Genomic DNA, 56122 nt, shown 5'->3' with positions numbered 1-56122 from the left:
TGCATATCGAGCAAGGTCCGCAACTGGAGAACGCAGATGTGCCGCTCGGTGTCGTCACCGGTATTCAGGGCGTGCGCTGGTATGAGTTCCATTGCAAAGGCGTCGCCGCGCATGCGGGCACCACGCCGATGCCAATGCGCCGCGACGCGATGACGCTTGCCGTCACGCTGCGTGCATCGATCGAAGAAATGGCCGCGTCGCTGGGCGGCGATCACACACGCGTCACCTTCGGACGCTGGAGCGTCACGCCGAATTCGATCAACACGATTCCATCCGACGTGACCTTCTCTGTCGATTTCCGTCACCCCGACGCGCACGTGCTAGACGCGTTCGACGCACTGGTTGCGGCTTGCGCAAGGCGCCACGGCGCGCAGATCGTGCCGCTTTTCACGCACGTACCTGTGCAATTCGATGCAACGGTGCTCGCGCATATCGACGCAGCCTGCCACGCGCTCGACGCTCAGGCACTGCGCCTCACGTCGGGCGCCTTTCACGACGCGATGTATCTCGCGCAGCACTGCCCGACTGCGATGCTGTTCGTACCGAGCCGCGACGGTATCAGCCACAACCCGGCCGAAGCCACGGATGCCCATCACCTCGTGCTGGGCGCACGCGCGCTCGCACACACCCTCACCACGCTCTGTAACGACTGACAAGGAACCACTATGAGCACGACTCACTCACACACGCATACTCACACGCATGCCCACGCGACTGACGACAACGGCAACGAACTCGGCCAGAACGCCACGCTGCACGAACCGATTTCCGCCGACGGCACGCCCGAACCCGGCAAGACCTACACGGTGCCCGCACGCTGCGGCCGTGCGGTGCGGGTCAAGGCCGGGCAAACCATCCGCATTTCGAACCCGCACGGCACGCAGGTTTGCGATACGTGGATTTTCAATGCCACGCACCTGAACGAGTTCCTCTCGTTCGAACACACGCGCGCGTTTATCGACAAGATCATTCCGCAACCGGGCGATCCGCTCGTGACGAATCATCGCCGGCCGATTGCCGAACTGGTCGCGGACACGTCGCCGGGCGTGCACGACACGCTGATCGCCGCGTGCGACCTGTACCGCTACAAGAATCTGGGTGTGGAGAACTATCACGACAACTGCGCGGACAATCTGCGGCTGGCGCTCAAGGCGATCGGCCTGCGCACGCGTGAGGTCCCGCAACCGTTCAATCTGTGGATGAACATTCCCGTCAAGCCGGACTATACGATCGACTGGCTGCCACCCGTGTCGAAGGCGGGCGATCATGTGGATATCAAGGCCGTGATGGATTGTGTCGTCGTGATGTCGGCGTGCCCGCAGGATATCATTCCCATCAACGCACTCAACCCGGTCGAAGTCGAGTTCACGGTTCTCGCCTGAGACTCGCCCAACCGCACTTTTACGCTGATCGACAGAACGCACACGTGGCCACAAGAAAAACCCCCACGACCGGCAACGGCGCTTCCCGCAAACCGACCTCGGCGGCGCCGCGACGCGCCGCGCCAGCGCCGCGCGCGGCTGCTTCGCAACCTGCGCAAGGCCCAGCAGCCGAAGGCCTCGGCACGCGGCTACGGCACGCGCGCATGGTGCAGCAACTCACGCTCAAGGCGCTGGCGGAACAGGCGGGCTGCTCGGAGAGCCTGCTGTCGAAAGTCGAGGGCGGTCATGCGACACCCTCGCTCGCGACCCTGCACCGGCTCGCGCTCGCACTGGACACGAACATCGCCGCGTTGGTGTCCGGGCCGGTCGCGAACGTCACGCCTGTGCAGCGCGCGAGCGAACGGCCTTCCGTGCGCTTTCCGTCTGCGCAGCAGCCTGCGGGCCGACGTGGCCATACGGGCAGTTCGATCATGCTGGAGCGGCTCGTCGTGCCGGGCCCGGGACAACTGCTGCAAGGCGATATCCATGTGCTCGAACCGCTCGCGCGCAGCGACGAGCAGATCAGCCATGCGGGTGAAGAACTGGGCTACGTGCTCGAAGGCGAACTCGAATTGACGCTCGGCAGTGAATGCTACCGGCTTCAGGCGGGCGATTCCTTCTATTTCCCGAGCACCGAGCCGCACAGCTACCGCAACCCCGGCGACTGCATCACGCGGGTGCTGTGGATCAACACGCCGCCCACCTTCTGATACACGTAACACGCCAAACGGGAGCCGAACATGACGGGCACCGACCTGACCCAGATGCAGCAACCGCGCTTCGCGGGTATCCCGACTTTCATGCGCGTGCCGTTCAGCACGGACCTGAACACGTTCGACATCGCGCTGGCAGGCGTGCCGTTCGACGGCGGCGTCACCGCGCGTCCGGGCGCGCGTTTCGGTCCGCGAGAAATCCGCAACATGTCGACGATGATGCGCGGCATTCATCACGTGACACGCTTCAATCCATTCGACGCCTGCCGCGTCGCCGATATCGGCGATGTGCCGTTCACCGACCTCTACCATCTCGAACGCGCGCACGACGACATCCGCCGCTTTTTCGAACCGGTATTCCGCGCGGGCAAGCTCGCGCTGACGGCAGGCGGCGATCACTCCATCACCTATCCGATCTTTCAGGCGCTGGCGCCGCGCGAGCCGATCGCGCTGGTGCATATCGACGCGCACACCGATACCTGGGATGCGTTCAAAGGCTCGAAATTCACGCACGGCGCGCCGTTTCGACGTGCGGTCGAAGCGGGCCTGCTCGACCCGAAGCGCACCATTCAGATCGGCATTCGCGGCGCGCAGAATTCGGACGAAGGCTGGCGTTACTCGCTTGATCACGGCATGCGTGTCGTGTTCATCGAAGAGTTCGATGAGCTTGGGCCGGCGGCAATCGCGGCCGAAGCGCGACGCATTGTCGGCGATGCGCCCGTTTATCTGTCGCTCGATGTCGACGGACTCGACCCGGTGTTCACGCCGGGCACGGGCACGCCTGAAGTGGGCGGACTGACGACCCGCGAGACGCAGGCGCTGCTGCGCGGTCTCGACGGGCTCAACTGGGTCGGCGGCGATGTGGTCGAAGTGTCGCCGCCTTACGATCAGACGGGCAACACCGCGCTCGTCGCCGCAACGCTGATGTACGAAATACTGTGTCTGCTGGCCAAGCGTGCGAGCAATGTGAACCGTTAGCGCACTACTGCTTGCCCTTCCACGGCACGAGCCTGTGCTCCAGCGCGCGCATGCCGAGATCGAACAACCAGGCAATCGCGCCGATCAGCACGATGCCCATCACGACGACATCGGTGCGCAAAAAGCTCGATGCGTTGAGCACCATCTGACCGAGCCCGGCCGTCGCCGCGACCATTTCGGCGGCGACGAGCGTCGTCCAGCCGAAGCCGATCGCAATACGCAGCCCCGTCAGAATCTCCGGCAACGCAGCGGGCAGCACGACATGCAACACGACCTGCCGGAAGTTCGCGCCCAGCGACCATGCCGCGTTGATCTGCTCGACCGTGGCACTACGAACCCCTGCCCGCGCGGCCATCGCGATCGGCGCGAAGCACGCGAGCCAGATGACAACGAGCTTCGCCGTTTCGTCGATACCGAACCAGATCACCACCAGTGGCAAATAGGCAAGCGGCGGCAGCGGACGATAGAACTCGATAGGCGGATCGAGCAGACCGCGCGCGACACGGCTCACGCCCATCAGCACACCGATCGGCACGGCCGTCACGCAGGCGAGCGCAAACGCGCCGAACACGCGGATCGCGCTCCACATCAGGTGTTCCGACAACGGCAGGCCGCCTTGAATACGACCGTTCCATGCATCGGTGAAGGCATGCCAGACGGCATCCGGCGATGGCAGAAAAAGCGGCGGCACCCAGCCGAAATGCGACGCGGCCCACCACAGCAGCAGCAGGCTCACGACACATAGCGTGCTCAGCGCAGCCGTTGGCCCTTCGCCGGGCATACCTCGGTTCGTCTTGCGGCGCGGTTTTCGCACTGCGGCTTCGTCGTTAGCGCTACGCAGCGCGCGTAAGCGGCCCGTTGCGTCTTCACGCGCAGAATCGATCGAATTCATCAGGCTGCCTCCCGCAACGTCTCATGCAGGCGTCGCGTCAAACGCTCTCGCCATTCGATAAACGCCGCCGACGACTTCACCGCACGCGCATCGCGCGAAGCCAGATATTCGCGCGCAAACGGCAGTTCGTGCACCTCCGCAACGCGGCCGGGACCCGGCGTCATCAGCACGAGACGCGTCGCCAGAAAGAGCGCCTCTTCGACGCTGTGCGTGATGAAGAATACCGTCTTGTTCGTGCGCGACCATACGTCGAGCACGAGTTCCTGAATGGTTTCGCGCGTGAGCGCATCGAGCGCGCCCATCGGCTCGTCCATCAACAGCACCTGCGGATCGCTCGCCAATGCGCGGGCGATGCCCACGCGCTGTTGCATGCCGCCCGACAGCGCGTACACCTTCGCATTCGCATGCTTTTCCAGCCCGACGAGCGCGAGCGTGCGCCGCGCGATCTCGTACCGTTCGTCACGCGCGACACCACGAAAACGCAGCCCCAACGCGACGTTGTCGATCACGTTGAGCCACGGCATCAACGCGTGCTTCTGGAACACGACACCGCGCTCCGCGCCCGGTCCGTCGATCGGCACGTCGTTCAGGCGCACCTCGCCTTGCGTCGGATCGACGAAACCCGCAATGCAATTGAGCAAGGTGGTCTTGCCGCAGCCCGACGCGCCCAGTGCGACAACGAATTCCCCGCTGTCGATGCGCAGATCGACGCCCGCGAGCGCGGGCGCATCCGCGCCGTCATAAGTCACGCCGACGCCGCGGATCTCCAGTGCGCTCATCGCGCGGCCTGTTGCGCGAAGCGCGGATTCACCGCGCCCGAGTAGTCGGACAACACGTTCTGGATCGTGCCCTGCGTCTTGAGGAACGCGGCGGTCGCCGCCAGCGATTGCGCCGCGCCCGATTGCTTGCCGCCGCCGAGCCACGTCGGCGATGCCTGCTCCGCCGCCGTGGGGAACGCGTACAGCGCGAGGCTCGCGGGCACATCGGCGGGCGTCGCCCCCGACTCCTGCGCGACAGCCTGCACTTCCTTCGAAGCCGGCGTCCACGTTGCCTTGTGATCGCGATACTGCGCATCCGTATCGGCCAGCACCTTGACGAGACCTGCCATGAACGCCGGGTTGTCGCGCTCGAACTGGCGCGCGGCGACGAAGCCGTCAAAGGTCGCCTTGCCCGACTCCTTCGCGACTTCCCCCGACGTGATCAGCACCTTGCCGTTCTGCTTGACCTTCGCGAGCACCGGATCCCAGATGTACGTCGCGTCGATGTTGCCTCGCTGCCAGGCGGCCGCGACCTCGGGCGGACGCAGGTTGAGAATCTTCACCGTCGACGGATCCACGCCCGCCTGCTGCAACGCGACCAGCGCATGGAAGTGCGACGTCGACACATACGGCAGGCCGATCGTCTTGCCCTTCAGATCGGTGAGCTTCGTCACGCCGGAGCCGTCGCGCGCGACGAGCGCTTCGGCGTCGTTGATGTTGTCGAGAATCCAGAACAGCGACAGATCCACGCCCTGCGACAGTCCCGCCGCGATCGGGCTGGAGCCCGCTTCGCCAAGCTGGATCGAACCGGACGCGAGCGCGCGAATCACGTCCGCGCCGCTGCCGAGCTTGCGATACGTGACCTTGTAGCCAGTGGCTTTCTCGACGGCGCCCGTGACCTGCGCGTAGCGCCACGGCACGACCATGTCCTGATAGCCGATTACGACTTCGCGGGTGTCGGCATGGGCGGAGGACGCAATCGTGATCGACGCGACGGCGAACGCGGCGGCGTGCAACGCGCGCCGCAGGAAAGTAAATGTCTGTTTCATTGGAAGGTTGCGTGCGGTTTTGAAAGCTGCGTGAGGCTTCCGACTATAAGCACTTCGCATCGCCGCCGTTCTAATGTTTCGTGCGTAGCAAATGACGGCGTTGAAGCTTTGCTTTCCATGCGGAAACAGCGAAAGCCGCCGATATCGCACACGGCGGCGTCCGGGCGCGTTCTGGCAGTCGGCAAGCCGGATTTGCGCGCCTGTCGTATCGTATTTCGCGAATACTTTGTCACCCATTCCACGCTTACCGCTATTCGCTTCGACGAGGGCTTTCACCATGACCCGAACCCGTCAGTTGCATCTCGGCGCTTTCATGCGTCCCGTCAGCCTCCATACGGGCGCGTGGCGCTATCCCGGCGCCTGGCCCGATGCGAACTTCAACATCGCGCATCTGAAGCGCTTCGTGCAGACGCTCGAACGCGCGTGCTTCGACGCGTTCTTCATGGCCGATCACCTCGCCGTGCTCAACATGCCGACCGCCGCGCTCAAGCGCAGCCACACGGTGACGTCGTTCGAGCCGTTGACGCTGCTCGCCGCGCTGTCGTCGGTGACGGAACGCATTGGCCTTATCGCCACGTCGTCGACAACCTTCGACGAGCCGTATCACGTCGCACGCCGTTTCGCCTCGCTCGATCACCTGAGCGGCGGACGCGCCGGCTGGAATCTCGTGACCACGTCCAATCCCGACGCGGCGCTCAATTTCGGGCTGGATGAGCATGTCGAACACGGCGAGCGCTATCACCGCGCGCGTGAGTTCTACGATGTGGTCACGGGCCTGTGGGACAGCTGGGCCGACGATGCCTTCGTGCGCGACGTCGAAAGCGGCATCTATGTCGATGTGGAGAAGATGCATGTGCTCGGCCACAAGGGCGAGCATCTTTCCGTGCGCGGACCGTTGAATATCGCAAGGCCGGTTCAGGGATGGCCTGTCGTCGTGCAGGCCGGCTCATCGGAAGCGGGCCGCCAGATCGCCGCCGAAACGGCCGACGCCGTGTTCGCCGCGCCGCCCTCGCTCGCAGCAGGCCAGGCGTTCTATGCCGATGTGAAGAGCCGCGTCGAACGCGCGGGCCGCGATCCGGAGCATCTGAAAATCCTGCCGGGCGTGTTTGTGGTGGTCGGCGACAGCCTCGACGAGGCGCGTGAAAAGCGCGCATTGCTCGATACCTTCGTGCATTACGACAGCGGCATCGCATCGCTGTCGATCGCGCTCGGCCACGACGTGTCGCAACTCGACCCCGACGCGCTGCTACCGGACATTCCGGAAAGCAACGCCAGCAAGAGTTCGCGGCAGCGCGTGATCGACTGGGCGCGTTCGGAACAGTTGACCATTCGCCAACTGGCGCAGCGCATTGGCGGATATTCGGGGCTGGAAATGGTCGGCACGCCCGCGACGATTGCCGATCAGATGGAACAATGGCTGACCGAACGCGGCTCCGACGGCTTCAACGTGATGTTCCCGTTTCTGCCCGGCGGACTCGACGATTTCGCCGACAAGGTCGTGCCCGAACTGCAACGGCGCGGCATTTTCCGTCGTGCCTATGAAGGCACGACGTTGCGCGACCATCTCGGCTTGCCGCGCCCGGAGAACCGGTTCTTCACGCAGCGCGCCGTTGATTAGACGGGAATCGCTTCGCGCAGAAAATCGACCAGCGCCGACTGCACCGCGTTCATCGCGCCGCCCGCGCTGACGAGCGCAAGCTCGGTGGGCGGCAGACGCGGCAGGTCGAAACACACACTGTGCTCGGGCAGCACAGCCGTAGTGGGTAGAACCGTGATGCCGAGGCCTGAAGCCACCGCGGCCTGAATACCCGTCAGGCTGTGGCTGCCGAACGCGACGCGCCAGCTTCGCTTCGAATGATCGAGGCTGCGGATCGCGCGTTTGCGGTACACGCAGCCCTGCGGAAACAGCGCGAGCGGCACCGGCTCGCCTTCTTCGGGCGGCACTTCGACCATGCGGCCGCGCACCCACACGAGCGCTTCGGGCCACGACGCGAGACACGGCCCGCTGCCCGGCTCGCGTTTGACGAGCGCAATCTCGATCTCTCCGCCCGACAGCTTGCTGTGCAAATCGGCGCTCATGCCCGCGACCGTTTCGAGTCGCGCCTCGGGCCGCGCCTTGACGAAGCCCGACAGGATCGCCGCCATCCGTTTCGCGTCGAAATCTTCCGGCACGCCGATGCGGATCGGCGTGCGCCACACATCGCTCGCGAGGGCGTCCTGCGCCTCCTGCGACAGCGCGATCAGGCGGCGCGCATATTGCGTCAGAAGCTCGCCATGTTCCGTCGCCGTCACCTGATTGCCGGTGCGATCGCGCATCAGGAGCGTGCGGCCGACCAGTTCTTCCAGCCGCCGCACCTGCTGGCTGACAGTCGACTGCGTGCGATGCACGCGGTCACCGGCGCGCGTGAAGCTGCCTTCGTCGACGACGCAGACCAGCGTCTTCAGAAGTTCGAGATCGAGCATAACGGGCGCCTCATATTTGTAATTCCACTAAGCAGCGTATTTTAATTTAATTTCCAAATATGCGGCGCGAGGCCTAGTCTGTGTCCATATCGACACCGCTCAAAAGGAACCCCAGATGTCACTCGACCGCACTTCGCGCCCCACGTGGCTGACCTTCGACTGCTACGGCACGCTGATCCAATGGGATGAAGGCCTGAAGAACGCCGTCGCGACGATCCTCGCCGGCAAGCACGCCGCCGCGCCCGATCCGCGCGAATTCATTGCCGTCTACGACAAACACGAACACGCGCTCGAACAGACGCCGCCGCACCGCTCGTTCCGCGAAGTGGCGGGCGAAGGGCTGCGCCTCGCGCTCGACCACTACAAGCTGCGCGCCGACGACAACGACATCCGCTTGCTGACGGAGCACATCTCCGCGATGCCGCCGTTCCCGGAAGTCGTCGATACGCTGCGTGCACTGAAGGAAGCTGGCTACCGGCTGTGCATCGTGTCGAATACCGACGACGATGTGATCGCGGGCAATGTCGCGCAGCTCGGCGGGTCTATCGACCGTGTGATTACCGCGCAGCAGGCGGGCGCGTACAAACCCAACCGGCGGCTTTTCGACTATGCTCACGAACAGCTCGGCGTGTCTCGCGACGACGTCGTGCATATTTGCGCAAGCCCGCATCTTGATCACGCGGCAGCGCGCGATATCGGCTTTCGCTGCGTGTGGATCGATCGCGGCACGGGCCGTCAGCGCCTGCCCGACTACACGCCCGACGCCACGCTTGCGACACTCGACCAGGTACCGCCGCTATTCGCGTCGCTTGGCTGGTGACAGGTACGACGTCGCGCAAAGGACTCACAATGGCTCATACGCTCGACGTCAACACCGCTTCACTCTCGCAGCGCCCCTCGATCGATTTCGACGCGGTGCACACCGCCCGCATCGAACTCGCCGCGTGCTTTCAGCTGGCCGCGCAACATGGCTACGAGGAAGGCGTGTGCAATCATTTTTCGGCCGTCGTGCCGGGTCATGACGATCTGTTCTTCGTCAACCCGTATGGCTATGCATTTTCGGAGATCACCGCGTCGCGCCTGCTGATCTGCGATTTCGACGGCAATGTGATCGATGGCGTTGGGCGTCCGGAGGCGACCGCGTTTTACATCCACGCGCGCCTGCACCGCGCGATGCCGCGCGTGAAAGCCGCGTTCCACACGCATATGCCGAACGCGACGGCGCTGTGCCTGCTCGAGGGGCCGCCGCTGGTATGGGCCGGACAGACTGCGTTGAAGTTCTACGGCCGCACGGCCGTCGACGAACACTACAACGGCCTCGCGCTCGACAATTCCGAAGGCGACCGCATCGCCCAGGCAATGGGCGATGCGGATGTCCTGTTCATGAAGAACCACGGGGTGATGGTGGCGGGCGCGAGCATCGCCGAAGCATGGGACGACCTGTACTACCTGGAGCGCGCCGCCGAGGTGCAACTCAAGGCAATGCAGAGCAACCGGCCGCTCAAATCCGTGCCGCACGATATCGCGCAGCACACCTACGAGCAGATGCGTCTCGGCGACAAGGACAGCGCGCGGGCACACCTCGACAGCGGCATGCGGCGTCTGCGCGACGCGGGCAACCGCTTCGAGGCGTAACCGGCCAGAGCCGCCGCAGCGCGCCCGTCAGGCGGACATGCCCTGCATCCGCCGCCCGAAACGCGCGCGTTCCGCGCCATCCATCAGCGCGAGAAACTGGTCGCTCTGCATGTGCACGAGCGCTTCGTGATCGCCCGATTCGAAATACACGTCGGGCTGACGCACGAGGCTCTCGTCCAGATACGTCTTCATTCCGTATGCAGCGCACACGGGCGGCAGCGCGCCGAACTCGCAATCCTTGAACAGTTCGCGCAGATCCGCTTCCTTCGCCAGCCCCAGACGCCGCCCCGTTTTCGTCCATAGTTCGGACAAACGCACGGCATAAGTGGATGGCAGCACGGCGGCGACATAGCCTTGCTCGTCCTCGAACAGCACCGTCTTGGCGAGACGGTCGCCGGGAACGTGCGCGGCCGCCGCCGTTTCCATGCTCGAATGGCTATACGGGTGCTGCACGAGTTCGTAACGGGAGCCCTTGTCGGCGAGGCACTCCTGCAGGGTTGCAGACATTGACATGACACACCTCCTTGCCGGAAGCGGCAAGCGACGAAGATTCCTTCAGGATAGTTCGCCTGCTCGTGATCCGCATGCGGGCATCGATATGATGCGCGCCCGGTCAGACCTGTCGCGCGACGTGGTCGGTGATCCGCCGCAGCTTGCGCAGCAGCTGTTCTCCCGAAGCGAGGTAGACCGCCCGGTCGCCCGTCAGCACGCTCGCGCGGAAGGTTTGCAGCGCATTTTTCAACGGTTCGTACCTGAGCACGGAAGCCGCCCCTTCGACGCGATGAATCCATTGCCGCAGGACAGCCGGCTCGGCGTCGCCTAGCATGCCTTCGAGTTCTTCGGTATCGGTCGTCATGGTCTGAACGATGATTTCGATCAGCTTCTCATCGCGCCCCGTGCTGCCGAAATTCTGATTGATCGCGTCCCAGTCGAGATCGGGCAGCGCACCGTCTTCATTCGCGGCCTGAGGCGCAGCGGCCGGTACGGCATCGTTCGACGCCGCCATGTGCGGCGCGTGCGCATCGTGCCCCTGCAGGCACTGCGGCGCGAACTGGCTGACGCACGCCCGCAGTTCGCTGAGCTTGGCAGGCTTGTACAGGCATTCGTCCATTCCTGCCGCGAGGCATTCGCCGCGCTCCTCACGCCCCACACTCGCCGTCAGGCCGACAATCGGCATGCGCCGCGCGTCATCCGTGCGTTCTCGCACGCGCGTGGCAAGCGTGTAGCCATCCATTTCGGGCATGTGGCAGTCGGTAATCAGCAGCGCGTATTTCGTGCCCGCTATCGCCTTGAGCGCCTGCGCGCCGTCTTCCACGGTGTCGCAGGTGCAACCGAGCAACTCCAGTTGCTGCCGGATCAGATGCCGGTTGATCGCGTTGTCTTCGGCGATCAGGACCAGCGCGTGATCGCGCAACGCTTCGTCGCGGTTGCGCGGCGGAGACAGTGTGATGGCCGGCGCGGTTGACTCGAAACCCAGTTCGGGGTCGCCGTGCAAGACCGCGTTGCAGACCGCGGCGACGCCTTCCAGCGTCACGGGATAGACACACAGATAGCAGACGTCCCCCACGCGGATGTAGCCGCCGGATTCGATCGTCGCAGTGGTGGGTACGATGGGAACGGTTCCCGTCGGCAGATGGACGGCGGCCTTGCGCTGAACCGTGGGGTTTTCCGCAGTCAGCGAGTCGTCGATGATGAGGCGGCATCCCTCGGGCAACCTGTCCGCGCTCAGCGCTTCGCCCGTATCGAGTATTGCAACCTCGCCGCCGAATGTGCGCAGTGCCTGCGTCAGGCTGCGCAACACCTCGGTCTCGCGGATACGCAGCCCCACGGTGACACCCGCGAGCGGATAGCCCGGAAACGCCCGCTGCTCAACCTCGAGCGGCACACGAAACGCCACCCGCGTGCCGCGCCCCACTTCCCCTTCCATCTCGATGCTGCCGCCCAGCATCGCCACGAGGCGCCGCGAAATTGTCAGGCCGAGTCCTGTGCCGCCAAAACGCCGTGTCGTCGAGGCTTCCGCCTGTACGAACGGCTGAAACAGCCGCGCCCGCTGGTCCGGGCTGACGCCGATTCCGGTATCCGTCACGCGCCATACGACGGTTTGCCGGCCATCGGCTTCGTCGGCCAGTTCGACGTCGAGCCGGATGCTGCCTTCGGATGTGAACTTGATCGCGTTGCTGAGCAGATTGAAGAGAATCTGCCGCAACCGCACACCATCGCTCCAGACCGTGTACGCGATGTTCGCATCGATGCACAGCGCCAGCTTCAGCCCCTTCTCCTGCGCGCGCCAGAAAAACAGCGCGAAGGTACCCGTGCACAGATCGCGGATATCGACGGGCGCACGCTCCAAGGCGATCTTGCCGGCTTCGATCTTCGAGTAATCCAGAATGTCGTTGAGGATTTGCAGCAGCGATTCGGCCGCCTGCGAGATCAGCTTCACCTTGACCGCCTGGTCGGGGCGCAAGTTGCTGTGCCCGAGCAGTTCGATCAGACCGAGCACGGCGCTCATCGGCGTGCGTATTTCGTGGCTCATCGCCGCGAGGAATTCGCTTTTCGCGCGCGAGGCCTGCTCGGCGGCATCGCGCGCCTCGGCTAGCGCGACGGCATGCTGATGCTGCTCTTCGGCATCGCTCCAGTAGCCGTTCCAGAGCAGATCGCCATTTTCGGCGCGATGCGGCACCGCGTGAAGGCGCGTCCATCTGAACGCGCCGCGCCGCTGCACGCGCAACTCGCGGTTCACGGGGGCGAGCGTCTGCATGGAATTCTGCGCATCCTGCACGAGGGCCTGCCGGTCGTCGGGATGAACGGACGCCAGCACCGAGCCCGGCGTAGCCGCCAGTTCGGCGCTCGTCTTGCCGAACATTTCGATGGTGTTGCCGCTCATCCAGTTGATATGCGACCTGCCGTCCTTCGACTGTCGATACTGAAAAGCCGTTGCCGGCAACTGGCTGGTCACGTCGATCAGCCGCAACTCCGCTTCGCGCCGCTCGCGCGCCTCTTTGCGCAACGCTCGCTGCGAGCGCCACAGCACGGCAATCACGACCAGCAACGCGAGTGCGACGGGCGCGAATCGCGTGGCGATATCGCGCCATGACGGCCCCAACTCATAATTCGCGCCGAAGTAGCGGTTCTGGATCGCGAGCCGCTCGGTGTCCGGCAACGCTGCCAGCGCGCGGTCGATCAGCGGCATGAGCCGGCCGGCGAGTTGCGGCGAAACGGCAATACCCGTGCTCAGCGGCGGGCCGCCGGAACCGACGATGCGCAGCGTGCCCCCTTCCATGCGCTGCAGCATGTAGTGCGCGGTGGCCAGATCGTCGACATAGATTTCGGCGCTGCCCTCGGCGACCGCATTCATGCCCGTCGCGACATCCGGCACCACGATGATGTGCGCGCGCGGCGCCACGGACATCACCAGCCCGCGCAGGCCGCCGCCATCGGTCACGGCTACGCGTTTGCCGTCGAGATCGCGCATCTGGCCGAGCGCCGGCGCATCGTTACGGCCGATGGCGACGACCGGAAACGTTGCGTAGGGGCGCGACACCGGCATGCCGCGCAATGCGGGATCATGCACGATAGCCACGCCGATCATGTCGAGATTGCCGGCTTTCAGCGCATCCACGCTGGCGTCGAGGCCAGGCTCGTGCTGCCGCACGAAGCTGATGCCCAGCTGGTTCGACAGATAGCGCAGATAGTCCTGCGCCATGCCATGCGTCTGGCCGCTGTCGTCGACGTAACTGTACGGTGCGAGCCCACTGTCGACGGCCACGCGCAGCGGCGGCAGCGAATGAAGCCACGCGCGCTCCTCTTCGCTCAGCATGAACGGCGCGGACATGTCCCGTGTGACCGGGCCCGTACTCATCCAGCGGCTCAGAATGCGCTGGCGGGTTTCTTCGGGGAGCGAGGCGAGCCGCACGTCGACGCTGTCGCGCAGCGCCAGTTGCGTGCGCGGGAAACCGAAATGCAGGCCGCTTTCGGTCTCGTGATACTGGTTGATTTCCGCGAGCCCGGCGAACTCCGGTTGCGACAGCAAATGGTCCGCAACGGGCAGCAGCGTAATGAAGACATCCGCCTCCTTGCGCTGCACCGCGCGCAAACCTGCCTGCGGATTCTGCGACGGCACGAACACCGAATCGGGGTAACGCTCATGCGATACCTGCTCGGTGTACGAGCCCGCCACGGTTGCAATGCGCTTGCCGGCAAGGCGAGGCGCAGCACCGCTGCTGTTCGCTTCCGCCGCCCGTCCGACCACCACGAAGTCCGAATCGAAATACGTCTGCGACAGGACGAGGCAGCGCCTGGCCTCGATCGGCTTCTGCACCGCAAGCACGATGTCCACGGAACCGGCACAGGCGGCCGCGATCAACGCCGGGTAGTCGGGAAAGATGCGGACCCGCAGTTGCGTGGACGGATCGAGGGCGTACTTGAGAATATCGAACGCGGCGCCGGAAAGCTGGCCGTCGCTAACGAACACCAGCGGAGGAATGCCGCCGCCCGCGACGCCCACGGTGACGCTCGCGGGCGCATGGCGATGCGAACCCGGCTGCGCGACGGCGCCCGCCGATGCCGCCACGAGCATCGCGCACAGGATCCAGCACAGTTTGGCGCAACAGTTCCGGATAGTGTTCATGGCAGTCGGGAGTACGACGATCCGCGCAGACGGCCGCCGACGTCATGTTGCTGAGTCCATGATAGTGCCCCGCAGCGTGTCCGGGACCTTGATCCCGGACGATCGTGCGCGGCCCATGCGCCACAGATAAAAACCGGCTCAGGCCAGCTCGACAGTCACTTCGTCGAGCGCGCGGAATGGCGCGAGCAGCGCGCCATCGGCCGCGGATGAGGTGATGAGCCGCCATTCGCGCTGCAGCGGCGTCCAGTGCTGCTGGCGCGCGCGGCCAAGCTTGTCCGAATCGGCGAGCACGATGATTTCGGCGGCGCGCGACACGATGCACTCCTTCAGATACGCCTGTTGCGCGGACGCCTCGCACAGGCCGAAGCCCGCGACCACGCCGTCCGCGCCGAGAAACGCGCAATCGACGGTCAGCCGGCTGAGAATGAGTTCCGCCAGCGGTCCGAGCGTGCTCATGCTGGAACCGCGCAGTTCGCCGCCGATCAGCGTAAGCCGCACGCCTGGTGCATTGGCGAGTGCCGTGACGGCGAGCAGATTATTGGTGACCACGTGAAGATCTTCACGCGCGGCCAGATGCCACGCGAGGCCGGCACAGGTCGTGCCGCCGTCCAGCAGCACCGTGTCGCCGTCGCGCACATGCAGGGCGGCCGCCTGCGCGATGGCTTCCTTCTGTTCGCGCTGCGCCGCCTTGCGTTCTTCGAGCGACGCCTCCGGTTCGTGCACCCCGACCAGCGCCGCTGTCGCGCCGCCGTACGTACGCACGAGACGCTTCTGTTTCGCGAGCGCCGTCAGATCGCGGCGGATCGTCGCTTCCGACACGCCCAGCGACGCGCACAACTCTTCGACGTTGGCGTCGCGCGTGCGGACGAGTTCGAGAATCGCCTGATGACGGTCGGTCGTTTTCTTCACGTCGAGATGTGTCTGGGAATGGGGCTCGATCTTACACCAGCCCCTTTGCTAGCGGCCGCGTGGGACGTAGTGGTCGCATCGGCCCGCCGCAGCCGATCAGCGGCGCGTCGCCAGTTCCGCGCCCTGGCGCAGCGCTTCGAGCATGCTGCCTTCGTCGACGACACCCTTGCCCGCAATATCGAATGCCGTGCCGTGATCGACGGACGTGCGGATCACTTCCAGCCCCACCGTTACGTTCACGCCCGCTTCGAGGCCGAGCACCTTCACCGGGCCGTGACCCTGATCGTGATACATCGCAACCACGAGGTCGAAGTCACCGCGGCCGGCGCGGAAGAACAGCGTGTCGGCGGGCAGCGGACCGGTGACGTCGAGGCCGCGCTCCTGCAGCAGCTTCACGGCGGGGATGATCTTCTCTTCCTCTTCGCCGTAGCCGAACAGGCCGTTCTCCCCCGCATGCGGATTGATCCCGCACACGCCGATACGCGGACGTTCGATACCCGCCTTCACGAGCGTCGCATTGCCGCGCTCGATGGTCCTCTGTACGAGGCCCGGCTCGATCTTGCGGATCGCGTCGATGATGCCGATGTGCGTGGTCACGTGAATTACGCGCAGTTGCGGCGCGACCAGCATCATCGACACTTCTTCGACGCCCGTCAGATGCGCGAGCATTTCCGTGTGGCCCGGATACTTGTGACCGCCCGCGTGCAGCGCTTCCTTGTTCAGCGGCGCCGTGCAGATCGCGTCGATCTTGCCCGCCTGCGCGAGTTCGGTCGCGCGTTTGATGTACTGATAGGCGGCATCGCCCGCCACGGCCGACAGCTGGCCGAACGGCAGGTCGTCGGGAATCAGGCCGAGGTCGATACAGTCGATTACGCCCTGCTCGTAGCGCGCGTCCGTTGCGTCTTCGATACGGCGAATCTTCATCGTGCCGCCGACGATCTTGTTCGCGCGCTCGAGGCGCTTCGCGTCGCCGATCACGAGCGGACGGCATTGCGCATAGACCGACGCATGCGCGAGGCTCTTGACGACGACTTCCGCGCCGACGCCTGCTGCATCGCCCATCGTGATGCCGATTACGGGGAGGTAGTTGCTCATGATGTGATCTCGTCTAGCTTCTTCAGGTACTTGCTGTTCATGCGCGAACGTCAGTGTGAAACGACGTCGCGCCCGGTTTCGTTGCGCAGGGTCAGCCATGCGGCGTACAGCGCGTGATCGGTGCCGAAAGCGCCCGCCTTCGTCACGACGCCGGGGCAATGCGTGCGGGATGCGTCGAGCGGCCTCGCCACCGCGACGCCTGCTTCGACTTCGGCGAGCAGTTGCAGATTCGCAATGCGCGCAGCCGCGAGCATTGCGCGCGCGGTCTCGCCGCCAGTGGCGATCAGCCCGCCCGTTTTCGTAAAGTGCGGTTCGACCAGTGCCGCCAGCGCTGCCGACAGTTGCGCGCCTTCGGCGGGATCGAATGCATCGTCGCGGCCAATGCGCAGCAGCAGATCGCAATTCGCCTTCAGCGACACCCCAACCTGTTCCTGCCACGCGCGCCAGTCGCGATGTGTCGCGCCTTCGCGCAGCACGGCGGGCGGCACGACCATTTCCTCGACGCCGCCGCGCTCGCGCAGCATTGCGCACTGGCGCTCGCTGACCGCCGACAGGCTGCCGACAAGAATCAGGATCGGACCGCCGGGGAATGCCTCGCTGCCGGGCTTGTGTTGCGCCGCGTCGTCGCGCGGATTGAGCGCCGCGATTTCGCGCGCGAGACCGCCGGAGCCGACCCAGAAGAACGGTGCATCGCTACGTAGCGACGCCTCGGCGAGCGCGCGCAGCGCCTTCTCGCTTTGTGTGTCGACGATCAGCGCCTGCACGCCGTTCGCGGCCATCGCGCCGATGCATACGGCCAATGTTTCGGGTTCACCGGCGAGCGCTTCCGCGTCGAGCCGGTCGGTCGACAGACCTGCTGCTTCGAGTTGCGCGGCGATGCCCGCAGGCAAGTCCGCGTGCTCCAGTTTCCACGTCGCCGTCTGTTCGAGCGGCTCGCCGTGCACGTACACCTGAGCGTCACGCACCGTGCGGCCGGTCGCCGGAAACGCGGGCGCGACGATCGCCATGCCCGCCAGCGCCTGCAAGCCCGCGACTTCGGCGGCCCAGTTGCCGCGCAATGTCGAATCGATTTTCTTGTAAAGCCGCTGGCCGCTCGCGCTCATCTCCGCATACGCTGCCGCTGTGCGCGCCGCTGCATCAGCAGGCGCGAGACGACGCGTATCGGTATCGACGGCGATGGTGTCCGCGCCGTCATGCGCCGACATGCGCGCCGCTTCCAGCGTGACGACCGTACGATGCCCGGCGCTGGCGAAACCAATCGCACAGTCCGCGGCACCCGACAGATCGTCGGCAATGATCAGAATCTTCATCGAGCCAGCCCTTCGCGATTCTTCGTGCGCGCGCCTTCCTGGCGCTGCTGATAGCGCTTCGCGACGGACGCGGTCAGGATCGGCGACAGGATTGCGGTCACCACCACGCAAGCGGCCACCAGCAAGGTCGCGCTTTGCGCGGCTTCGTTGTACACCGGGTTCGCTGCCGCGACGAGCGCTGGCACGGCTGCCGCATTACCCGCCGTATTCGCTGCGGCGACGCCGGCGACGCCCGTACCGCCCGTCAGGCGATCGGCGAAGTACAGCGGAATGCCCGTCACGATCACGACGGCAATACCAAGACCGATACCGAGCAGGCCGGCCTGCCACACCTTGTGCAGATCGAGACCGGCGCCCAGCGCCAGCGCGAAGAACGGAATCATCACGGGCACGGCCTTCGCCAGGAAGTCGCGCATTTCGCGGTCCAGATTACCGAGCAGCATGCCGAGCGCAAGCGGCAGGATGCTGCCGACCAGCGTCTGCCACGGAAACGCCGACAGACCCGCGACGCCGAGCGTCACCATGGTCAGGAACGGGCCCGATTCGAGCGACATCAGCGTGTACGCGCCGACGTCTTCCGAGCGGCCATACTGGCCCATCAGCGCCATATAGAGGCCGCCGTTGGTGTCGTTCATCGCGGCGACCACGGCAAGCGTCGAGATGCCCGCAAACAGCCCGGACGACACCGGCGCCTCGCCGAGCAGATGCCCAAGAATCACGCCGACGATCACCGCCGCGCCAACCTTCGTGACGAGCAGCGCGCCGCCCTTCTTCATCAGATAAGGCGTGGCCTTCACGTCGATGCTCGCGCCCATGCAGACATAGAACACGGCAAGGATAGGCAGCGCGCCCGTGAACAGCGCGTTGGTGAACGAGCCGAAGAACTTCGGCATGCCGGGCAGGAACGTCGCCACCAGCGAGCCGATGAGCAGCGGCACGATCATCATGCCGCCGGGAACGCGCTCGATCGAGCGTTTGATGGGAATCTGAACCATGGGGAGTCTCCTGGCGTTTATTGGGCACCGCGTCTGTTCGCGATTTTGATTGAATCAATCACCATTCGATCAAATCGATCAGATTGCAGTGTAGCCGCTTCGTCAGGTTTGCGCAAACCGCTCATTCAATTTGCTCGAAACGATCATTTTCCGACAAGGCGTGCTCATTCACTGCCGCGTGGCCCGTACGGTCTTGCGCCGCGTGTCGCGGCTTTCGCTGTCGCTCACACTGCGCACGATCGACGCAAACGCGCGTGCAGCGGGCGTGCGGGCTTCGTCGCGGCGCCACAGCAGGCCGGGCGAACGCACGGGCGTCGGGCTTTCGAGCGGGATCATCTTCACGTCTTCGCGCCGCAGCGCATGCGTCGACACGATCGTCGCGATGTCCGTCTCTCTGACCAGTTCGATCATCGGCGCGATGGCGTTCATCTCGGCGACGATCACGGGCGCCGCGTTCGCCATCCGGAACGAGTCGTCGAGCAGCACGCGGGTCGAAAAGCTGCGCGGCAACAGCACCATGCGCTGCAAATTCAGCTCCGACATGCGCACGAAGCGGCGCTTCGCAAACGGATGCCGCAGCCCGACGGCAAGCATCATCTCCTCGGTGTAGAGCGGCTCGAAGCGCAGCGGCAACGCGTCGTTCGGCTTGTACGTCACGCCGATGTCGAGGTCGCCGCGCAGCAGCGCCTGCGCGATGCCGTCGCCCGTCATTTCGAGCACGTCGACCCGCACCGACGGATGCCGCTGCAAGAACAGCGACACGCAGCGCGGAATGATATGCAGGTTGAACGTATGCGTCGCGCCAATGCGCACGACGCCGCTCATTTCCTCGGCGGCAAAGCGCACGGTGGAGACGCCTTCGTCGACTTCGCGCAGCGCGTTGCGCACGCGTTCGAGAAACAGCTCGCCCGCCTCGGTCATCGTCACGCGCCGGCCTTCGCGCTCGAACAGCAGACAGCCGAGTTCGTCTTCGAGCTGGCGGATCTGGTGAGAGAGCGTCGATTGCGTGACGTGCACCTTCTGCGCAGCAACCGTAAAGCTCAAATGCTCGGCGAGTGCCGCGAAGTAACGCAGATGTCGGAGTTCCATAGGGTTCGGTACGTCGCCTTTTGTATCGATGGCATCGATTGATAATCAGCGAAAAATACCATTTTTATCGATAGATCGCCTGCCTTACACTGGCCTCGCCATCAACGATCGCCGCGAGAGGAGACCTCGGGCGATCCCCAACGAACCCGCGAAGCACCATGAAAATCGGCAAAGAGACCATTCCGCGCACGTCGATCTCGACATCTAACGCGCACACCATCGTCGTGCGAGGCCGCGACCTCGCCAACGACCTGATCGGCAAGGTGTCGTTCACGGACTACTTCTATCTGCTCGTCACCGGCCGGATGCCGACACCCGCCGCCAGCGCCGTGCTGAACGCGACACTCGTCGCGATCGCCGAACACGGTCTCGTGCCGAGCGTGCAGGCGAGCCGCATGACGCTCGCCGCCGCGCCCGATGCGCTGCAAGGCGCCGTCGCCGCAGGCATTCTCGGCTGCGGCCCGGTGATCCTCGGCGCGTCGGAATCCTGCGGCAAGCTGCTCGACGAGGTGCGTCAATGCGCGGCGCAGACGGGCGATCTGTCGGGCGCGGCGTTCACCGTGATCACGCGGTATCGCGCGGAGAAGCGGCCGGTGCCGGGCTACGGGCATCCGCTGCATAAGGAACGCGATCCGCGCGTCGCCGCGCTGTTCGATGTGGCTCAACGCAGCGGCGCGGATATGACGTATGCGCGCATCGCGGAAGCCATTGAAGCCGTGTTGCCCGATGTGTACGGCAAGGCGCTGATGCTCAATGTGTCGGCGGCGATCCCCGCTGTACTGCTCGGCATCGGCTTTCCGCTTGTCGCGCTCAAGGGCGTGCCGATTCTCGCGCGCACCGCCGGCCTGATCGGCCATCTGACGGAAGAACTGTCGCATTCGATCGGCTTCGCGTTGTCGTATCAGGCCACGCGCGACGTCGTGTACGACGGCGAAACGCCCGAAGGTTTCGAGCCCGGCATCTGATCTTTTCTTCTGCGGCGCGTCGCAGCACACACATGGAGTTGTTGCATGACCAAAGTTCTCGAAGGCGTCCGGGTGCTGGAGCAAGGCACGTTTATTACGGGTCCCGCAGCCGGCATGCTGCTCGGCGATCTGGGCGCGGACGTCGTGAAGATCGAACAGCCGGGCGCGGGCGATCCGTTCCGTGCGTTCAAGGGCGGCCTCTATAGTCCGCACTATCAGACGTACAACCGCAACAAGCGCAGCGTCACGCTGAATACGAAAGATGCCGACGACCTCGCGCTGTTCGACGAGTTGATCCGCGACGCCGATGTGTATATCCAGAACTTCCGGCCGGGCGCGGCGGACCGCATGAACGCAAGCTACGAGCGGCTGCGCGAGATCAATCCGCGTCTGATCTACTGCGCGATCAGCGGCTTCGGCCAAACCGGCCCGGCAGCGGCACGGCCCGCGTACGACACGGTGGCGCAGGCCGCGAGCGGCTTTCTCGGCCTGCTGATCAACCCGGAAAATCCACGCGTGGTCGGCCCTGCGATTGCCGATTCGCTGACGGGCTTCTATGCGGCCTACGGCATTCTCGGCGCGCTGCACGAGCGCAATCGCACGGGCGTCGGACGCAAGGTCGAAGTGTCGATGCTCGAAGCAATGAGTCACTTCAATCTCGATGCGTTCACGCACTATTACTCGGCCGATGAACTGATGGGACCCTACAGCCGACCGAGCGTGTCGCAGTCGTATGTGATGAAGTGCGCGGACGGTAAATGGCTTGCGTTGCACATGTCGTCGCCGGAAAAATTCTGGTTGGGGCTCGCGAACGCAATTGAGCAACCCGGTTTGCTGCAAGACCCGCGCTTCTCCGAACGCGCGGGACGCATTGCGAATCAGGAAGCGCTGATCGATCTGCTTGGCGCCGCATTCGCGCAACGCAATCGCGCGGACTGGTGTGCAAGGCTCGAAGCCAACGACGTCCCGCATGCGCCGATGTACGACGCGAGCGAAGCGCTCGAAGACCCGCAGGCGAAGCACCTCGAACTGCTGGTCGAAACCTCGCATCCCGAGATGGGGCGTTTTCGCACGGTGCGCCCGCCCGTTTCGTTCGATGGCGAACGCACCACCGAAGTCCTTGCACCGCCCACGCTCGGCGAGCACAACGCCGAAGTACTAACGCCGTTGCGCGACGCATTGAAGCAGCGCGAAGACGCGGCGGCTGCGTAGGCCGCAGCGGCACGACATCAAACGACTATATTGGAGACCACTCAATGGAAACGACCAACGGCACGCTGACCCGCAGCGGCCTCGACGGCCCGCCTGGCGAATCGACGTCGAACGCCGGCACGCAGGTGGACACGGAAAAGCTGTTCGGACGCATCGCGCGGCGGCTGATTCCGTTTCTGTTCCTCTGCTATGTGCTGAACTATATCGACCGCGTCAACATCAGCTTCGCGCATCTGCAGTTCCGCGCGGATCTCGGTTTGACGGAAGCGTCGTATGGTCTGGGCGTCGGCGTGTTCTATATCGGCTACGTGCTGTTCGAGGTGCCGAGCAACCTGCTGTTGCGCCGCATCGGTCCACGCCGGACCATCGCGCGCATCATGGTGCTGTGGGGTCTCGTGTCGGTGTCGATGATGTTCGTGCGCAATCCGACTCAGTTCTATATCGCGCGTATTGCGCTCGGCATCGCCGAAGCGGGCTTCTTTCCGGGCATCGTCTATTACCTGACGTCGTGGTTTCCGGATCGTCATCGCGCGAAGGTGCTGTCGGCGTTCGTGCTCGGCATCGCGGTCGCCGGCATCACGGGCGGTCCGATTTCCGGATGGATTCTCGGCAACGCCGATGGCTGGCACGCGCTGCACGCATGGCAATGGCTGTTCCTGCTCGAAGGCATTCCGCCTGTGCTGGTGGGTATCGTCGCGCTCTGGTATCTGCCTGATTCTGCGGAAACCGCGAAGTGGCTCACACCCGAAGAAAAGGCGATCGTCGCGCGCGAGCTGCAAGGTCATGGGAACGCGAACGACCATCGGATCGATCACTTCGGTGCGGCGTTGAAGAACTGGCGTGTGTATGTGTGTGCATTCGGCTACTTCACGATCACGTGGGCGGGCAGCGTGCTGAACTTCTGGGCCCCCTCCGTGATCCGGCAAGCGGGTGTCGCGAACCCGTGGCATATCGGGCTGGTGTCGGCGATTCCGTATCTGATCGGCGCGATCGGCATGGTGCTCATGGGTCGCCATTCCGATGCGACCAAAGAACGACGGCTGCATTTTGCGGGCGGCGCACTGGTGTCGGCGGCAGGCGCTGTTCTGCTCGGCACTGCGCATGCTTCGTTCGCGCCCGCACTTGCCGGACTGGCGCTCGTTGCAATCGGCTATCTGTCGTGCACGGCAATCTTCTGGACGATACCGGCAACGTTTCTGTCCGGCACGGCATCGGCAGGTTCGATTGCGCTGATTTCGAGTATCGGGCAGCTTGGCAGTCTGAGCGCACCGACGGCTATCGGCGCGTTGACGGCCGCGACGCACGATATCAGCGCAGGTTCGTATCTCGCCGCGGCTGTGCTTGCTTGTGGCGCGGTCGTCATTGCAATCGCGATGCGCAATATGAAGCGTTGAGGCAAGTAGCGGTCGATCGATATTGTTCAATCGACCGCTACGAATCACAGCGCGTTTTCCGACACGCACCGCTTGCTCAGATTCCGCAGCATCCACTGATCGACGTTTTCCACGGTAAGGCCGCGCTGCGCATTGAAGGTCTGCCGTGCATCCCACGCGACGCCCTTTCCTTCGGCAAATACCACGCGGTATTTCTTCAGCGCGTTATCCGGATCGAGCGCAAGTTCGTGCTTCAATTGCGGCACCGTCCATTCGATGCGCTCGAACGCGCGGCCCGTGAATTTTTCCAGCTTGTCGGCGAGTTGCCCATAACCGACCGTCTCGCCCGCAACATGCACGACGCGATGACTGATACGCGGTTGCGCCAGCAGAATTTCCGTCGTCAGCACGCCGATATCTTCGGCCGTCGTAACCGTGACGGCGTTATCCCCGTTCCCCAGCGCGCGCACGATGCCGCGCTCAACGTCCACCACGCCAAACGACGGCTCGAACAGAAAGCTCGTGAACATCCCCGTCGATACGATCACCCAGTCGGTGCGCGATTGCGCGCGCAACAGATCGCGCACATCGAGTTGTTCGTCGAACAGATCCTGTGCGCTGCCGCGTCCGATCACGTCATAGTCGACGCCGAACTGCCACGGAAAGAAGCGCGGCACGCCAGCATTCAGCGCGGCGCGTGCGATCTTCAGTTGCACGCCCTTGCCGCCGACAAAACCGGTGCATGACACCACTGTATCGAACTGCGAAAACACATTAGCTAGTGTTTCGACCGAATCGGCCGCAAGGTCAGCGGGAACGACCGCGATATCCAGCGCATGCAGTTCGTGGAGTTCACGTTGTTTGGTGGGATCGACGGATTGGATAGTCGACGGCCGCAGCAGCACGCTGATGCTCAATGCCGAAGCGCCAGCACGCCGTGCAAGATTGCGCAGTACGGACATGCCGAGTTCGCCTGCGCCCAGAACGAGAATACGTTGTTGCGTCATCACGCGTGACCCTTTTCGTTGCATCGGATGCGATGCGATGAATTGCCTTCCGCTGCGGGAAGGAATCGATTGCAGCGTGCGTGCGAAGGCGCGCTGCGTTGATCGAAGTCTAGGGTGCCTCGTGCGTTCGATTGTTCGTCTCGCGTGAATTCACAACGCGTGCGCGCCGAACGCGCGCGTTCAACGCTGTGAAGTCGCGCGCAAGGTATGCTCGCGTTCACACGCCCCACTTCCGTTCCATGGACAAACTTCAAGCGATCAGTACTTTCGTGCGCGTCGTCGAGGTGCGCAGCTTCAGCAAGGCGGCCGAAACGCTGTCGATGCCACGCTCGTCCGTCACCACGACGATCAAGAATCTGGAGCAGCATCTGGGCACCGTATTGCTGCGCAGAAGCACGCGCAACCTGAGCCTGACGGAAGCGGGCGAGCGCTACTACGCGTCGTGCCAGACGATCCTCGCCGAGATCGAGCGCGCGGAAAGCGGTTTGAGAGAGGACACGGTGGCGCCGCGCGGCAAGGTGCGCGCCGACATGCCGGGCGTGATCGGCCGCGCCGTCGTGCTGCCGAATCTTCGCGCGTTCGCCGCCCGCTATCCCGACATCGAACTCGTGCTCGGGTTGAGCGACCGGCCGGCTGACCTGATCTTCGATGGCATCGATTGCGCGATCCGCACGGGCGCACTTGCGGACTCGGCCTTGATCGCGCGTCCGCTGGGCATGCTGACGTGGCTCACTTGCGCGTCGCCGCTGTATCTGCGTGAACGCGGCGAACCGTTGTCGCTCGACGATCTCGCCGCACACGAAACCATCAACTACATGTCGAATGCGACGGGACGCCCGCTCGACTGGCGCTTCGACGTGGACGGCGAACCCGTCACGCTGACGATGCAAGGCCGCTTCACCGTCAACGAAACGGAAGCGTATCTGCAATGCGGGATCGAAGGGCTGGGGATCATCCAGTTGTCGGAGTTCGTTGCGAAGCCGTATCTGGAATCGGGGCGGCTGAAGGAAGTGCTGCCCGCATCGAGAAGTGCGCCGGTGCCTGTGTCGATTCTCTATCCGAACCGCGCGCAGGCGAGCGCAGCCGTGAAGGCTTTTGTCGACTGGATCGCGGAGATTTTTCCGCAATGAATTGAGGAGCACGACCGGCGTGGACGCGGGTATCGGTCAAATGACCGATCTCGCGCGGGAGCGCGCGCGGGGTATAGTGAGGCCCGATACAAGCCCGCACCGCTTCCTTCATGCCGACTTCGCCAGGCTTTTCCGACGCTCCCGCCGTTCGCGTATTCGACGCAGTGAAGGCGCTCGCCTTCATCGGCGATCTGAGCATGGGCCAGCCGACCGATCATTCGATCCGCACCGCATGGCTCGCCATGCGCGTCGCGCAGGCAGCCAAACTCGACGAAGCCGCTGTCGTCGCTGTGCGCGAAGCGTCGCTGTTGCGCTGGTCGGGCTGCACGGCAAATGCCGCGGGCTTCGCCGAAGCGCTGGGCGACGACGTCGCGACCCGCGAAGCGATGCTCGCGCTCAAGCCCGACTGGGCTCCTGCCGAACTGCATGGCGATCTGGGTGCCGTGATGACGCCGCTGGCGCGCATCCATTGCGAAGTATCGGGCGAAGCCGCACGCATGCTCGGTCTCGGCGCGGGCACGCAAACCACGTTGCGCCACATATTCGAAGCATGGGACGGCAGCGGCTCGCCCGATCATCTCGCTGGCAGCGCGGTGCCGCCCACCGTGTTCGTCGTGGCGCTGGCGGGTGAACTGGAGATTTTTTCGCGCACGTATGGCATCGAGCGCGCCAAAGCGCTGATCGCGCAGCGCGCCGATTCGCGCTACCCGGACAAGCTCGCGCGGCTCACGGTCCGGCTCGCGGCGCAATGGCTCGATGAGCTGGAACAGGCGGATGCCGCATCGATCGATGCCGCATTGCTGACGCCGCAGATGAACGACGTCACGCCCGTCGAACTGATCGCCGACATCATCGATCTCAAACTGCCGTGGATGACGGGCTATTCGCGCAGCGTCGCGGCCGCTGCGGCGTCGTGCGCCGCACACTTTGCGCTCGATGCAAACGCGCACAGCCGGCTATATTGCGCGGGACTGATTCATGGCATGGGCCGCGCGGCCGTGCCGAACCTCGTCTGGAACACGGCTGCGCGGCTGTCGCAGGCTGCGTGGGAGAAAGCGCGGCTCGTGCCGTACTGGACCTCGCGCGCAGGCAGACAGACGGGCGCGCTCGCGGAGGCCGCCGAACTCGGCTCGTACGCGTACGAGCGTCTTGATGGCTCGGGCTATTTTCGCGGCGCGGCGGGCGCTGCGTTATCGATCGAAGCGCGCATTCTCTCGGCGAGCGCGGCCTGGGTCGCGTTACGCGCGGCGCGTCCGTGGCGCGAAGCGCTCACGCATGACGAAGCGGCGAAGCTGTTGCGCGCAGAAGCGGCCCAGGGCCGCTACGACACCGAAGTGGTCAATGCATTGATCGACGAGCGCGCGGCGCAAAAGCGCGTCGTCAATCCGCGCGCGCAGACGGCGCGGCTGTCCGCGCGGGAAGTCGATGTGCTGCGCGGCATTTCACGCGGTGCAAGCAACAAGGAAGTGGCTCGCGATCTGTCACTGAGCCCGAGCACCGTGCGCACGCACGTCGAAAGCGTATTCCGCAAACTGGACTGTTCGACGCGGGCCGCCGCGACGCTCAAGGCGTTGTCGCTGGGCTTGCTGTAACGCTCAGGCAGCCGCGACGAGGTCGATGCGCAGCGCTTCGCCACCCGCTGCGATCTCCAGCAGGCGATCCACATTGGGATGCGCGCCCGTACGGTTGCGCGCGTCAGCCGTATGCTCGGCAAACACGGCGAGACCGTGTTCTGCGGCCTCTGCGTCGAGCGAGCCGTACACTTCGCGCAGATAGTTGTACACCGCGAGCGAGCCCTGCTTGCCCGGCTTGTTCTCAATGCTCGCGACCACATCGCCCTTGCCGTCGACGAGATCGATCCGTTCGATACCGTCGATGCCCGGCAGTTGCGCGAGGTTGTCCTTGAATACGTTGCCCGGTTGAATCACTGAAAACACTCCATGGTTCGAAAATGACTGGCGGGCCGTATCTTATCCGATTGATCGCGCGCGCCCGGAGTTTGCATGCGATGACAGGCTTTCATGTTGCTTTCCACTGCGAAGTTCCATGCGCATGCGCGCACGCAAAACGCTCGTCAGCAATATTGCTCGATCGACGTTAAAATTGCTCGCTTGAATTCCGTCCGTATCATCGAGTGCGCCAACGTTTGCCGCGCACCAGCCTCATGCCTTCGTCGAAGGCAGATCCACCGGTTCAGTAGCAAGGAACGACTTCAATGACAGGCGCAGACTTGTCCAGCATGCTGCCCGATATGCTTCCGAGGTTATGGGCTTTCGCATTGCGTATTTCCGGCGACCGGCACGACGCTGAAGATCTCGTTCAGCGCGCGTGCGTGCGCGGGCTGGAACGCGCGCATCAGTTGCAGGCGGACACCGCGCCGCTCAGCTGGATGTTTTCGATCGTCCATTCCACGTGGATCAACGAACTGCGCGCGCGTTCGGTGCGCAGCCGCTCGAGCATGGATTGGGACGACGACTTCCTCGAAACCGTCGAAGACCCGAAGGCGCGCACGCCCGAACAGATCACGATGAATGCGCAGATCATCGAGGCCGTGCAGCGTCTGCCCGAGGCGCAGCGCACGGTGATGCTGCTCGTCGCCGTCGAAGGGCTGAGCTACAGCGAAACGGCCGAGGCGCTCGACGTGCCCATCGGCACCGTGATGAGCCGGCTGTCGCGCGCGCGTCAGGCGATCGGCGCGCTGTTCTCCGGCAAACCGGCACAGCCGATGAAGGTGGCCGCGCTCGGCAAGGACTCAGCGTCATGAAAGTCGATGACATCACGCTGATGGCCTATGTGGACGGCGAACTCGATATCGAGGAGCGCCGCGAGATCGAACGCGAACTGGATGAATCGCCGGAACTGGCCGAGCGCATCGAGTTGTTCCGCGCGTCGAGCCTGCCGTATGACGCGGCATTCGCGCAGCAGAAGCTGCCGCCCGTGCCTGAATCGCTGACGCGCAAGATCGCCGAACTCGCGCGCACGCATGCCAGCGCGACTTCGACCGTGCCGCCCGGCCCCGCCGCCGATCCCGCTGCAAACGATGCGAGCGTGCCGCCTGTCGCCGGCTTGCCGCCGTCCGTGCCCGTGCGGTCGCGCATGCGCTTTTCGGCGCCGTGGCTCGCGGTTGCGTTCGTCGCGGGTGTGTTCTGCTGCGGCATAGGCCTGCGGCTCGTGCCCGGCGTTTTTTCAGGCGGCGCCGCGACGGTTGCGTCCGCACAGCCTGCATCGCCGTGGGTCATGGCGGCCGCGGGCTATCAGGCGCTTTATTCGCGCGATACGGTTGCCGTTACGACGGACGCCGCCGTGTCGGCAAAAACGGTCGCCGATATTCATGAGATCGACGGCTTGCCGGTGCGCGTGCCCGATCTCAGCGCGCAAGGGCTGACATTCAAGCGCATCCAGCGTCTGCGCTTTCACGACAAGCCGCTCGTGCAGATCGTCTATCTGCCGAAAACAGGCGGCCCTGTCGCGCTGTGCGTCGTGAAGGATGCGAAACCGGATCAGTCGATTGCGCAGCAGAAGCTCGACGGCATGGACGTCGTGACATGGCGGCAGTCGGAACTGAGCTACGCGCTGATCGGCACGACAGGTCAGGTCGATCTCGACAAGCTCGGCAAGCTGATCGCGAAGCGCGACGTTGATGCGATGTTCGGTCAGACGACCGCGCCCGTTTCGACGATAGCGAGTTGATGATGTGGAGGAAATGCTTCGCGCGGCAGCACGTCAATTCGGCGCATTGCGCCCCTGTCCGCAAGCAGAACGTTATACTTGACAGTCAGATAGCTGTGACAGCGCTGTGACATGATTTATTTCGAGTGCTGCGGCACTCCCGACCGGGGCCCGAGCGTATGAAAGTCGACGATACCGTGCTGATGGCATATGTCGACGACGAACTGTCGCCGAACGAGCGTCAGCAGATCGAAGACGAACTCCGCGCCCACGCGGAGCTCGCGGATAAGGTCGCCCTCTTCCAGGCGTCGCGCCTGCCGTATCGCGAGGCGTTCGATGCGCAGAAACTGCCGCCCGTTCCCGAAAGCCTCGTCAAGCGCGTCGACGATCTGATCCGCGCGCATACGGAAGCCGCCAGGCTGAGCGCAGCCGCGCAAGCGCAACCGGCCGTGGCACCCGCAGCCGCCGTACACAGCGCGAACGACGCTGCAATCGAACACAGCGCGCAACTGCCGCCGTCCACACCCGTGCGCTCGCGCCTGCGCATCGCGCCCGCGTGGCTGGCCGTGGCGTTCGTCGGCGGCGCATTCTGCTGTGGCGTGGTGCTGCGGCTTGCGCCGGGCGTCGGCTTCGGCGAGCCGGGCAAGCTCTCCGGCAACACCGCGACCGTCGCGTCTTCGACGATGGGTTCGCTGCCGTGGGTGCAGGTCGCGGCGAGCTATCAGCAACTCTATTCGCGCGATACCGTCGCGCATCTGTGGCCCGATTCGTCCGACGCGCAAAGCACCGTCGACGAAATCCGCACGGAAGACGGCATCGCGCTGCGCGTGCCCGATCTGAGCAAGGCCGGCTTGCGCTTCATCCGGGTGCAGCGCCTGAAATTCCACGGGCGTCCGCTCGTGCAGATCGTCTATCTGCCGCAAAAAGGCGATCCCGTCGCGCTGTGCGTGATCAAGGAAAACAAGCCCGATCAGACCGTCGCGTCGTCGCGCATCGATTCGATGAACGTCGTCACGTGGCGCGAGTCCAATCTCGGCTATGCGCTGATCGGCGCCACCAGCAATGGCGAACTCGCGCCGCTTGGCAAAGAGATCGCCGAACGCCATTTCGATCCGCTCTTTGGTTCCGTTTGATGCAGCGTGCGCGAAAGCGCGTGGTGCATCCGTAGTCGATTCATGTCCAGAACATCCTTTCGCTTTGTCGCGGGCGGCGCGCTCGCCGTCGTCGCGCTCGGCTCGATTGCGGGCGCCTATGCGTTCACGCAGGGTTTCACGCGCCTGCCCGGCGCACAGCCTTCGGCGAACCAGATCATCGACCGCTTCGAAGCTGTGTCGGGCAAGCATCCTGGCTTTCGGCGCAATCACGCGAAAGGCGTGTGCGTAACGGGCTATTTCGACAGCAACGGCAACGCCGCGCCGCTGTCGCGCGCCAGCGTGTTCGCCGCCGGCCGGTCGCAGGTGGTGGGACGCCTGTCGATTGGCGGCGGCAATCCCGCGCAGGCCGACGGCGCGTCGAACGTGCGCAGCCTCGCGCTGCGCATCGTCACGCCGGGCGGCGGCGAATGGCGCACGGCAATGAACTCTGCACCCATCTTTCCCGTGCGCACGCCCGAAGCGCTGTTCGAGATGCTCGCAGCCTCGCGCAAGGCGCGTGACGCGACCACGTACGGCGACAACCCCGGCATGGATGCATTCATGCAGACGCATCCCGAAACCGCGCGCTTCGATCAATGGCTGCACGATCATCCGCCTTCATCGGGGTTCGACAATGCCGCGTACTACAGCGTGTCGGCGTTCCGGCTGATCGATCGTGACGGCCATGTGCAGGATGTGCGCTGGCGCGTCGAACCCGACGACACCTATGTGCCGCTCGCCGATGCGCAAACGCACGACACCGACTTCCTCGAGCGCGGCCTCGGCGAGCGTCTACGGCATGGCCCAGTGCGCTGGCACATGGTGATCACGCTCGCGCAACCGGGCGACGTGACCCATGACGCGACCCGGCTCTGGCCCGCGAACCGCACGCAGATCGATGTCGGCACACTCGTCGTGCAGCGCGAGGAACCGCAGATCGACGGCCCGTGCCGCGACATCAGCTTCGATCCGTTGACCTTGCCCGATGGCATCGCGCCGTCCGATGACCCCTTGCTCAAGGCGCGTTCCGCCGCGTATGCGGAATCGCATGAACGCCGCGTGCGCGAAGAGCAACACTACGCGGCAGGCAAGTAAGCGCACGGCTCGCCCAGATAGTGGGCCGGTCGCGCAGCGAAGGCATTCGCACTTCGCTTCATCGCAGGTTTCCTCGCACGGCTAAAACACAAAAAAATTTCTGCCGTGCTTCGTCCGCACGCCTCGCGCACGTCGCCGCAAACCCTTGTACGTAAAGCGTTTTCTCGTACATCGATGCGCATCGCGCATCGATTGAGAATGGCATGGAATAGTCGCTTGCTATCAGGTGTTGTGTATTGCGAGAGCGCTGCAAACATAGACGGCGCCTCGGACCAGAACGACGGGGGATATCGGCGCGCGCATCGGTCGCGCCGCGATGGTTATGGAGTCCACATGCGAATCGCCTTTTTCACTTTCAGCGACGTGCTGTACAAGCAGATTAACCAGGCCTTCGAGCAGAACGGCATTGCGTGCACGCGTTTCACCGACGAGCTTTCGCTGATCCGTTTCCTGCAGCGCGATTCGGCGGCGCTCGTCATCTTCGATGCCACGCAAAGCCAGATCCCTGCGCTCGCGACGCTCAAGTGGCGCACCTGCCACTTCCGCACCGATCTGCCCGTGATGATGATCGGCCGCTCGTGGGATAGCGAGGCCGTCATCGAGGCGCTCGATGCGGGCGTCGATGAAGTCGTGATCGGCACCGCGAGCGTCGACGAGATCATGGCGCGCGCGCGACGTTCGATTGCGCGCTGCCGCGGCTCGCGCGTGGTCGACCGGTTGACGGTGGCCGGCTACACGATCGATCGCAGTGCGCGCACCGTGAGCTTCGGCGAACGCTGTGTGCCGTTGACAGCGCGCGAACTGAGTCTCGCATGGCTGCTGTTCATGAACGCGGGCTCGCTGATGAGCCGCGAGCAGCTGGCCAACGCCGTGTGGGGCAAGGACGCCGATCTCGCTGGCCGCTCGCTGGAACAGCACATCTACAAGCTGCGCTCGAAGCTGGCGCTCGACGGCCGCGAGGGATCGCAACTGAAGACGGTCTACTCGCTCGGCTATGTATTCGTCGCGCGGGCCGATGAAGCGGTCGACAACCGGCAACCGATGGCAGCGTGAACGGACACTCGAGCACGACGAATGCGGCCCGCGCCCGTTCACGCATGCGAGCCCACCGTTCGCGCATGCGTCAACGGCGTGCGAACGCCGACGTCAGACGGCTCGTCGTCGCCTTCTGCGCGGCGTCGTCCTTCGCGAAGTCGGCATTGCCGCCGAACGTCGCCAGTTCCGGGTCTTTCGCCATCTTCGTTTCGATCGACATCTCGACCATGCGCTGCATCGTGTAGATCGATTCGCTGCGTCCCATGCCTGTATCGCGCAGCAACTGGTAGGCGTCCTTCATGCCGGGATCGGCGTCGATCACTTTCGCGAACTCGCGCGCACGCGTCTGCCGCGTGCCGCCGCCTTGCATGATCGTGTGCCACTGCTGCGCGAGCCTAGCCTGTTTCGCGGGATCGCCTAAACCCATCTGATACTCGACGACGGCATGTGCGTGCTTGCCGACCAGATCGCGTGTTTCCTTCTTCGCGGCCGTCGATTTCTTTTCGTCGATCATCGTGCCGGGGAAGATCTTGCCGTAGCGCTCCGCGCCCGCCTGCGCATGCGCCTGCTGGCGGAACCCGAGATGCGTGTCCTTGATGAGCTTCTCGCGCGCGTCGCCGAGATCGTCGAAGGCCTGTTTCATTTCGGGGTTCGCACCCGGGCCGGCGACGCTATCGGCAAACGCCTTGCGCTTTTGCAACTCGTAGCTGCCCGCCACTTCGGCCTTCTCGTCGCGCATGCGCTGCTTGAGTCCGCGCATGCCCTTGCCGACGTCGAGCGAGCCTGCGCCCGCAAGCGCGCTGCCCGCGATGCGTTCGCTCGCCGCCACACCCGCCGCATGCGAGCCCGCAGCCGCCACCGACGCGCCATGCGTGCCGACAGCCGTTGCCGTCGCCGCGCCAATGGCGACCGTGTTGCGGATGAATTCATACGCCGCGCGATTGCCCTGCTTCGCGGCGACGTCGTCCTTGAGGAAGGCCGTGAGCAGCACGTTCTTCGCGTGCGCGGCCTCGTTCTTCAGTGCTGGATCGTCCGATGCGGCGAGCTTGCGCACCGCTTCCATGTCGTATTCGAGGCTGGCATTCGGGCGTGTTTTCGGCGACGCATTGTCTGCGGGTTTCGTGACAAGATCGCTGGACTTCTGGATTCCGTTCTTGCGTTTCAGGATCATCGTTTCGGGGCGCATCGGCACCTTGTTCTCGACGTCGCTTGCGAACTTGTTCAGATCCTCCTGCAACAGGCTGTCGAGTTGCGCGCCGTAGCGCTGCTTGCGCTCGCGTGCGGCGAAAAACGCGTGGCCGTTGACGAGCGCGCCGACGGCCTCGTGTGCCGCCGTGAAGCTCCCGCCGATCACGGCACCCGTGGCCGCACCCGCCGTCGAATGCGTACCGATGCCGACGGCGCCCGCCACCGACGCATCCGGGCGCAGCTTGTTGGTTTCGAGCAAGGTGAAGCCGGGCTTGTCGCGATAGACCGGCTGGCCCAGACGCTGCGAACGCGCGGGCAGTCTGAAGCCGGGATCTTGCGGGACATCGTTCGGGGCAGTCTCGACGGCCTCGGCGATCGACGGCGCGCGCGATGGCGGCTGCGAAGGAACATGCGTCGCGTTGATCCTCGACGCCGTTGTCCGCGAAGGCCCCGCGTCTTCCGGCAGCGGCGGCAGGTCTTTATCGACCGTTGTGCCGCGCGGCCTTTGCCCTCCAGACGTGCTGGCCGCGAAGCGCGCAATGCGCCCGTCATTGCCCGTCGACGATGACGTCTGCGATTTCAGATGCGCGAGCGGCGCGGACATCGGACGCGGCCCGACGGGCGGGCGCGGCGAGTTCGCGGTTCGCTGCGGCGTGCGTCCTGTATCGGTCGTGGCGTCGGATGGGCTGCGGGTCGTGACAGGCGGAGACAGATGCGTCGTTTTCAGCATGGCAGGGCTCGTCGGCAAGGGGTTGAAGGCGAACTCAGGCGATGCGTACGCTCACGCGAGAATCTGGTTCAGATAGCCAAGCCGCGACGCCATCTGCGGATCGGAAGGCTGCTCGAACGCGTTGCAGAATGCCTGCGTCGCGGCCTGCGCACTGTTCGTGCCTTTGACCGCGGCGATCGCGCCCGCCTGCGACGTCTGCAATTCCTGCTTCAGATAGCCGTAGTTCGCGGCCTCGCTCGACGGATCGAGGTTGTGCTGGCGCGCGTAGTCGAGCAAGCCCTGTTTGCGCGTGCCGCCCCATTGCGCGATGCCGTAGCCGTTCGCGTTGTCGTCGGCCATATTGGAACCTGGCGCACCGATCCTGCCGCCCTGGTTGATGCCCGAGTTCATGCCGCCGCTCTCGTGCCACAGGTTCGCGACGATGCCCGCTGCCTGATCCTTCGTCAGCCCGAAGTCCTTTTGCAGGTTGCCGACGTACGCGTCGGCGACCTGCTTGCTTTGCGCGGACGATAGCGCCTGCGTTTGCGGCGCGGTGCTGAGTCCTTCGGGTGCTGCGCCTGTCGATGCGCTACCCGTCGAAGCTTGCGCCGGGACTGAAGCGGGTGTCCCGCTGTTACTCCCGGCGTTGCCAACGCCTGCGCCATATCCACCCGCAGCCGACGTCGCATTACCCGGCATTGCTGCGAAGTTATTGAAGCCGCCAGACGGCGAGCCAGAGGTGGCGTTAGCCGCGCCGCTTTGCGCACCCGAACCGTCCGGGTCGCGCAGCATCGCGGCAAGATCGGCGAGAAACTGCGACACGCCACTGTTGCTTCCGGACGCCGCGCCCTGCGTTCCCGCGCCTTGCGCCGCACCGCCGTCGATCAGTTTCGCGATGTCGCTCAGCAGATTGGCAATCGACGTTTCCTGAGACGAGCCGTTGCCCTGGATTCCCGAGACGGGCGTGAGTCCGGAAACGCCGACGGTGCCGTTGAAAAGAGAAAGAGTGTTCATCCGAGTCCTCTGAAGAGAAGGCCGGTCGACCTGGTGCCGTCACGATAAGAGCGCTGCCGGCACGGCGTCGTTGCAGGCGCGAAGCCAGATGCGCAAACACGAAAGCGCGGTGTGCTTCGTTTGCGGGTCACGCTGCTTCGCGTCGTGAGAATCGCGCAGACTGGGTGAAACGTATCCTCGTGCGCATCCCGTTACGCTCGATAAGGAGCAAGTCAATGCGCTTCTGTGGCCGCGCTGCTATTGCGTTATCGATGATGTTTTCTGTCTGTGCCAGCGCGTACGCGCAGCGCCCCGTTAGCGGCGGCCTGCTGCCCGTCAACGCCTACGACGACAGGATCGAAGCCGCACGCGCAGAACAAAGGCGCCTCGACGCACATCGCGACGAAGCACATCGCGAAGAAGCGCGCCTCGAACAGGAACGGCTCGCCGAAGCACGCCGCGAAGCGCGCATCGATGCCTACAACGCGTGGCTCGCGCACTGGCACGAAATGCGATCGCGCGATGGAATGACGCCATGAAACGCCGACGCATTCTGCGCATCGCAGGCTCGCTGCTGTGCGCATCGACATCGCTTGCGGCGCTGCCCGCGCACGCCGACTGCTTCGACGATGCCGCTGCGTGGCAACACCTGAATCCGCTGATCCTACGCGCGATCGCGTGGCAGGAGTCGCACAACAACGCCGACGCGACGCACGCGAACGCCAACGGCTCGATCGACTACGGCGTGATGCAGATCAACTCGATCCATCTGCCGGAACTCGCGCGCTACGGCATCCGGCGCGATGCGCTGATGGTGCCGTGCAAGAACGTGTATATCGCTGCGTGGCATCTGCGCAAGCAGGTGGTCCGCTATGGCAATACGTGGGCCGCCGTCGGTGCCTATCATTCGTCGACACCGGCGCTGCGTGACGATTACGCGCGCCGGATCGCGGCGATCATCGAGCGCTGGCAGCGCGAGCCGGAACGCGGCATTCCTGTGACGGCTGCGTCGCTGGCAGCGCGCTGATCGGTCGCTCGCAACACTGCTCTCTCGTCAAAAGAAAAACGGCGCGCACGACGAATCGCGCGCGCCGTATCGTCCGGTAACGATCAGACGTCGTTCTTCTGGTTCAGATCGCCCGACGACACCGACACCTGCGACGAATCGAACACCTTGTTGCCGCCGTCGCCCGTGTCCGGCTTCGTGAGGCCACCGCCGCCGAACACCTGCGCGATGTTCATCTTGCCGTTCGAATGTCCCGTCTCGAGGATCGCCGCTTCCTTCGTCGCGCCCGAGTTCAGCGTGACCGAACCGTCCGCGCCCATATGGCCGACGTTGTTGCCGCTCGCGTTGTACAGGTTGCCTTGCGAATCTTCCTGCAAATGCAGCGCGTCGCCGCCCGCCTTGCTGTTGATCTTGATGTTGTGCATGCCCTGGCCGGCCGTACCCAGGCCGTTGCTGGCCGTCGTGCCCGCGGGTGAGCCGGTCGAAGGCATGCCGCCCGGCTGGCCGCCCAACGGCGAAGCGGGATTTTGCGCGCCCTGCGCACCTTGCGCGCCTTGCTGCCCGCCGAGCACGCCTGCCAGATCCTGCAGGAACTGGCTCACGTTGTTGCCGCCGCCCGCGTTGTTCTGCTGACCGTCGATCAGTTGCGACAGATCCTGCAGCAGCTTGCCGACGTCGCCGCCCTGCCCCGGCACGCCCTGCGCCGAGCTGCCCGTCATGCCGCCAACAGGCGTGTAGTTCACGGGGTTGAGGAAGGATTGGGTAATGGAGTTCATCGAATTCTCTCTGGTTAATCTGGTTAACAAAGCAAAGAAGACGAACCGGCGATCTTTGCCCGATCCCGATTCAGCATCGACGATAGATTCATGCGCGCCGTGAAGCGCGACGCGGCGCGAAGCCGCGTGACGCGTCGCGAATGGCGCATTCAATTGATGTGTGCGGGTCAGGCAGGTGACGCGCCGCCTGCATGACGAGCTTCGGCATGCGCCACGACGCTTCGCGCAGACGAAGCGGCGAAAGCGTGGCCCTACGCAGAATGCAGTGTCGGGCGTGTGCCCGCTTTCGTCCGTCAACCGTTCATGCGAGGCCCGTCATGTCGAATCTCCAATGCAGTCCGTCCGTGCTCAACGCAATGATGTCCGTCTTCTCAGGCGGCATGCGCATCGGCGCGATGCCGGAACTGCACGACGTGCTCGGCGCGTTGCGTGCGTGGCAGCCGGATAGCCCGCTTGCCGATGTGTGCGAAGCGCGTCTGCTGATCAACCAGACCGAGTGGCGCGAAGCGGCTAGCCTGCTGCGCCATGTGACTGACCGTCACGCGAATCTGCCGGTGGTGTCGTCGCTGTATGCGCTGTGTCTTTTCATGCAGCAAGACGATGAGTGGCGGCGCGCTGCAACGGAAGCCGTCGATACGGGTAACGACACCGCGATTGCGATCGTCGCGCGTTTTCTGAATGTGCCGGGCGATGACGCCGGTGGTTTGCATGGCGCGGATCTGTCGATGCGGGTGCTGGCCGTGATCGAGACGAATGGCGCGCTCGCGCAGGGTTGATGGCTGTCTCCGTCTCTCGAACCGGGGTGGCGTAGACTACCCGCACTACCTCGATCGCGAACCGAAGGACGACAGCCCGTTCGACGCTTCCGACACGTAGCCTGCGACAGGTGACTATCTTCGAGGCGACGATGACAAAAACTCTCTTTCCGGCTTTATTGCTCGCCCTGGCGGGATGCACGACCGCGACAGCACCCGGCTCCGATGCGACGACTGGCGCGTCGAAGCAACCGGCTAGCCCGACTGCTCCTTCCTCCGATCAAACAGATCAGGGGCGCCTCGAGGTGCCTCACAAAAATCCGAAAATGGATGGGCCGCCGGGCTATTGACGAACGAATCCATCCTTGCGCTACGAGCACCCGAACGATCTGACGATGAACCCTGCTTTGTTCACAGCAGGCCAACCGGCAAGTTTTTCACCAGATCAAGTTAGCCTGCAATACGTTTGAAGCTGGCGTAGTAATCGTCGGTGTAATAGCAATCGCCAGTCTGCTTGCGTGGTCCACCGCATACGATACGGCGCAGCCCGCGATCCGTCGTACCAGGCGTGCGAACTGTGTATGCGTGGTAATAGCCGCGCGGATGCGATGGCAGCAATTCCGCGCTATTGCGGAACAGCACACCGTCCTCGTGGAAGGGGAAAGGGCCGCCCGCCTTGATCACCCGCAGCGTTTCCGCTGCTTCTCCCGGCAACTGCGCCATGGTGACGGAGGCCAGCGTACCCGATGCGGCCGGTGCCTCGCTCGCGGCCTGCGCCGGCTGACTCGCCGTCTGACTCGCAGAAGCACCTTGCCCAGCCGTCGTATCTTGCGATCCACCCTTGCCGCACCCGCCGAGGATCGCACTCAAGACGAGGATGCATGAGAAAGCCCACGCTCGTTTCACGAAACGGTTGCCTCCGGGTTGAGCAGCATTGGAGTACCAGGAACGGTTAAGGGTAGCCCGATTGACGATGTGAATCAACGTCTGGCTGGAAACCGGCATTCTTTACTCGCCGGCCGCCGTGACGCCAAAAATCCCGGCGCCGACTGCCCGCGCCACCTACACTCCAATTCGCGTCGCCACACAACGGCTCATTCCACAGAAGGAGCAAGCCTGTCATGGATGCGAACACCCAGCGGATCGTCGTGATCGGCGCCGGATTTGCCGGCCTGTGGAGCGCGCTTGGTGCGGCGCGCAAGCTCGACGAACTGCGTGTGCCGCCGGAGCAGATCGAAGTTGTCGTGATCAACAGCACGCCGTATCACAGCATTCGCGTGCGCAACTACGAGCAGCCGCTCGACGATACCCTCGTTCCCCTCCCCGACGTGCTCGATCCCGCGGGCGTCAAATTCATTCGCGGCGTTGTCGGCTCGATCGATCCGCAAGATCGTCGCGTCGGCTACGAATCGGGCGACGCACCGATGCAATGGCTCGCCTACGACCGTCTGATCCTCGCCGCGGGTAGCGCGCTGGCGCATCCCGCGATTGCCGGACTGCGCGAATTCAGCTTCGATATCGACACGTTCGATGCCGCAACGCGGCTCAACGATCATCTGTTGCAGTTGCCGGGGTTGCCGGAATCGGCGGCACGCTTCACGGTGATCGTCGTGGGCGCGGGGCTGACGGGTATCGAACTCGCGGCAGAACTACCCGCGCGCTTGCGGAGCATCGCCGGCGAAAAACATCGAGACGCGATCCGTGTGATTCTCGCTGACCGTTCCGCAAAAATCGGTCAGGCAATGGGCGGCGCGCAGCCCGTGATCGAAGAAGCGCTGCGCGCGCAAGGCGTCGAACTGCGCCCCGGTGTTTCGCTCGAGGCCGTGACGCATGAAGGCATCCAGCTGACAGGCGGGGAACACATCGACGCTGCAACCGTGGTCTGGTGCGGCGGCATGCGCGCCAATGCCCTGACGGCGCAATTCCCCGTCACGCCAGATGCTTTGGGACGCCTGCCCGTCGATGCCTTCCTGCGCGTCGAGAATGTGCCCGGCGTCTTCGCAGCGGGCGATTGCGCGCGCATCCTGATCGACGGCGAACGGCCTTCCGTGATGTCCTGCCAGCACAGCCGCCCGATGGGACGCCACGCGGGCCACAATGCCGCCTGCGATCTGCTCGGCCTCGCGATGCTCCCGCTGCAGATCGACTGGTATACGACCATTCTCGATCTCGGCCCCTGGGGCGCTGTCTACACGGAAGGCTGGGAACGCCGTCTCGCGTCGCAAGGCGATGCCGCGAAACAGACCAAGCGCACGATCAACTGCGAGCGCATCTACCCGCCACGCAATAGACAGCGCGACGACATCCTGCAAGCGGCGGCGCCCGTCGTTCAGGCACCGCCCTACACGATTCGCGAGACGCGATAACGCCCGTCACGCTCAAAATTCGATCACGCGCGGCGTCAGCAACACGAGCCGCTCCATATGGCTGCTCTGATGCGTGCGCGAGCGGAACAGCGCGCCGAGCACGGGAATCTTCGACAGCACCGGCACACCCGTATTCAGATTCGAATCGTTGTCGACGCGGTAACCGGCTATCAGCAGGCTCTGCCCTTCGGAGACGACCGCCTCCGTATCGATCTCGCTCGTGCGGATTTCGGGAATGTCCTTCACGCTATTGCCCGTCGGCTGTCCGTCTTCCACATGTACCTGCAGCTTGATCTGCTGCGCGCCGTTCGAATCGACGACCATCGGCAGCACGCGCAACGTGTTGCCCACCTGCACGCTGAACAGATTGCTCGACGTAAAGCCCGACACGGGGATAAAGAACTGCGTCTTGTTGTTCATCACCGCTTCGACGTTGTCGAGCGTCGCGACTTTCGGGCTGGCATCGATATGCGCGAGGTTGGTCTGCTCGAGCGCGTCGATGCGTGTGAGCAGATAGCGGCTCGCGTCGCCGATCACGGCCGTGAGCGAGCCGCCTGTCGGCGTGGCCGTGGCGACCAGATTGCCGGCCGTATCGAGCGACGAGAACGTCGGACTGACGGTGCCGTTGAAGTTGTTCGAGTTGGCGCTGCCGCTGCCCGTCTGAAAATCGACGTGGCTCGAATGCGCGTGCCAGTCCACGCCAAGTTGCTTCAACGCGCCGTCGTCGATTTCGATGATATGCGCTTCGATTTCGACCATCCGGCGCTTCACGTCGAGCCGGTCGATCAGTTGCTGATACTGGCCGACGCGATCGGGCAGATCGCGGATCAGCACCGAGTTGGTCCGCGCGTCGGCCTGAATCACGGGCAACGAACCTGCACCGTCCGGCACGGCTGCTGTCGCCGCACGGCCAGCACCCTGCGATGCCGGGCCTGACACGCCGCCCACGCCACCGGCACCCGGCATCGCGACCGGCCCGCCGCCCGCCGCCGCGACGCCCGCGAAGACATCGGGCAGCGGCGGGTTCACACCACCGTTGTTGTACGGCGATCCGCCATTCGTGCCGCCCTGCACGTCCGCATACGGACTGACTTGCTGAAGATTCGCAGTGCCGTCGGCGGAAGCGCGCGACGTGCCTTGCTGGTCGCTGTCCTTATCCGGGTGATACAGACTCGCGATCACATGCGCGACGCCCGGCACCACCTGCGTCTTGCCATTCACGGTAATGGTGTGATCGGCCGCCCAGCCATAGCGCAGCGGGAACGCGCGCACTTCGCTGCCCGTGCGGCGATTCGCGTTCTGATCGAGCCGCGCGGCGACTTCATCGACCAGTTGAATCAGCCGGTGCGGTCCCGTAATCAGCGCGACGCCCTGCTCCGGGTCGTAGACGATCGGGAAGCGGTCGGTGTCGAGACCGATCTGTTTGAGCGTCGAACGCAAGCTCTGCGTGCCCGCGAAATCGAGCTTGATGACCTTGGTGGTCACGTCGTCGGCGGTGCTGATGGACAGCACGCTGCCGTCGTAGAACCAGACAAAGCCGAAAGTCGCTGCCATCGTATCGATGAACCTGCGCGGCGGCAGATCGAAGCGCCCCGACACGGTGCCCTGCACGTTCGGCGCGATCGTCGCGATGATGCCCTGGCTCGCTGCGAAGTCGCGCAGTACATCCTTCAGGTCGCGGCTTTCCACGGAGATATGCACTTCGCCGGGCCGCCATGAGATCGGTGCGGCGTGGCCCACGTTAAGACCCATCATCAGCAGGGCGGCCGCAATCGCGCGGTGTCGGAAGGTGAGTTTCATGATCGACGCTCGGTATAGGTGTGGTTATGACGACGCGGGTTGTTAGCGGTTGTTAGCGGTTCAGCGTGTCCGAAGGCGATTCGTTGAATTCGCGGCGGTAGCTGTTGACGAGCGTCGAGCGGTTGCTGACGCCCCACTTGACGGCGGTCGCGAGAATGCCTTGCTCGTGCGCGCTGTCGTCGGCTTCGAGTTCGGCGCGGATGCGCTCCATGCGCAGGCGGCGAATGATCTCGGTGGGCGTCGAGCCGAGGCTCGCCTTGAATGCGCTTTGCAGCGCGCGGTCCGTCACGCCGATCTGCGCAGCGATTTCGCGGATCGACAGGTCTTTACGTTCGAGGTTGTCGAGCAGGTAGCGATAAGCACGCCGGTAACGCGCGGGCAGACGCGCGCCGATATCGTCGAGCTGTTCCGGCGCGCGTGCGATACGCTGGCCATAGCGGGCAAGCGCGCCTGCTTCGTCGCGGATGCAATTGACGGCGGCGAGCGCGTAGCGCGTGTACAACTCCAGCGACTCGCTGCTGCGCCCTTGCACATGACGCAGCTTCGCGAGGCAATACAGATACTCGAGTTGCCGATGGCTCTGCGGCATGCGCACTTCCGCCGTCAGCAGCGTGAGCACCGACTCGGCCAGCGACGACATGCCGCCTGCCAGACTCGCGAGCACGATCTCGATGCGCACCGCGCTCTGATAGTTCTGAATACCTTGCTTGCCCGCCCAGTCCGCATGCGAGATGAGCTGCTGCTGCGCGTCGCGCTCACCGTCTGCGAGTTGTGTGAGCCGGTCGAGAAACTCCACGCGGCTGCGCAGCAGCGGGTCGGCGATGGCGCCCGTCAGCATGCGCAGCGCGGCGGGCTTCTGCGGTGCGATGCGCGGTGCGGCATCGCCAGTCAGGCCGACTTGCCAGTAGATGTGATCGGACAAGGTCGAGCGCGAGCGCAGCGTGCTTTGCGCTTCGACATCGAAACGCACGGTGCTCAACAGACGCTGCCAGCCGCCGGCATGCGGCATCGTGTCGTTGGATACCGCTTCGTCGAGCAGGTCTTCAAGCGTATCGAGCACGGCATCCGCATCGCGCAGGCGGCCGACGCTGAACAACACGCCGAACGCGCCGAACAGTGCGTCGAGTCGCAGCGCGACGCTCGCCTGCGGATGATCGGCGATCTGCATGAAGCACGACATCGCGGTGCCGTAACGGTAGCGGAACAGCGCCTGCCAGCCCGCGTTGCGGCACGATGCGAAGCGCATGGCGTCCTTGTCGTCGCGCATGCGCTTTTGCGCGTCGCGGAACGAATCGTCGGCATCGACTTCCATGCCGAGCGACAGTTGCAGATCGCCCTGCAATTGCAGCAGCGCGCCAGGCGCCGCATCGTCGTGGCTATCGACAAGACGCTGCACGTGCGCGGCCGCGGCCTGCACATTGCCGTTGCGGATCAGTTCGACGACGCTGGCGGGCGCCGACACGGCGTTGAGCATCGACACATACGGGAAGTAGTAAGTCACGAGCATGGCTGATTCCGTCGTAAGGCTCGCGCAGCGTGTGGAGCGACGCTGACCGAGCGCGTTGAAACGATCGCGACGTTTTGCTTTCGAACATCGCGTTGACGGAATGCACTGTAGCCAGGCTGAAATGTGAAATTCTCAATAATCTGACGAAAGAATTGAGGCTTGAGTAAAGTTGAGAATCTGCGCGCGGCGCAGACAAGCATTCTCAACAAAGCTCAATTCTTTTTTATGCGATCGCCGTTGACATCAGGGCGTCACAGCATCGCGGCGCGGCTTTGCGTCCGGCTTTTCGTCAAGCTTGAGATCGGTGTCGCGGTCGCTCATCTGCGCGATTGCGCGCACCTGTTCCTTGAAGAGCCGCAGGTCCAGCTGATCCTGCACCTGATGCACGAAAAGCCCCGCGAACACGGCCAGCATCAGCACCGTCACCGCGCCCTTGATCGGTTGGCTCAACGCGCTCAGATCCAGCTTTTGCGCGGCCTTGGACGCGAGATTCGCGCCGAGATCGATCAACAGCAGCACGAGCAGCATCGGTGCGGCGAGCTTAGCGATGGTTTGCATCAGCGTGTCCGTCTGATGCATCGCGAACACTGCGAGAAAATCCGTCGACATCGGTTGGGTCGATGCCACAGGCCACCATCGATACGACTCGTACAGCGCTTCCAGCAGAAACTGCATGCCGCCGAGCGACCAGAACGCGACCGTCGCGATCTGGCCCAGCAGCGTGGCTGAAGGCGTCGACTGTTGAGACAGCATCGGGTTGCTCAGTTGCGCGTTGTTGTAGCCGGTCAGATTGTCCAGATAGATGCCCGCGCCTTCCGCGACCCAGAACACCGTCGCCGCCGCGAAACCCATCACGACGCCGATCAGCGTTTCGCGCAAGCCCGTGATAACCAGCGTGAAGCCTGTCAATGAATCGGCGAACGATTCCGGCTGCGCGAGCGCCACAAACAGCGTGAAGCTCAACGCGACGCCGTTGCGCAAACGGCCTTGCAGCACGCCGTCGGCAGTCGGCGGAAACAGCGTCATGATCGCGTAGAGCCGCAGCGAGCAGACGCCCAGCACGGCGAGATGCTTGAGCAGCCAGGGGCCGTAGAACTGCAATAGCTCATTCATGCGCGTGCAAGGCGCGCGAGCGCCGTCTCTTCGATGTCTTCGTCTTCCGCGTCGGCGGCGATGCCGTCCAGCACGCGCTGCAACGCGCCGATGCGCTTCTCGCACAGCTCGATGCGCCCGCGGTTCTTCGCAATCTCGCGGCGCGTACCCGCAATTTCAGCGTCATGCGTGGCTAGCGTCTGTTGCGCGGCCGTTACCGCATCGCGCGCACTGGAGAACTGTGTGTCGATGTCTTCCGCGTACAGGCGGATCGCCGTCAACGTATCGATCGAAAATGGCTCCGCGCCCGCCATCATCGCGCTGATGCGTTGCCGGTACGAGCGCGCCTGGGCTTCGAGCGCCGCCGCGTGCGCGCGAGCCCGCGTTTCGTTTTCGACGAGTGGCGTGCGTGCGGCGACCCGTTGTGCGAGCCGCGCGCGCAACGCCTGCGCGAAACGCTGACGGCGCGACACCGCGCGCGACAAGGCCGCGATCTGTCGTTTCTGCGCGCTCATTGCGCGTCGCCTTGCGCGAGTTGATGCAACGCGGCTTCCGTTTCACCGGGGTCTGCATACGCGTCCGTCGGCTGCGACAGGAACGCCTTCAACGCGTCGATCTTCGCGATTGCTTCGTCCGCAAGCGCATTGGTGCCCGGTTGGTACTCGCCGATCTGCAACAGCATGTCCACCTCGCGATGCTTCGCGAGCAGCTTGCGCAGCCGTGCAGACGACGCCATGAACTCGCGCGGCATCACTTGCGACATCACGCGCGACAGGCTGCCGAGCACGTCGATTGCTGGATAGCGGTTCTGCGCCGCAATTTCCCGCGACAGAATCAGGTGGCCGTCGAGCACGCCGCGCACTTCTTCGGCAATCGGATCGCTGCCCGACTCGTCTTCGGCAAGCACCGTGTAGAGCGCGGTGATCGAGCCGCGTTCGCCCATGCCCGCGCGCTCCAGCAGACGCGGCAGCTCCGCGAATACGGAAGGCGGAAAGCCGCGCCGTGCAGGCGGCTCACCTGCTGCAAGGCCGATCTCGCGGCCCGCTCGGGCGAAGCGCGTCAACGAATCCATCATCAGCAGCACGCGCTTGCCTTCATCGCGGAAGTATTCGGCGATCGCGGTTGCAACGTACGCGGCCTTCGCGCGCTCGCTCGACGAGCGGTCCGACGTCGCGCACACCACAACAGAACGCGCCATGCCCTGTTCGCCCAAGATCAGCTCGACGAACTCGCGCACTTCGCGCCCGCGCTCGCCAATCAGCGCAATCACGTTGATATCGCACTGCGCGCCACGCGCAAGCATGCCGAGCAAGGTGCTCTTGCCGACGCCCGCAGGCGCGAAAATGCCCATGCGCTGGCCTTCGGCGAGCGTCGTCATCGAATCGATCACGCGCACGCCCGTCACCATCGGATGCTCGATCATGCGGCGCGTCATCGGGTTCGGCGGATCGGCGAAGATCGGCCGGCTGATGTCGCTGTCGATCGGGCCGCGTCCGTCCATCGGTTGACCCAGCGCATCGATCACGCGGCCCAGCAACGCATCGCCAACAGGCACCGACAAGGGCCGCTGCAAACCGATCACATGCGTCGCGCGCGAGACTTCCGTGAGTTGCGCGAACGGCGACACGACGGCATGTTCGCGCGTGAAGCCGATCACTTCGCCATGCTGCAGCAGCTTGCCTTGCGGCGTGCGCAACTCGCACAGCTCGCCGAGCTTCAGGTCGATGCCGGCCACCTTGATGAGCGTGCCGACCACCTCCGCTATCTTGCCCGTCTGCCGCACGGGCAACAGCGCGCGAATCTCGCGTTCGATCGCGCCGCCCAGTTCGCGCAAGCCATGTTCGTGCAGGCCGAAGACGTCGGTCAGCGCCTGCTCGTGCGAAACATTTACTGCGTCTGTCGTGCTCATGTCTGCGTTTTCAGCGAAGTATTCAGCGCGCGCACGATCGCTGCGCGCATCGAATCGAGTTGTGTCGACAGGCTCGCATCGACGATGCCGAGATCCGACTCGCACACGCATGCGCCCGGCTCGAGACGTGGATCGGCGACGACCGCGAGTGGCACCGGCCGTCCGAGCGTGCGCAGACGCGCATCGAATTCGTCGAACGCGGCGCGGGCCGCGTCGAGGTCGCCGGGATGCACGCTAACGCGCAAATTCGCCGAGCCTTCGACAATACGATCGATCGTGTCCGTCGCGCGCGCGAACAAGGCCTGCGCGCTTTCGGTGCGCACCAGCTGCTCGACAGCCAGCACCACGAGTTCCGCCATCCGGTTGCGCATACTGTTTTGCAGACGCTGCGCATCGGCGCTCAATGCAGCGATGCGCTCGATCCACTGCGCCTCGCCACGGGCGACGCCTTCCGCATAGCCGCGTTCTTCGGCCGCTTCGCGCTCGCGCGCCGCCGATGCAATCAGCGCCGCCGCTTCGGCGCGCGCCGACTGAAGCACCTGCTCACGCTCGATCTGCGCGGCGGCGAGAATCGCCTGACGCTCGGCTTCGACGCGGCCGTAGACGTCGTCGATGGTTGCGAGCATGCCGAAGGTCTCGCGCGGCACGATGTCGCCAACCAGTCCGACGCGCGGTTCGTCTTTTCGCTTGCCTGCGGTGTCGTGCGTCGCGTGTGCGTCGCGCGGACGGCTCAGCCAGATAACCATGGGTACTCCGGCAAAAGTGGGCCGATGCGATCGCGCAAAAACGCGGATGCCTCGTCGCGTTCGTCGTTCGCGAACATTGCCTGGAGCCCGGAATCTGCGCGCGGCAAAGCGAATTTCAGCAGCATCTGCTGCGTTCCATTGCGCGGCAGTAGCGCCAGTCCTTCGTGCGCAAGCGCGTCGGCATCGAGCGAAGCCAGCGCGAGCGATCCTGGTTGTTCGCGCTTCGCATCGACGAGCGACGGCGCTTCGGGCATTGCCTTGCCAAGCAGTTCGTCGAGTGGACAACCCGTCCATTCCGCGAGGCGCTTGCGCGTGGTCCGATCGACGAGACGCCGCACTTCCGCGCGACGCGCGAGCAGCGCCAGCATACGAAGCACGCGCACACCCGTCTCTAGCGGCAATGCATCGAGCCGTGCGGCGGGCGCATGAATGAAGGTCTCGAGTGTTGGCGAGTCGGGCAGCAGAACGCGCAATACGGCAAGCGAACATGCTTCGTCGCAACGCTCGCGAAGGGCAGCCATTGCCGCGTCAACGCCTGCCGGGTATTCGATGCCCAACGCAAACGCGAGCCAGTCGCGATGCAGCCACTGCATCGCGCTGCGCGCATTGCGCTGCCAGCCAAGCAGAATCTGCGCGGCAACGGCAGGCACAAGGCGCGGTTCAGGCCGCCGTTGCATCGCGGCGGATGCAGCCATCGCGCCCGTCATGCCGACTTCTGCCTGCGTCCCGGCAGTCGTTGCGCGAGCGTCGCGAGGCTCGCCTTCATCGGCGTAACAAACGCGCCGAGCCGCGCACGTAACACATAACCCACACCGGCGCCTGCCACGATCAGTGCGAGCAACCCACTCAGCACGAACGGCCATATGGGCGTATGCGCCGGCGCGCGGCTGTCGATATCCACCTGATCGGCCGCCACGCCCGTCACGCTCACCTGGTCGTACGCCAGCCCTTCGACGCTATGCACGACGAGGTTCTTGATCTGCGGCACCAGCGCATCGAGTTCCAGCCCCGGCCGGTACTTGATGAACACAGCCGCCGAAGAAGGCTTGATGGTCTGCGCAAGCGGATCGTTGTTCGGAATCACGATCTGCACGCGCGCGACCAGTACGCCGTCGATATGTGACAGCGTGCCCGACAGTTCCTGCGACAACCCGTAGATAAAACGCACGCGCTCTTCCGTAGGCGTCGAAACAAGCCCGTCTTTCTTGAACAGACTGCCGAGATCGTCGAACTTGCTGTGTGGAAGGCCTTTTTCGCGCAGCACCTGCATCGCGCGCACCATGTCGCCGTCGTCGACCTGCAACGTGTAGGTCTTGCCGCCGTCGGGCGTGCTCTTGTCGGCAGAGACGCCGCGTTCCAGCAAGGCGACCGTCATCTCGTTGACGTCTTCTTCGGCGAGGCCCGTATAGAGCTCTTTCTTGCAGCCCGCGAGCAGCGCACATGCGATCAGCACGCCGCCCAGCAGCAGCCGCTTCGCTGATGGAAACAGGTTTGGCGCGCTCATCACTGGTTCTTCATCAGCGTTTCAGCCGACGACTTCGTCGCCGACACCACCGCCATCTTGGTCTGGAAATCGAACTGCGCCAGCGACAGATTCAGCGAGACCTGCGCAGCCGCTGCAATCTGCTGCGTCGGCGAGAGCGACGCGGAGTGTGCGCTCAGCGTCGCGACCTGTTCGAGCGCGGCTTCCATCTGGCCATCCTGATGACGGATCGCATCGACGAGATGGTTGCCCGCGTGCTGCGCGGCGTCGTTATCGGGCGCGGCGAGCGGCTGCTGCATCAGTTCTTCGAAACGGCTGACGGATTCGGGCGCGGGCATGGGTGGCTGTGCGTCGGCGCTGTTGGCACCGGCAGCATCGGCGGCGGCGTGCACGGCTGTTTCGGCAATCGTGGAAATCGTCATGGTCGGCTCCTCGGCTCAGGCGCGCAGAAAGGCGTGCGACGCGAATGCGGGTGCATCGCCCGGTGCCGGTCGCGCAGTCTTTGTCTGCGCACGTTCCTGCTCGTCCGCGAGATCGCGATACGACTCCGGCAACACGAACTCGCCGCCGCGATGGTTTGCGCGTGCGGCTTCGAGATCGGCACGCACGCCAAGCGCGCGAATCAGCGCGCGCGTTTCGGGGCCCGCGTCGCCTTCGAGCGCCGCATCCGCCCATTGACGCCAGCCCGCATCCTTCTGCGACGCGAGGCAATACGCATACATCGCTTTCGCGTAGGCAAACGACGGCGCCGCATCGATCACGTCGCGCAACGTACGGGACGCTTCTTCCCAGCGGCCATTGACGATATGCAACACGCCCGCGAGCGTGTCGATTTCGGCCAGCTTCGGACGAAACGCGCGCAGTGCGTCGAGTATCAGTTCGATGTCGGCCGTATCGGCGCTGGCTTGCGGGAAATGCCGGAACAGCCCCGCCGATGCGATCTCGATCAGCGCGCTCAAGGTCGCATCGCCGCATTGCAGATAACCCGGCGCGGTCTGGGCGTTTACGGGTTGTGACGCGGGTTTGGAAGCATTCGCAAGCATGGCGTGGACCCTCTTGAAGATAACAGGACGCGGGGCGTCAACGGTTCGCAAGGTAGCAAGCGCGCGCCTTGTGAAGTGCACCGCAGCCGAAGCAAGTCGCGCGAAAGCGAACCTTGCGGCGCGAATCCTGTTGGCCGCGCATGCCGGGTTCATGCGCTTCGCGTTCGTGCGCCGGGCTTCGCCTCGTCATCCCGAACGCCGCAACACGCGCCCTACACTGCGCCAGCACGATGAGGAGCGCCTGATGAGCGACGACAAAACCGAACAGCCAACCGAGAAACGCCTGCGCAAGGCGCGCGAGGACGGCGAGGTCGCGAAGAGCACGGACCTCGTCGACGGCGCAGTGCTCGCCGCAGGCGTCGGCATGCTGATGGCGACGGGCGGCAAACTGGTCGATTCGCTGCGCTCGTGCGTATCGATCGCGTTGAAGTTCGTCGCCGGCCCGCATGACATGACGACGCTGCTGCTTGCCGTGAACCAGATCGGCTCGCGCATGACGGGCGCACTGTTACCGGTGATCGGCGCGGCAATTCTCGCTTCCATTGCCGCGCTGGCCGGACAGACGGGCATCATGATTTCGATGAAAGCCGTCGGTCTCAAGTTCGAAAACGTCAGCCCGATGGCGGGCATCAAGCGCATCTTCTCGCTCAAGTCCTTGCTCGAACTCGCGAAGATGACCATCAAGGGCATCGTGCTCGCCATCGTGATGTGGAAGACGATTACGGGCCTGCTGCCGCTCGTAACCGGTTCCCTTTTCCAGTCGTTGCCTGAACTGTCGAAGCTCGCAAGCTTCGTTCTGATCCGGCTGCTCGCCGTCGCGGCCGCGCTATACGTCGTGTTCGGCGGCATCGACTTCAAGCTGCAGAAGTTCCTCTTCATACGCGGCAAGAAGATGAGCAAGGACGAGATCAAGCGCGAATTCAAGCAGGACGAAGGCGATCCGATCATCAAGGGCGAGCGGCGCCGGCTCGCGCGCGAGCTTGCGACTTCCGCGCCGCGCCCGATCGCGACGGCGAACATGGTGGTCGTCAATCCGACGCACTACGCCGTCGCTGTGCGCTACGCGCCCGACGAATATCCGCTGCCCGTCGTGATCGCCAAGGGCATGGACGAAGCGGCGCTGCAGATGCGCCGCGACGCGCAGTTCGCGGGCGTGCCGATTGTCGGCCATCCGCCCGTTGCGCGTGCGCTCTACAAGGTCGAGCTGGACGAGCCGATTCCCGACGAACTGTTCGAAGCCGTCGCCGCGATCCTGCGTTGGGTCGACTCGCTCGCGTTGCCGCGTGGAGCGGGTGAAGCACCGCTGAGCCACTAACGCGCGCCCGGTAGCGCGCACTCTTTCGCATCACTACACGCCTATGTTCAAGACACTCAAACTGCCAGCGGGCGGCGAAATCGGCATCCTCGTGATGATCGTCGCGATCGTTTCGCTGATGATCCTGCCGCTGCCGTTCTTCATGATCGACATTCTCGTCGGCCTGAACATCGCGGCAGCCGTCACGCTGCTGATGATCACGCTCTACGTGCCGAGCGTCGTTTCATTGTCCGCATTCCCGTCGATCCTGCTGTTCACCACGCTCTACCGCTTGTCGCTGAGCATCGCATCCACCAAGTCGATCCTGCTGCACGCGGAAGCGGGCGACATCATCGACAGTTTCGGCAAGCTGGTGGTGGGCGGCAATCTCGTGGTCGGCATGGTGGTGTTCATCATCATCACGCTGGTGCAGTTCATCGTGATCGCGAAGGGTTCAGAGCGCGTCGCGGAAGTCGGCGCGCGCTTCACGCTCGACGCGATGCCGGGCAAGCAGATGAGTATCGACGCGGACCTGCGCGCCAACCTGCTAACCGCCGACGAAGCACGCCATAAACGCGCAACGCTCGCGCTCGAAAGCGCGCTGCACGGCGGCATGGACGGCGCGATGAAGTTCGTCAAGGGCGACGCCGTCGCCGGCCTCATCATCACGATGATCAACATCGTCGCGGGACTCGCTGTCGGCGTGCTCTATCACGGCATGACAGCGGGCGAAGCGGCGAACCGTTTTTCGATTCTGTCTGTGGGCGATGCGATGGTCGCGCAGTTGCCCGCGCTGCTGCTGTCGGTTGCGGCAGGCGTGATGATCACGCGCGTCGCCGACGATCGCGACGAGAAGCCGCGTTCGCTCGGCGCCGAGATCGGCAAGCAGTTGATGGGCAGCGCGCCCGCGCTTGGCTTCGCCGCCCTGCTGCTGGTTGCGTTCGCTGCCGTGCCGGGCTTTCCGTGGCCGCTCTTCCTGGTGCTGAGCGGCATTCTCGGCTTCACTGCGTGGAAGCTGAAAAAGCGCGGCCCGGCACGCGCGTTCGAAGACCTCGAAGCCGTGGGTTCGATGCAGCGCGCAGGCGCCAAAAGCGAGACGCCTGCCATTTCCAGCGTGCCGCCCGCGTTTTCCTGTCCGCTCGGTGTGCGCCTTGCGCCTGATTTGCGTGGACGTCTCGCGGTTGACCGGCTCAATCACGCGTTCGAAACCGAGCGTGCTTCGTTGCAGGAAGAACTGGGTCTGCCGTTTCCGGGCATTCACATGTGGATCAGCGAAAAACTTGCGCCTTCCACCTGCGAGTTCCTGATGCACGATGTGCCTGCGTTTACGCTCGAACTGCCGCAAGGCAAGGTGTTGTTGCCTGATCTGGCGCAACGGCTCGCAGCGCAACCCGACGATGCACCAACGCAGGCACTCGCCGAACGCTGCGAGCAACGCGAGCCGATCGACGGCAGCACGCAGCCGGGTTACTGGCACGACGAAGCAACGCTTGCCGACAAGACTTCAGGCTGGCGTGCCGAACAGGTGATCGCGCATGTCAGCGTGCAGTTGCTCCGGCGCAATGCATCGCTCTTTCTCGGCGTCAACGAAGTGCAATGGATACAGGAGCAGTTGGGCATCGAATATCCGGGCCTGCTTGCGGAAGTGCAGAAAGTGCTGCCGCCGCAACGCATCGCCGATGTGCTGCGGCGTCTGCTCGAAGAACAGATTCCGATCCGCAATATCCGCAACATCATGGAAAGCCTGATTGCGTGGGGACCCAAAGAGAAAGACGTGCTGATGCTCACGGAGTACGTGCGCGGCGATCTCGCGCGCTTTCTCGCGCACCGGGCCGCACTCGGCGCGCGGATCCTGCCCGCGATCCTGCTCGACGGTCCCGTCGAACAACATATCCGCCAGGCGATCAAGCAGACGCCCACGGGCAACTATCTCGCGCTGCCGCCCGATCAGATCAGCTTTCTGGTCGATAGCATCGAATCCTTCGCGGGCTTGGCGCCGCGTCCCGGTATCGCGCTCGTCACGTCGATGGATATCCGGCGCTACGTGCGGCGCATGATCGAAGGCAGGCTCGGCTGGCTGTCCGTCTACTCGTATCAGGAATTGGGCGGACATCTGGAATTGCAGCCGATCGGCCACGTGACGGCCTGAGGCAGCGTATGTCGAGAATCAACTCGCGCCCTGTCCGCGTGATCGCAGCGCCCGCGCAAGCGTCGTCTTCGGCCGCGAGTACGCGGATGCGTCGCTCGCGACACGCGGATTTTGCCGCGCTGCTGCGCCGTGACGAGCCGCCAGCGCCAGACGATCTGCTCGCCAGCCAGCACGACGAAGACGAACAGAAGCGACACGATCCACAAGCATCGCTTGCGCAACGCATCGGCAGCGCAAGCCAGCGCGTCGTCGCCGCCTTGCTGCGACGCGAGCAGCAGATGCTGGAGCTTGCGCATGTGCTCGCGCGGCATATCGCGGAGTTCGCGTCGAATCCTGCGATCCGTCACGCGGGTCACTGGGAAGTCGCGCTACGTATCGATCCGCAGCGACTGCCCGGCACACAGTTGCACCTGACGCTTTCGCCCGCGGTTCTGTTGCTTCGCTTCGACGTCGAGACAGCCGATACGCGCGAATTACTCTTGCACCATGCCGGCCTGCTCGAACGCGAGTTGCGCCGGGTGCTCGCGTCGATTGGCGAAGCGCGCACGCTCGAACTGACGGTTCACTAGCTCATCCTTATGTCCACTGTGTCTCCCGCGCGTCCGTATGCGGACAAGCTGCGCCACGTCTGCGCCGACGCCGCACGCGCCGCGCGCTTTCTGTGCGATGCGCGTCATGTCGACGCGATGCGTCGTCTCGGCGCAATCGAAGCGCTCGAGATCGCGTCCGCTGCGACAAACGTTGCCACGTTCGACGAAGCCGGCCGCATCGTGCTTGCGCAGCTGGAAGGCACGCTGGATATCGATCTCGATCTCGCGCGCTATCCGGCCTTGCAGATCGTTGCGGCCAGCTCGGGCGACAGCGCCCGTCACGCTTTGCGCAGCACGCTGGCGAATGCCTTGCTCGCGCCGCTCGTGCAGCGTTTTCAGGCGGCGGGGCTGGGACGCTGGCGTGTGACGTCGGTGGAACGCGCTCCGGCCGCCGCTGCGAACGAGGCACGCTTCGATATCGCATTGCTGCATGAAGGCGTCGTGCATCGCCTGTCGGTGAGTGCGACGGGCGCCACGCTCGACATGCTGCATCGGCGGCTCGCGGATTTTCCGTCGCATGAGGCCAACCATATGTTCGCAGCGTCGTCGCGGATCAGCATCGCGGGATCGATTGCGCTTGGGGCGCGGCGCGTGTCGCTCGCTGCATTGCAATCGCTGCGTCCCGGCGACGTCGTGCTGCGCGCGTTCGCGCCTTCCATCGCGCAGGCGCTTGGCAGCGGCAACCCATATGCCGCGCGCGCGGCATGGGGCACGGCAGGCATGCGGCGCATCCATGCGCGTGTCGTGATCGACGGCACGCAGGTCACTGTAGAAGAGAAACCCATCATGAACGAAGAACCCTTGCAGGCCGAGATGCCCGACACGCTTCCCGGCGACGGCGAAGCGCTGCACGACAGCGCGGCCGCCACGAGCGGAGACAACTGGCAAGCGGATCACGCTGCCAGCAACACCGATGAAGACGAACCCTTCGACGCTCCGCTCGATATCGGCCTGCTCGATTTACCCGTGCAATTCGAAATCGACAGCGTGGCCCTGCCGCTTGCCGAGCTTGCCGCATTGCGGCCGGGCTACGTGATCGAACTGGCCGCGCCCGTGCTCGATACGCCGGTGCGTCTGGTCACGCATGGGCAAACGGTGGGCTATGGCGAGGTCGTCTGCGTCGGCGAACATCTGGGTGTACGGATTACGAGAATGGCGTATGCCGGCGATTCAGACAGGTGACATCACCGGGCTGCTGATCGTCGTGCTGGCGATCAGCGTGATCCCGTTCATCGCGATGGTGGTGACGTCGTACATGAAGATCGTCGTCGTGCTCGGGCTGTTGCGCAACGCGCTCGGCGTCCAGCAGGTGCCGCCCAACATGGTGCTCAACGGCATTGCGATCATCGTGTCCGTGTACATCATGGCGCCCGTCGCGTTCTCCGCAATGCAGGGCATGCAGGCGAACCAGGTGCCTGGCAACGTCACGCAGAACGTGACAGCCGGTATCGCCGCCGCGCGCGAGCCGTTCCGCACGTTCCTCGAAGCGCATGCGCAATCACGCGAGCGGCAGTTCTTCCTGCGCTCGGCGTCCGCGTTGTGGCCCGCGCAGCAGGCCAAGGCCTTGAAGGACACCGACCTGATCGTGCTCGCGCCCGCTTTCACACTGACGGAGCTGACCGACGCATTCAAGATCGGCTTTTTGCTCTACATCGGCTTTATCGTCGTCGATCTCGTGATCGCGAACGTGCTGATGGCGATGGGCCTGAATCAGGTGCAGCCGACCAACGTCGCGATTCCGTTCAAGCTGCTGCTGTTCGTCGCGATGGACGGCTGGTCCACGCTGATGCACGGCCTCATTCTCGGCTACCGGTAAGCGTCGCGTCTCTTCAATTACGGATTTGCCATGACTATCGATACGCTCGTCGGACTCGCGACACAAGGGCTGCTGCTGTGCCTGTACGTGTCGCTGCCCGTGGTCGTCGTCGCGGCCGGCGTCGGCCTGCTGGTGTCGTTCCTGCAGGCGATCACGTCGCTGCAGGATCAGACGCTGTCGTTCGGCATCAAGCTGATTGCCGTCGTGGTGGCGCTCGTCGTCGTGGCGCCGCTGGGTGCGTCGGCGATCCTGCGCTTTGCGAACCAGTTGCTGCTCACGGCCGTCACGCGATGAACCCGATCCATTCGCGTCCCACTGCGGGCGCTTCATCGGCCGATGCTGCCGCA

The 56122-nt window shown here is 64.3% G+C and carries 55 protein-coding genes (2 of these 55 running past the window's edge); 28 read left to right on the top strand and 27 right to left on the bottom strand.

All coding sequences use genetic code 11. The features are described from left to right. The 4 genes in view from G3O01_RS03210 to speB are tightly spaced (at most 44 nt apart) and all read left to right on the top strand, a layout consistent with a single transcriptional unit that may run on beyond the window. Positions 1-653 carry the 3' portion of a M20 family metallo-hydrolase gene (locus tag G3O01_RS03210; RefSeq protein ID WP_205802979.1) on the top strand. 595 nt of this gene lie to the left of the window's left edge, so the window shows 653 of its 1248 coding nt (coding positions 596-1248); its start codon lies beyond the left edge, outside the window; its stop codon occupies positions 651-653. A 12-nt stretch (positions 654-665) separates the two neighbouring features. Continuing rightward, on the top strand, positions 666-1382 hold the full coding sequence (locus G3O01_RS03205; RefSeq protein ID WP_205802978.1) for an urea carboxylase-associated family protein: 717 nt from the start codon (positions 666-668) through the stop codon (positions 1380-1382). A gap of 44 nt (positions 1383-1426) precedes the next feature. Then, positions 1427-2131, top strand: a complete 705-nt coding sequence (locus G3O01_RS03200) for a cupin domain-containing protein (RefSeq protein ID WP_205802977.1) — start codon at positions 1427-1429, stop codon at positions 2129-2131. A 30-nt stretch (positions 2132-2161) separates the two neighbouring features. Next, positions 2162-3112, top strand: coding sequence for an agmatinase (speB, locus tag G3O01_RS03195; RefSeq protein WP_205802976.1), 951 nt, complete (start codon positions 2162-2164; stop codon positions 3110-3112). 4 nt (positions 3113-3116) lie between these two features. Here speB and G3O01_RS03190 read toward each other — a convergent pair whose 3' ends face one another. The 3 genes from G3O01_RS03190 to tauA are packed head-to-tail and all read right to left on the bottom strand — an operon-like array spanning position 3117 to position 5811. Beyond that, positions 3117-4004 (bottom strand): ABC transporter permease subunit, encoded by an 888-nt coding sequence (locus tag G3O01_RS03190; protein WP_205802975.1) that lies wholly within the window; start codon positions 4002-4004, stop codon positions 3117-3119. Then, entirely contained in the window at positions 4004-4783 is a 780-nt protein-coding gene (locus G3O01_RS03185) for an ATP-binding cassette domain-containing protein (protein ID WP_205802974.1), read from the bottom strand. The genes G3O01_RS03190 and G3O01_RS03185 overlap by 1 nt, the downstream gene beginning before the upstream one ends. Next, a complete protein-coding gene (gene tauA / locus G3O01_RS03180; RefSeq protein WP_205802973.1) occupies positions 4780-5811 on the bottom strand; it encodes a taurine ABC transporter substrate-binding protein in 1032 nt (343 codons plus the stop codon). Before tauA ends, G3O01_RS03185 begins: the two co-directional genes overlap by 4 nt. Positions 5812-6088: 277 nt before the next feature. On the opposite strand from tauA, the gene G3O01_RS03175 reads away from it, so the two are divergent. Continuing rightward, positions 6089-7429, top strand: a complete 1341-nt coding sequence (locus tag G3O01_RS03175; protein WP_205802972.1) for an LLM class flavin-dependent oxidoreductase — start codon at positions 6089-6091, stop codon at positions 7427-7429. Here G3O01_RS03175 and G3O01_RS03170 read toward each other — a convergent pair. After that, on the bottom strand, positions 7426-8274 hold the full coding sequence (locus G3O01_RS03170) for a LysR substrate-binding domain-containing protein (RefSeq protein ID WP_205802971.1): 849 nt from the start codon (positions 8272-8274) through the stop codon (positions 7426-7428). The two genes, G3O01_RS03175 and G3O01_RS03170, sit on opposite strands and share 4 nt — an antisense overlap. Positions 8275-8389: 115 nt before the next feature. On the opposite strand from G3O01_RS03170, the gene G3O01_RS03165 reads away from it, so the two are divergent. Together G3O01_RS03165 and G3O01_RS03160 are read left to right on the top strand one after the other, a co-directional pair. Then, a complete protein-coding gene (locus G3O01_RS03165; RefSeq protein WP_205802970.1) occupies positions 8390-9094 on the top strand; it encodes a haloacid dehalogenase type II in 705 nt (234 codons plus the stop codon). Between the two features lie 29 nt (positions 9095-9123). Next, on the top strand, positions 9124-9909 hold the full coding sequence (locus G3O01_RS03160) for an aldolase (protein WP_205802969.1): 786 nt from the start codon (positions 9124-9126) through the stop codon (positions 9907-9909). Positions 9910-9936: 27 nt separating this feature from the next. Here G3O01_RS03160 and G3O01_RS03155 read toward each other — a convergent pair whose 3' ends face one another. The 7 genes from G3O01_RS03155 to G3O01_RS03125 form a co-directional block, all read right to left on the bottom strand. After that, positions 9937-10422, bottom strand: a complete 486-nt coding sequence (locus G3O01_RS03155) for a YbaK/EbsC family protein (protein ID WP_205802968.1) — start codon at positions 10420-10422, stop codon at positions 9937-9939. 100 nt (positions 10423-10522) lie between these two features. Then, positions 10523-14536, bottom strand: coding sequence for a transporter substrate-binding domain-containing protein (locus tag G3O01_RS03150; RefSeq protein WP_205802967.1), 4014 nt, complete (start codon positions 14534-14536; stop codon positions 10523-10525). Positions 14537-14674: 138 nt separating this feature from the next. After that, on the bottom strand, positions 14675-15445 hold the full coding sequence (locus G3O01_RS03145) for a DeoR/GlpR family DNA-binding transcription regulator (protein WP_205802966.1): 771 nt from the start codon (positions 15443-15445) through the stop codon (positions 14675-14677). A 96-nt stretch (positions 15446-15541) separates the two neighbouring features. After that, positions 15542-16540 (bottom strand): 4-hydroxythreonine-4-phosphate dehydrogenase PdxA, encoded by a 999-nt coding sequence (gene pdxA, locus G3O01_RS03140; RefSeq protein ID WP_205802965.1) that lies wholly within the window; start codon positions 16538-16540, stop codon positions 15542-15544. 50 nt (positions 16541-16590) lie between these two features. After that, the gene (locus G3O01_RS03135) at positions 16591-17850 is read right to left on the bottom strand and encodes a four-carbon acid sugar kinase family protein (RefSeq protein ID WP_205802964.1); all 1260 of its coding nucleotides are present in this window, start codon (positions 17848-17850) and stop codon (positions 16591-16593) included. Then, the gene (locus G3O01_RS03130; RefSeq protein WP_205802963.1) at positions 17847-18845 is read right to left on the bottom strand and encodes a 2-keto-3-deoxygluconate permease; all 999 of its coding nucleotides are present in this window, start codon (positions 18843-18845) and stop codon (positions 17847-17849) included. Before G3O01_RS03130 ends, G3O01_RS03135 begins: the two co-directional genes overlap by 4 nt. Positions 18846-19013: 168 nt before the next feature. Next, on the bottom strand, positions 19014-19934 hold the full coding sequence (locus G3O01_RS03125) for a LysR substrate-binding domain-containing protein (protein WP_205802962.1): 921 nt from the start codon (positions 19932-19934) through the stop codon (positions 19014-19016). A 158-nt stretch (positions 19935-20092) separates the two neighbouring features. Between G3O01_RS03125 and G3O01_RS03120 the strand changes: the two genes are divergently transcribed. From G3O01_RS03120 to G3O01_RS03110, 3 genes are read left to right on the top strand one after another with little or no spacing between them, the layout of a single operon-like run. Further along, entirely contained in the window at positions 20093-20899 is an 807-nt protein-coding gene (locus G3O01_RS03120; protein WP_205802961.1) for a citryl-CoA lyase, read from the top strand. Between the two features lie 45 nt (positions 20900-20944). Further along, positions 20945-22111 carry a CoA transferase gene (locus G3O01_RS03115; protein WP_205802960.1) on the top strand — a complete coding sequence of 389 codons (1167 nt, stop codon included), beginning with the start codon at positions 20945-20947 and terminating at the stop codon, positions 22109-22111. 44 nt (positions 22112-22155) lie between these two features. Continuing rightward, complete coding sequence (locus G3O01_RS03110; protein ID WP_205802959.1) at positions 22156-23505, top strand: MFS transporter; 1350 nt, start codon at positions 22156-22158, stop codon at positions 23503-23505. 44 nt (positions 23506-23549) lie between these two features. Here the strand turns inward: G3O01_RS03110 and G3O01_RS03105 are convergent, their stop codons facing one another. Further along, positions 23550-24491, bottom strand: coding sequence for an aromatic alcohol reductase (locus tag G3O01_RS03105; RefSeq protein ID WP_205802958.1), 942 nt, complete (start codon positions 24489-24491; stop codon positions 23550-23552). 239 nt (positions 24492-24730) lie between these two features. Here G3O01_RS03105 and G3O01_RS03100 point away from each other — a divergent pair, with 239 nt between their 5' ends. Next, on the top strand, positions 24731-25621 hold the full coding sequence (locus G3O01_RS03100) for a LysR family transcriptional regulator (protein ID WP_205802957.1): 891 nt from the start codon (positions 24731-24733) through the stop codon (positions 25619-25621). Positions 25622-25731: 110 nt separating this feature from the next. After that, positions 25732-27213 (top strand): HD domain-containing phosphohydrolase, encoded by a 1482-nt coding sequence (locus tag G3O01_RS03095; protein WP_205802956.1) that lies wholly within the window; start codon positions 25732-25734, stop codon positions 27211-27213. A 3-nt stretch (positions 27214-27216) separates the two neighbouring features. Here the strand turns inward: G3O01_RS03095 and G3O01_RS03090 are convergent, their stop codons facing one another. Further along, positions 27217-27549 (bottom strand): DUF2322 family protein, encoded by a 333-nt coding sequence (locus G3O01_RS03090; protein ID WP_205802955.1) that lies wholly within the window; start codon positions 27547-27549, stop codon positions 27217-27219. Between the two features lie 287 nt (positions 27550-27836). Between G3O01_RS03090 and G3O01_RS03085 the strand changes: the two genes are divergently transcribed. The 5 genes from G3O01_RS03085 to G3O01_RS03065 all read left to right on the top strand — a co-directional run bounded on the left by G3O01_RS03085 (position 27837) and on the right by G3O01_RS03065 (position 32571). Beyond that, entirely contained in the window at positions 27837-28385 is a 549-nt protein-coding gene (locus tag G3O01_RS03085) for an RNA polymerase sigma factor (protein WP_205802954.1), read from the top strand. Further along, entirely contained in the window at positions 28382-29311 is a 930-nt protein-coding gene (locus G3O01_RS03080) for an anti-sigma factor (RefSeq protein ID WP_205802953.1), read from the top strand. Before G3O01_RS03085 ends, G3O01_RS03080 begins: the two co-directional genes overlap by 4 nt. Before the next feature lie 158 nt (positions 29312-29469). Beyond that, positions 29470-30423: an anti-sigma factor gene (locus G3O01_RS03075; protein ID WP_205802952.1), complete on the top strand. Its 954-nt coding sequence runs from the start codon at positions 29470-29472 to the stop codon at positions 30421-30423. A 42-nt stretch (positions 30424-30465) separates the two neighbouring features. Beyond that, positions 30466-31518, top strand: coding sequence for a catalase family peroxidase (locus G3O01_RS03070; RefSeq protein WP_205802951.1), 1053 nt, complete (start codon positions 30466-30468; stop codon positions 31516-31518). Between the two features lie 333 nt (positions 31519-31851). Next, positions 31852-32571, top strand: a complete 720-nt coding sequence (locus G3O01_RS03065; RefSeq protein WP_205802950.1) for a response regulator transcription factor — start codon at positions 31852-31854, stop codon at positions 32569-32571. Positions 32572-32641: 70 nt separating this feature from the next. Here the strand turns inward: G3O01_RS03065 and G3O01_RS03060 are convergent, their stop codons facing one another. Both G3O01_RS03060 and G3O01_RS03055 read right to left on the bottom strand, forming a co-directional pair. Further along, positions 32642-34471 carry a hypothetical protein gene (locus tag G3O01_RS03060; protein ID WP_205802949.1) on the bottom strand — a complete coding sequence of 610 codons (1830 nt, stop codon included), beginning with the start codon at positions 34469-34471 and terminating at the stop codon, positions 32642-32644. Positions 34472-34522: 51 nt separating this feature from the next. After that, complete coding sequence (locus G3O01_RS03055; RefSeq protein ID WP_205802948.1) at positions 34523-35464, bottom strand: phage tail tip lysozyme; 942 nt, start codon at positions 35462-35464, stop codon at positions 34523-34525. A gap of 215 nt (positions 35465-35679) precedes the next feature. Between G3O01_RS03055 and G3O01_RS03050 the strand changes: the two genes are divergently transcribed. Together G3O01_RS03050 and G3O01_RS03045 are read left to right on the top strand one after the other, a co-directional pair. Further along, complete coding sequence (locus tag G3O01_RS03050; protein WP_205802947.1) at positions 35680-35982, top strand: hypothetical protein; 303 nt, start codon at positions 35680-35682, stop codon at positions 35980-35982. Further along, entirely contained in the window at positions 35979-36470 is a 492-nt protein-coding gene (locus G3O01_RS03045) for a lytic transglycosylase domain-containing protein (protein ID WP_205802946.1), read from the top strand. The genes G3O01_RS03050 and G3O01_RS03045 overlap by 4 nt, the downstream gene beginning before the upstream one ends. Before the next feature lie 83 nt (positions 36471-36553). Here G3O01_RS03045 and G3O01_RS03040 read toward each other — a convergent pair whose 3' ends face one another. Next, positions 36554-37225 carry a hypothetical protein gene (locus G3O01_RS03040; protein ID WP_205802945.1) on the bottom strand — a complete coding sequence of 224 codons (672 nt, stop codon included), beginning with the start codon at positions 37223-37225 and terminating at the stop codon, positions 36554-36556. A gap of 317 nt (positions 37226-37542) precedes the next feature. Here G3O01_RS03040 and G3O01_RS03035 point away from each other — a divergent pair, with 317 nt between their 5' ends. Further along, positions 37543-38001, top strand: coding sequence for an HrpB1 family type III secretion system apparatus protein (locus G3O01_RS03035; protein ID WP_205802944.1), 459 nt, complete (start codon positions 37543-37545; stop codon positions 37999-38001). Between the two features lie 429 nt (positions 38002-38430). Here G3O01_RS03035 and G3O01_RS03030 read toward each other — a convergent pair whose 3' ends face one another. Next, entirely contained in the window at positions 38431-38886 is a 456-nt protein-coding gene (locus G3O01_RS03030) for a ribonuclease (RefSeq protein WP_205802943.1), read from the bottom strand. 215 nt (positions 38887-39101) lie between these two features. Between G3O01_RS03030 and G3O01_RS03025 the strand changes: the two genes are divergently transcribed. After that, positions 39102-40346 carry an FAD-dependent oxidoreductase gene (locus G3O01_RS03025; RefSeq protein WP_205802942.1) on the top strand — a complete coding sequence of 415 codons (1245 nt, stop codon included), beginning with the start codon at positions 39102-39104 and terminating at the stop codon, positions 40344-40346. A gap of 12 nt (positions 40347-40358) precedes the next feature. Here G3O01_RS03025 and sctC read toward each other — a convergent pair whose 3' ends face one another. The 10 genes from sctC to G3O01_RS02975 all read right to left on the bottom strand — a co-directional run bounded on the left by sctC (position 40359) and on the right by G3O01_RS02975 (position 49926). Next, positions 40359-42146, bottom strand: a complete 1788-nt coding sequence (gene sctC / locus G3O01_RS03020; RefSeq protein WP_205802941.1) for a type III secretion system outer membrane ring subunit SctC — start codon at positions 42144-42146, stop codon at positions 40359-40361. A 52-nt stretch (positions 42147-42198) separates the two neighbouring features. Beyond that, the gene (locus G3O01_RS03015) at positions 42199-43653 is read right to left on the bottom strand and encodes a helix-turn-helix transcriptional regulator (protein WP_205802940.1); all 1455 of its coding nucleotides are present in this window, start codon (positions 43651-43653) and stop codon (positions 42199-42201) included. A 243-nt stretch (positions 43654-43896) separates the two neighbouring features. Then, the gene (gene sctT / locus G3O01_RS03010; protein ID WP_205802939.1) at positions 43897-44766 is read right to left on the bottom strand and encodes a type III secretion system export apparatus subunit SctT; all 870 of its coding nucleotides are present in this window, start codon (positions 44764-44766) and stop codon (positions 43897-43899) included. Beyond that, a complete protein-coding gene (locus G3O01_RS03005) occupies positions 44763-45260 on the bottom strand; it encodes a type III secretion protein (protein WP_205802938.1) in 498 nt (165 codons plus the stop codon). The genes sctT and G3O01_RS03005 overlap by 4 nt, the downstream gene beginning before the upstream one ends. After that, entirely contained in the window at positions 45257-46654 is a 1398-nt protein-coding gene (sctN, locus tag G3O01_RS03000) for a type III secretion system ATPase SctN (RefSeq protein WP_241023577.1), read from the bottom strand. Before sctN ends, G3O01_RS03005 begins: the two co-directional genes overlap by 4 nt. After that, complete coding sequence (sctL, locus tag G3O01_RS02995) at positions 46651-47400, bottom strand: type III secretion system stator protein SctL (protein WP_205802937.1); 750 nt, start codon at positions 47398-47400, stop codon at positions 46651-46653. The genes sctN and sctL overlap by 4 nt, the downstream gene beginning before the upstream one ends. Continuing rightward, positions 47385-48107, bottom strand: a complete 723-nt coding sequence (locus G3O01_RS02990; protein WP_205802936.1) for a type III secretion protein HrpB4 — start codon at positions 48105-48107, stop codon at positions 47385-47387. The genes sctL and G3O01_RS02990 overlap by 16 nt, the downstream gene beginning before the upstream one ends. Further along, positions 48104-48904, bottom strand: coding sequence for a type III secretion inner membrane ring lipoprotein SctJ (gene sctJ / locus G3O01_RS02985; RefSeq protein WP_205802935.1), 801 nt, complete (start codon positions 48902-48904; stop codon positions 48104-48106). The genes G3O01_RS02990 and sctJ overlap by 4 nt, the downstream gene beginning before the upstream one ends. Further along, positions 48904-49305 (bottom strand): type III secretion protein, encoded by a 402-nt coding sequence (locus G3O01_RS02980; protein ID WP_205802934.1) that lies wholly within the window; start codon positions 49303-49305, stop codon positions 48904-48906. Before G3O01_RS02980 ends, sctJ begins: the two co-directional genes overlap by 1 nt. 15 nt (positions 49306-49320) lie before the next feature. Next, complete coding sequence (locus tag G3O01_RS02975) at positions 49321-49926, bottom strand: HrpB1 family type III secretion system apparatus protein (protein WP_205802933.1); 606 nt, start codon at positions 49924-49926, stop codon at positions 49321-49323. A gap of 244 nt (positions 49927-50170) precedes the next feature. On the opposite strand from G3O01_RS02975, the gene sctU reads away from it, so the two are divergent. The 7 genes in view from sctU to G3O01_RS02940 are tightly spaced (at most 43 nt apart) and all read left to right on the top strand, a layout consistent with a single transcriptional unit that may run on beyond the window. After that, entirely contained in the window at positions 50171-51241 is a 1071-nt protein-coding gene (gene sctU, locus G3O01_RS02970; protein WP_205802932.1) for a type III secretion system export apparatus subunit SctU, read from the top strand. A 43-nt stretch (positions 51242-51284) separates the two neighbouring features. Continuing rightward, positions 51285-53369, top strand: coding sequence for a type III secretion system export apparatus subunit SctV (sctV, locus tag G3O01_RS02965; RefSeq protein ID WP_205802931.1), 2085 nt, complete (start codon positions 51285-51287; stop codon positions 53367-53369). Positions 53370-53377: 8 nt separating this feature from the next. Continuing rightward, positions 53378-53938, top strand: a complete 561-nt coding sequence (sctP, locus tag G3O01_RS02960; protein WP_205802930.1) for a type III secretion system protein SctP — start codon at positions 53378-53380, stop codon at positions 53936-53938. Between the two features lie 9 nt (positions 53939-53947). Next, positions 53948-55141, top strand: a complete 1194-nt coding sequence (gene sctQ, locus G3O01_RS02955; protein ID WP_241023576.1) for a type III secretion system cytoplasmic ring protein SctQ — start codon at positions 53948-53950, stop codon at positions 55139-55141. Then, on the top strand, positions 55119-55775 hold the full coding sequence (gene sctR / locus G3O01_RS02950) for a type III secretion system export apparatus subunit SctR (protein ID WP_205802929.1): 657 nt from the start codon (positions 55119-55121) through the stop codon (positions 55773-55775). The genes sctQ and sctR overlap by 23 nt, the downstream gene beginning before the upstream one ends. Positions 55776-55805: 30 nt before the next feature. Further along, the gene (sctS, locus tag G3O01_RS02945) at positions 55806-56069 is read left to right on the top strand and encodes a type III secretion system export apparatus subunit SctS (RefSeq protein ID WP_205802928.1); all 264 of its coding nucleotides are present in this window, start codon (positions 55806-55808) and stop codon (positions 56067-56069) included. Beyond that, positions 56066-56122: the 5' end (the start) of a hypothetical protein gene (locus tag G3O01_RS02940; RefSeq protein ID WP_205802927.1), read on the top strand. It continues 909 nt past the right edge of the window; the window shows 57 of its 966 coding nt (coding positions 1-57); the start codon lies at positions 56066-56068; its stop codon lies beyond the right edge, outside the window. Before sctS ends, G3O01_RS02940 begins: the two co-directional genes overlap by 4 nt.

This window comes from Burkholderia sp. Ac-20365 (genome assembly GCF_017104715.1).
GTDB lineage: Bacteria > Pseudomonadota > Gammaproteobacteria > Burkholderiales > Burkholderiaceae > Paraburkholderia.
Note: the sequence above shows the minus strand (reverse complement) of the source record. Positions and strands in the feature narration are given on the sequence as shown.

Excerpts from the sequence above, each read along its gene's own strand:
- sctL (WP_205802937.1), bottom strand. The coding sequence starts at position 47,400 with ATGGTTATCTGGCTGAGCCGTCCGCGCGACGCACACGCGACGCACGAC.
- G3O01_RS03025 (WP_205802942.1), top strand. The coding sequence starts at position 39,102 with ATGGATGCGAACACCCAGCGGATCGTCGTGATCGGCGCCGGATTTGCC.
- sctR (WP_205802929.1), top strand. The coding sequence starts at position 55,119 with ATGCCGGCGATTCAGACAGGTGACATCACCGGGCTGCTGATCGTCGTG.
- G3O01_RS02990 (WP_205802936.1), bottom strand. The coding sequence starts at position 48,107 with ATGACGGGCGCGATGGCTGCATCCGCCGCGATGCAACGGCGGCCTGAA.
- G3O01_RS03060 (WP_205802949.1), bottom strand. The coding sequence starts at position 34,471 with ATGCTGAAAACGACGCATCTGTCTCCGCCTGTCACGACCCGCAGCCCA.
- sctT (WP_205802939.1), bottom strand. The coding sequence starts at position 44,766 with ATGAATGAGCTATTGCAGTTCTACGGCCCCTGGCTGCTCAAGCATCTC.
- G3O01_RS03005 (WP_205802938.1), bottom strand. The coding sequence starts at position 45,260 with ATGAGCGCGCAGAAACGACAGATCGCGGCCTTGTCGCGCGCGGTGTCG.
- tauA (WP_205802973.1), bottom strand. The coding sequence starts at position 5,811 with ATGAAACAGACATTTACTTTCCTGCGGCGCGCGTTGCACGCCGCCGCG.
- sctP (WP_205802930.1), top strand. The coding sequence starts at position 53,378 with ATGTCGAGAATCAACTCGCGCCCTGTCCGCGTGATCGCAGCGCCCGCG.
- speB (WP_205802976.1), top strand. The coding sequence starts at position 2,162 with ATGACGGGCACCGACCTGACCCAGATGCAGCAACCGCGCTTCGCGGGT.
- pdxA (WP_205802965.1), bottom strand. The coding sequence starts at position 16,540 with ATGAGCAACTACCTCCCCGTAATCGGCATCACGATGGGCGATGCAGCA.
- G3O01_RS03115 (WP_205802960.1), top strand. The coding sequence starts at position 20,945 with ATGACCAAAGTTCTCGAAGGCGTCCGGGTGCTGGAGCAAGGCACGTTT.
- G3O01_RS03055 (WP_205802948.1), bottom strand. The coding sequence starts at position 35,464 with ATGAACACTCTTTCTCTTTTCAACGGCACCGTCGGCGTTTCCGGACTC.
- G3O01_RS03120 (WP_205802961.1), top strand. The coding sequence starts at position 20,093 with ATGAAAATCGGCAAAGAGACCATTCCGCGCACGTCGATCTCGACATCT.
- sctV (WP_205802931.1), top strand. The coding sequence starts at position 51,285 with ATGTTCAAGACACTCAAACTGCCAGCGGGCGGCGAAATCGGCATCCTC.
- G3O01_RS03075 (WP_205802952.1), top strand. The coding sequence starts at position 29,470 with ATGAAAGTCGACGATACCGTGCTGATGGCATATGTCGACGACGAACTG.
- G3O01_RS02975 (WP_205802933.1), bottom strand. The coding sequence starts at position 49,926 with ATGCTTGCGAATGCTTCCAAACCCGCGTCACAACCCGTAAACGCCCAG.
- G3O01_RS03125 (WP_205802962.1), bottom strand. The coding sequence starts at position 19,934 with ATGGAACTCCGACATCTGCGTTACTTCGCGGCACTCGCCGAGCATTTG.
- G3O01_RS03130 (WP_205802963.1), bottom strand. The coding sequence starts at position 18,845 with ATGGTTCAGATTCCCATCAAACGCTCGATCGAGCGCGTTCCCGGCGGC.
- G3O01_RS03045 (WP_205802946.1), top strand. The coding sequence starts at position 35,979 with ATGAAACGCCGACGCATTCTGCGCATCGCAGGCTCGCTGCTGTGCGCA.
- G3O01_RS03035 (WP_205802944.1), top strand. The coding sequence starts at position 37,543 with ATGTCGAATCTCCAATGCAGTCCGTCCGTGCTCAACGCAATGATGTCC.
- sctQ (WP_241023576.1), top strand. The coding sequence starts at position 53,948 with ATGTCCACTGTGTCTCCCGCGCGTCCGTATGCGGACAAGCTGCGCCAC.
- G3O01_RS03085 (WP_205802954.1), top strand. The coding sequence starts at position 27,837 with ATGACAGGCGCAGACTTGTCCAGCATGCTGCCCGATATGCTTCCGAGG.
- G3O01_RS03135 (WP_205802964.1), bottom strand. The coding sequence starts at position 17,850 with ATGAAGATTCTGATCATTGCCGACGATCTGTCGGGTGCCGCGGACTGT.
- G3O01_RS03095 (WP_205802956.1), top strand. The coding sequence starts at position 25,732 with ATGCCGACTTCGCCAGGCTTTTCCGACGCTCCCGCCGTTCGCGTATTC.
- G3O01_RS03110 (WP_205802959.1), top strand. The coding sequence starts at position 22,156 with ATGGAAACGACCAACGGCACGCTGACCCGCAGCGGCCTCGACGGCCCG.
- G3O01_RS02980 (WP_205802934.1), bottom strand. The coding sequence starts at position 49,305 with ATGACGATTTCCACGATTGCCGAAACAGCCGTGCACGCCGCCGCCGAT.
- G3O01_RS03040 (WP_205802945.1), bottom strand. The coding sequence starts at position 37,225 with ATGAACTCCATTACCCAATCCTTCCTCAACCCCGTGAACTACACGCCT.
- G3O01_RS03070 (WP_205802951.1), top strand. The coding sequence starts at position 30,466 with ATGTCCAGAACATCCTTTCGCTTTGTCGCGGGCGGCGCGCTCGCCGTC.
- G3O01_RS03155 (WP_205802968.1), bottom strand. The coding sequence starts at position 10,422 with ATGTCAATGTCTGCAACCCTGCAGGAGTGCCTCGCCGACAAGGGCTCC.
- sctN (WP_241023577.1), bottom strand. The coding sequence starts at position 46,654 with ATGAGCACGACAGACGCAGTAAATGTTTCGCACGAGCAGGCGCTGACC.
- G3O01_RS03160 (WP_205802969.1), top strand. The coding sequence starts at position 9,124 with ATGGCTCATACGCTCGACGTCAACACCGCTTCACTCTCGCAGCGCCCC.
- G3O01_RS03015 (WP_205802940.1), bottom strand. The coding sequence starts at position 43,653 with ATGCTCGTGACTTACTACTTCCCGTATGTGTCGATGCTCAACGCCGTG.
- G3O01_RS03165 (WP_205802970.1), top strand. The coding sequence starts at position 8,390 with ATGTCACTCGACCGCACTTCGCGCCCCACGTGGCTGACCTTCGACTGC.
- sctC (WP_205802941.1), bottom strand. The coding sequence starts at position 42,146 with ATGAAACTCACCTTCCGACACCGCGCGATTGCGGCCGCCCTGCTGATG.
- G3O01_RS03175 (WP_205802972.1), top strand. The coding sequence starts at position 6,089 with ATGACCCGAACCCGTCAGTTGCATCTCGGCGCTTTCATGCGTCCCGTC.
- G3O01_RS03185 (WP_205802974.1), bottom strand. The coding sequence starts at position 4,783 with ATGAGCGCACTGGAGATCCGCGGCGTCGGCGTGACTTATGACGGCGCG.
- G3O01_RS03080 (WP_205802953.1), top strand. The coding sequence starts at position 28,382 with ATGAAAGTCGATGACATCACGCTGATGGCCTATGTGGACGGCGAACTC.
- G3O01_RS03065 (WP_205802950.1), top strand. The coding sequence starts at position 31,852 with ATGCGAATCGCCTTTTTCACTTTCAGCGACGTGCTGTACAAGCAGATT.
- G3O01_RS03100 (WP_205802957.1), top strand. The coding sequence starts at position 24,731 with ATGGACAAACTTCAAGCGATCAGTACTTTCGTGCGCGTCGTCGAGGTG.
- sctS (WP_205802928.1), top strand. The coding sequence starts at position 55,806 with ATGACTATCGATACGCTCGTCGGACTCGCGACACAAGGGCTGCTGCTG.
- G3O01_RS03050 (WP_205802947.1), top strand. The coding sequence starts at position 35,680 with ATGCGCTTCTGTGGCCGCGCTGCTATTGCGTTATCGATGATGTTTTCT.
- G3O01_RS03170 (WP_205802971.1), bottom strand. The coding sequence starts at position 8,274 with ATGCTCGATCTCGAACTTCTGAAGACGCTGGTCTGCGTCGTCGACGAA.
- sctJ (WP_205802935.1), bottom strand. The coding sequence starts at position 48,904 with ATGAGCGCGCCAAACCTGTTTCCATCAGCGAAGCGGCTGCTGCTGGGC.
- sctU (WP_205802932.1), top strand. The coding sequence starts at position 50,171 with ATGAGCGACGACAAAACCGAACAGCCAACCGAGAAACGCCTGCGCAAG.
- G3O01_RS03190 (WP_205802975.1), bottom strand. The coding sequence starts at position 4,004 with ATGAATTCGATCGATTCTGCGCGTGAAGACGCAACGGGCCGCTTACGC.
- G3O01_RS03205 (WP_205802978.1), top strand. The coding sequence starts at position 666 with ATGAGCACGACTCACTCACACACGCATACTCACACGCATGCCCACGCG.
- G3O01_RS03105 (WP_205802958.1), bottom strand. The coding sequence starts at position 24,491 with ATGACGCAACAACGTATTCTCGTTCTGGGCGCAGGCGAACTCGGCATG.
- G3O01_RS03150 (WP_205802967.1), bottom strand. The coding sequence starts at position 14,536 with ATGAACACTATCCGGAACTGTTGCGCCAAACTGTGCTGGATCCTGTGC.